This is a genomic window from Rhodococcus sp. ARC_M6 (genome assembly GCF_022810305.1).
Classification (GTDB): domain Bacteria; phylum Actinomycetota; class Actinomycetes; order Mycobacteriales; family Mycobacteriaceae; genus Rhodococcus_F.
The window spans coordinates 1-56923 of the sequence record NZ_JALGQH010000031.1; the positions used below are offsets into that span (position 1 = coordinate 1).

The 56923-nt window shown below is 58.2% G+C and carries 57 protein-coding genes, 1 pseudogene and 1 riboswitch (1 of these 59 cut by a window edge); of the genes and pseudogenes, 31 read left to right on the top strand and 27 right to left on the bottom strand.

Annotated elements, in window-relative coordinates; translation table 11 throughout:
* Positions 1 to 215 precede the first annotated feature (215 nt).
* Positions 216 to 3095 (top strand): hypothetical protein, encoded by a 2880-nt coding sequence (locus MTX36_RS24145; protein WP_243622172.1) that lies wholly within the window; start codon positions 216 to 218, stop codon positions 3093 to 3095.
* A complete protein-coding gene (locus tag MTX36_RS24150; RefSeq protein ID WP_243622173.1) occupies positions 3092 to 8026 on the top strand; it encodes a DEAD/DEAH box helicase in 4935 nt (1644 codons plus the stop codon). The genes MTX36_RS24145 and MTX36_RS24150 overlap by 4 nt, the downstream gene beginning before the upstream one ends.
* Positions 8027 to 8439: 413 nt before the next feature.
* Here MTX36_RS24150 and MTX36_RS24155 read toward each other — a convergent pair whose 3' ends face one another.
* Both MTX36_RS24155 and MTX36_RS24160 read right to left on the bottom strand, forming a co-directional pair.
* Positions 8440 to 9210 (bottom strand): hypothetical protein, encoded by a 771-nt coding sequence (locus MTX36_RS24155; RefSeq protein ID WP_243622174.1) that lies wholly within the window; start codon positions 9208 to 9210, stop codon positions 8440 to 8442.
* A gap of 135 nt (positions 9211 to 9345) precedes the next feature.
* Positions 9346 to 9591, bottom strand: a complete 246-nt coding sequence (locus tag MTX36_RS24160; protein WP_243622175.1) for a hypothetical protein — start codon at positions 9589 to 9591, stop codon at positions 9346 to 9348.
* A 96-nt stretch (positions 9592 to 9687) separates the two neighbouring features.
* On the opposite strand from MTX36_RS24160, the gene MTX36_RS30300 reads away from it, so the two are divergent.
* The 8 genes from MTX36_RS30300 (at position 9688) to MTX36_RS30630 (ending at position 15058) form a co-directional block, all read left to right on the top strand.
* Positions 9688 to 10275, top strand: a complete 588-nt coding sequence (locus MTX36_RS30300; RefSeq protein WP_308198248.1) for an RHS repeat-associated core domain-containing protein — start codon at positions 9688 to 9690, stop codon at positions 10273 to 10275.
* A complete protein-coding gene (locus MTX36_RS24175) occupies positions 10272 to 10775 on the top strand; it encodes a barstar family protein (protein WP_243622176.1) in 504 nt (167 codons plus the stop codon). Before MTX36_RS30300 ends, MTX36_RS24175 begins: the two co-directional genes overlap by 4 nt.
* On the top strand, positions 10744 to 10869 hold the full coding sequence (locus tag MTX36_RS30625) for an RHS repeat-associated core domain-containing protein (RefSeq protein WP_374230531.1): 126 nt from the start codon (positions 10744 to 10746) through the stop codon (positions 10867 to 10869). Before MTX36_RS24175 ends, MTX36_RS30625 begins: the two co-directional genes overlap by 32 nt.
* Positions 10870 to 11327: 458 nt before the next feature.
* Positions 11328 to 11576, top strand: a complete 249-nt coding sequence (locus MTX36_RS24180) for a hypothetical protein (RefSeq protein WP_243622177.1) — start codon at positions 11328 to 11330, stop codon at positions 11574 to 11576.
* Between the two features lie 417 nt (positions 11577 to 11993).
* Positions 11994 to 12497 (top strand): DUF2247 family protein, encoded by a 504-nt coding sequence (locus MTX36_RS24185; RefSeq protein ID WP_243622178.1) that lies wholly within the window; start codon positions 11994 to 11996, stop codon positions 12495 to 12497.
* Between the two features lie 337 nt (positions 12498 to 12834).
* Positions 12835 to 13329 (top strand): hypothetical protein, encoded by a 495-nt coding sequence (locus MTX36_RS24190; protein ID WP_243622179.1) that lies wholly within the window; start codon positions 12835 to 12837, stop codon positions 13327 to 13329.
* 460 nt (positions 13330 to 13789) lie between these two features.
* Positions 13790 to 14350 carry a hypothetical protein gene (locus MTX36_RS24195; RefSeq protein WP_243622180.1) on the top strand — a complete coding sequence of 187 codons (561 nt, stop codon included), beginning with the start codon at positions 13790 to 13792 and terminating at the stop codon, positions 14348 to 14350.
* A 204-nt stretch (positions 14351 to 14554) separates the two neighbouring features.
* A complete protein-coding gene (locus MTX36_RS30630) occupies positions 14555 to 15058 on the top strand; it encodes a barstar family protein (protein ID WP_374230532.1) in 504 nt (167 codons plus the stop codon).
* On the opposite strand, the gene MTX36_RS24200 is transcribed toward MTX36_RS30630, so the two are convergent.
* Entirely contained in the window at positions 15042 to 15632 is a 591-nt protein-coding gene (locus tag MTX36_RS24200) for a hypothetical protein (protein ID WP_243622181.1), read from the bottom strand. The genes MTX36_RS30630 and MTX36_RS24200 overlap by 17 nt on opposite strands.
* Before the next feature lie 107 nt (positions 15633 to 15739).
* Here MTX36_RS24200 and MTX36_RS24205 point away from each other — a divergent pair, with 107 nt between their 5' ends.
* The 6 genes from MTX36_RS24205 (at position 15740) to MTX36_RS24230 (ending at position 23948) form a co-directional block, all read left to right on the top strand.
* Positions 15740 to 17878, top strand: a complete 2139-nt coding sequence (locus MTX36_RS24205; protein WP_243622182.1) for a DEAD/DEAH box helicase — start codon at positions 15740 to 15742, stop codon at positions 17876 to 17878.
* A gap of 78 nt (positions 17879 to 17956) precedes the next feature.
* The gene (locus MTX36_RS24210) at positions 17957 to 19327 is read left to right on the top strand and encodes a plasmid pRiA4b ORF-3 family protein (protein ID WP_243622183.1); all 1371 of its coding nucleotides are present in this window, start codon (positions 17957 to 17959) and stop codon (positions 19325 to 19327) included.
* A gap of 451 nt (positions 19328 to 19778) precedes the next feature.
* Positions 19779 to 21449 (top strand): sodium:solute symporter family protein, encoded by a 1671-nt coding sequence (locus MTX36_RS24215; protein WP_279394973.1) that lies wholly within the window; start codon positions 19779 to 19781, stop codon positions 21447 to 21449.
* A gap of 28 nt (positions 21450 to 21477) precedes the next feature.
* A complete protein-coding gene (locus MTX36_RS24220) occupies positions 21478 to 21609 on the top strand; it encodes a putative transporter small subunit (RefSeq protein ID WP_243622185.1) in 132 nt (43 codons plus the stop codon).
* Between the two features lie 87 nt (positions 21610 to 21696).
* Positions 21697 to 22158, top strand: coding sequence for a MarR family winged helix-turn-helix transcriptional regulator (locus MTX36_RS24225; protein ID WP_243622186.1), 462 nt, complete (start codon positions 21697 to 21699; stop codon positions 22156 to 22158).
* Positions 22155 to 23948 carry a long-chain fatty acid--CoA ligase gene (locus tag MTX36_RS24230; RefSeq protein ID WP_243622187.1) on the top strand — a complete coding sequence of 598 codons (1794 nt, stop codon included), beginning with the start codon at positions 22155 to 22157 and terminating at the stop codon, positions 23946 to 23948. The genes MTX36_RS24225 and MTX36_RS24230 overlap by 4 nt, the downstream gene beginning before the upstream one ends.
* On the opposite strand, the gene MTX36_RS24235 is transcribed toward MTX36_RS24230, so the two are convergent.
* On the bottom strand, positions 23945 to 24325 hold the full coding sequence (locus tag MTX36_RS24235; protein ID WP_243622188.1) for a helix-turn-helix domain-containing protein: 381 nt from the start codon (positions 24323 to 24325) through the stop codon (positions 23945 to 23947). The genes MTX36_RS24230 and MTX36_RS24235 overlap by 4 nt on opposite strands.
* A 29-nt stretch (positions 24326 to 24354) precedes the next feature.
* On the bottom strand, positions 24355 to 24621 hold the full coding sequence (locus tag MTX36_RS24240; protein WP_243622189.1) for a helix-turn-helix domain-containing protein: 267 nt from the start codon (positions 24619 to 24621) through the stop codon (positions 24355 to 24357).
* A 211-nt stretch (positions 24622 to 24832) separates the two neighbouring features.
* Between MTX36_RS24240 and MTX36_RS24245 the strand changes: the two genes are divergently transcribed.
* Entirely contained in the window at positions 24833 to 25057 is a 225-nt protein-coding gene (locus MTX36_RS24245; RefSeq protein ID WP_243622190.1) for a hypothetical protein, read from the top strand.
* 49 nt (positions 25058 to 25106) lie between these two features.
* On the opposite strand, the gene MTX36_RS24250 is transcribed toward MTX36_RS24245, so the two are convergent.
* Entirely contained in the window at positions 25107 to 26162 is a 1056-nt protein-coding gene (locus MTX36_RS24250; protein WP_243622191.1) for a 2,3-butanediol dehydrogenase, read from the bottom strand.
* Between the two features lie 192 nt (positions 26163 to 26354).
* On the opposite strand from MTX36_RS24250, the gene MTX36_RS24255 reads away from it, so the two are divergent.
* The 4 genes from MTX36_RS24255 (at position 26355) to MTX36_RS24270 (ending at position 28452) form a co-directional block, all read left to right on the top strand.
* Entirely contained in the window at positions 26355 to 26840 is a 486-nt protein-coding gene (locus MTX36_RS24255) for a DUF3558 family protein (protein WP_243622192.1), read from the top strand.
* Positions 26841 to 26878: 38 nt separating this feature from the next.
* Entirely contained in the window at positions 26879 to 27241 is a 363-nt protein-coding gene (locus MTX36_RS24260; RefSeq protein ID WP_243622193.1) for a hypothetical protein, read from the top strand.
* A gap of 126 nt (positions 27242 to 27367) precedes the next feature.
* A complete protein-coding gene (locus tag MTX36_RS24265; RefSeq protein WP_243622194.1) occupies positions 27368 to 27973 on the top strand; it encodes a hypothetical protein in 606 nt (201 codons plus the stop codon).
* Positions 27973 to 28452, top strand: coding sequence for a hypothetical protein (locus MTX36_RS24270; protein WP_243622195.1), 480 nt, complete (start codon positions 27973 to 27975; stop codon positions 28450 to 28452). The genes MTX36_RS24265 and MTX36_RS24270 overlap by 1 nt, the downstream gene beginning before the upstream one ends.
* 18 nt (positions 28453 to 28470) lie before the next feature.
* On the opposite strand, the gene MTX36_RS24275 is transcribed toward MTX36_RS24270, so the two are convergent.
* The 3 genes and pseudogenes from MTX36_RS24275 to MTX36_RS24285 all read right to left on the bottom strand — a co-directional run bounded on the left by MTX36_RS24275 (position 28471) and on the right by MTX36_RS24285 (position 32012).
* Positions 28471 to 28824 (bottom strand): UBP-type zinc finger domain-containing protein, encoded by a 354-nt coding sequence (locus MTX36_RS24275; RefSeq protein ID WP_243622196.1) that lies wholly within the window; start codon positions 28822 to 28824, stop codon positions 28471 to 28473.
* A 62-nt stretch (positions 28825 to 28886) separates the two neighbouring features.
* Entirely contained in the window at positions 28887 to 30326 is a 1440-nt protein-coding gene (locus MTX36_RS24280; RefSeq protein WP_243622197.1) for an ATP-binding protein, read from the bottom strand.
* 9 nt (positions 30327 to 30335) lie between these two features.
* Positions 30336 to 32012, bottom strand: a pseudogene (locus MTX36_RS24285) (FAD-dependent oxidoreductase).
* A 178-nt stretch (positions 32013 to 32190) separates the two neighbouring features.
* Here MTX36_RS24285 and MTX36_RS24290 point away from each other — a divergent pair.
* Entirely contained in the window at positions 32191 to 32718 is a 528-nt protein-coding gene (locus MTX36_RS24290; RefSeq protein WP_243622198.1) for a DUF3558 domain-containing protein, read from the top strand.
* A 35-nt stretch (positions 32719 to 32753) separates the two neighbouring features.
* Positions 32754 to 33143, top strand: coding sequence for a hypothetical protein (locus MTX36_RS24295; protein WP_243622199.1), 390 nt, complete (start codon positions 32754 to 32756; stop codon positions 33141 to 33143).
* 56 nt (positions 33144 to 33199) lie between these two features.
* On the opposite strand, the gene MTX36_RS24300 is transcribed toward MTX36_RS24295, so the two are convergent.
* Together MTX36_RS24300 and MTX36_RS24305 are read right to left on the bottom strand one after the other, a co-directional pair.
* Entirely contained in the window at positions 33200 to 33661 is a 462-nt protein-coding gene (locus tag MTX36_RS24300) for a 6,7-dimethyl-8-ribityllumazine synthase (protein WP_243622200.1), read from the bottom strand.
* 46 nt (positions 33662 to 33707) lie between these two features.
* Positions 33708 to 34220 (bottom strand): Lrp/AsnC family transcriptional regulator, encoded by a 513-nt coding sequence (locus tag MTX36_RS24305; RefSeq protein WP_094274119.1) that lies wholly within the window; start codon positions 34218 to 34220, stop codon positions 33708 to 33710.
* 218 nt (positions 34221 to 34438) lie between these two features.
* Here MTX36_RS24305 and MTX36_RS24310 point away from each other — a divergent pair, with 218 nt between their 5' ends.
* Positions 34439 to 35563 (top strand): Glu/Leu/Phe/Val dehydrogenase, encoded by a 1125-nt coding sequence (locus MTX36_RS24310; RefSeq protein ID WP_243622201.1) that lies wholly within the window; start codon positions 34439 to 34441, stop codon positions 35561 to 35563.
* A 152-nt stretch (positions 35564 to 35715) separates the two neighbouring features.
* A complete protein-coding gene (locus tag MTX36_RS24315; RefSeq protein ID WP_243622202.1) occupies positions 35716 to 36834 on the top strand; it encodes a class I SAM-dependent methyltransferase in 1119 nt (372 codons plus the stop codon).
* Positions 36835 to 36843: 9 nt separating this feature from the next.
* Here the strand turns inward: MTX36_RS24315 and MTX36_RS24320 are convergent, their stop codons facing one another.
* The 7 genes from MTX36_RS24320 to MTX36_RS24350 all read right to left on the bottom strand — a co-directional run bounded on the left by MTX36_RS24320 (position 36844) and on the right by MTX36_RS24350 (position 43192).
* Entirely contained in the window at positions 36844 to 38190 is a 1347-nt protein-coding gene (locus tag MTX36_RS24320; RefSeq protein WP_243622203.1) for a hypothetical protein, read from the bottom strand.
* A gap of 136 nt (positions 38191 to 38326) precedes the next feature.
* On the bottom strand, positions 38327 to 38845 hold the full coding sequence (locus MTX36_RS24325) for a hypothetical protein (protein ID WP_243622204.1): 519 nt from the start codon (positions 38843 to 38845) through the stop codon (positions 38327 to 38329).
* A 180-nt stretch (positions 38846 to 39025) separates the two neighbouring features.
* Positions 39026 to 39589, bottom strand: a complete 564-nt coding sequence (locus MTX36_RS24330; protein WP_243622205.1) for a LysM peptidoglycan-binding domain-containing protein — start codon at positions 39587 to 39589, stop codon at positions 39026 to 39028.
* 265 nt (positions 39590 to 39854) lie between these two features.
* The gene (locus MTX36_RS24335) at positions 39855 to 40658 is read right to left on the bottom strand and encodes an ABC transporter ATP-binding protein (protein WP_243622206.1); all 804 of its coding nucleotides are present in this window, start codon (positions 40656 to 40658) and stop codon (positions 39855 to 39857) included.
* Positions 40655 to 41458 carry an ABC transporter permease gene (locus tag MTX36_RS24340; RefSeq protein WP_243622207.1) on the bottom strand — a complete coding sequence of 268 codons (804 nt, stop codon included), beginning with the start codon at positions 41456 to 41458 and terminating at the stop codon, positions 40655 to 40657. The genes MTX36_RS24335 and MTX36_RS24340 overlap by 4 nt, the downstream gene beginning before the upstream one ends.
* The gene (locus tag MTX36_RS24345; RefSeq protein WP_374230534.1) at positions 41436 to 42398 is read right to left on the bottom strand and encodes an ABC transporter substrate-binding protein; all 963 of its coding nucleotides are present in this window, start codon (positions 42396 to 42398) and stop codon (positions 41436 to 41438) included. The genes MTX36_RS24340 and MTX36_RS24345 overlap by 23 nt, the downstream gene beginning before the upstream one ends.
* Positions 42399 to 42451: 53 nt before the next feature.
* A complete protein-coding gene (locus tag MTX36_RS24350) occupies positions 42452 to 43192 on the bottom strand; it encodes a TenA family protein (protein ID WP_243622209.1) in 741 nt (246 codons plus the stop codon).
* Positions 43180 to 43275, bottom strand: a riboswitch (TPP riboswitch). (Overlaps the previous gene by 13 nt.)
* A 104-nt stretch (positions 43276 to 43379) precedes the next feature.
* Here MTX36_RS24350 and MTX36_RS24355 point away from each other — a divergent pair.
* Positions 43380 to 44948 carry a carboxylesterase/lipase family protein gene (locus MTX36_RS24355; protein ID WP_243622210.1) on the top strand — a complete coding sequence of 523 codons (1569 nt, stop codon included), beginning with the start codon at positions 43380 to 43382 and terminating at the stop codon, positions 44946 to 44948.
* Here MTX36_RS24355 and MTX36_RS24360 read toward each other — a convergent pair.
* The 3 genes from MTX36_RS24360 to MTX36_RS24370 all read right to left on the bottom strand — a co-directional run bounded on the left by MTX36_RS24360 (position 44945) and on the right by MTX36_RS24370 (position 46959).
* On the bottom strand, positions 44945 to 46189 hold the full coding sequence (locus MTX36_RS24360) for an MFS transporter (protein ID WP_243622211.1): 1245 nt from the start codon (positions 46187 to 46189) through the stop codon (positions 44945 to 44947). The genes MTX36_RS24355 and MTX36_RS24360 overlap by 4 nt on opposite strands.
* A 60-nt stretch (positions 46190 to 46249) precedes the next feature.
* Positions 46250 to 46525 (bottom strand): GNAT family N-acetyltransferase, encoded by a 276-nt coding sequence (locus MTX36_RS24365; protein ID WP_243622212.1) that lies wholly within the window; start codon positions 46523 to 46525, stop codon positions 46250 to 46252.
* Between the two features lie 188 nt (positions 46526 to 46713).
* On the bottom strand, positions 46714 to 46959 hold the full coding sequence (locus tag MTX36_RS24370; RefSeq protein ID WP_243622213.1) for a hypothetical protein: 246 nt from the start codon (positions 46957 to 46959) through the stop codon (positions 46714 to 46716).
* Positions 46960 to 47100: 141 nt separating this feature from the next.
* On the opposite strand from MTX36_RS24370, the gene MTX36_RS24375 reads away from it, so the two are divergent.
* The gene (locus tag MTX36_RS24375) at positions 47101 to 47430 is read left to right on the top strand and encodes a hypothetical protein (RefSeq protein WP_243622214.1); all 330 of its coding nucleotides are present in this window, start codon (positions 47101 to 47103) and stop codon (positions 47428 to 47430) included.
* Between the two features lie 63 nt (positions 47431 to 47493).
* Here MTX36_RS24375 and MTX36_RS24380 read toward each other — a convergent pair whose 3' ends face one another.
* Together MTX36_RS24380 and MTX36_RS24385 are read right to left on the bottom strand one after the other, a co-directional pair.
* Complete coding sequence (locus tag MTX36_RS24380) at positions 47494 to 48135, bottom strand: Type 1 glutamine amidotransferase-like domain-containing protein (protein ID WP_243622215.1); 642 nt, start codon at positions 48133 to 48135, stop codon at positions 47494 to 47496.
* A gap of 13 nt (positions 48136 to 48148) precedes the next feature.
* Positions 48149 to 48967: a maleylpyruvate isomerase family mycothiol-dependent enzyme gene (locus tag MTX36_RS24385; RefSeq protein WP_243622216.1), complete on the bottom strand. Its 819-nt coding sequence runs from the start codon at positions 48965 to 48967 to the stop codon at positions 48149 to 48151.
* 168 nt (positions 48968 to 49135) lie between these two features.
* On the opposite strand from MTX36_RS24385, the gene MTX36_RS24390 reads away from it, so the two are divergent.
* Positions 49136 to 50674, top strand: a complete 1539-nt coding sequence (locus MTX36_RS24390; protein WP_243622235.1) for an AMP-binding protein — start codon at positions 49136 to 49138, stop codon at positions 50672 to 50674.
* Positions 50675 to 50689: 15 nt separating this feature from the next.
* Here the strand turns inward: MTX36_RS24390 and MTX36_RS24395 are convergent, their stop codons facing one another.
* Complete coding sequence (locus tag MTX36_RS24395) at positions 50690 to 51055, bottom strand: DUF488 domain-containing protein (protein WP_243622217.1); 366 nt, start codon at positions 51053 to 51055, stop codon at positions 50690 to 50692.
* Between the two features lie 274 nt (positions 51056 to 51329).
* On the opposite strand from MTX36_RS24395, the gene MTX36_RS24400 reads away from it, so the two are divergent.
* From MTX36_RS24400 to MTX36_RS24410, 3 genes are read left to right on the top strand one after another with little or no spacing between them, the layout of a single operon-like run.
* Positions 51330 to 52439: a Re/Si-specific NAD(P)(+) transhydrogenase subunit alpha gene (locus MTX36_RS24400; protein WP_243622218.1), complete on the top strand. Its 1110-nt coding sequence runs from the start codon at positions 51330 to 51332 to the stop codon at positions 52437 to 52439.
* Positions 52439 to 52762, top strand: coding sequence for an NAD(P) transhydrogenase subunit alpha (locus tag MTX36_RS24405; protein WP_243622219.1), 324 nt, complete (start codon positions 52439 to 52441; stop codon positions 52760 to 52762). The genes MTX36_RS24400 and MTX36_RS24405 overlap by 1 nt, the downstream gene beginning before the upstream one ends.
* Complete coding sequence (locus tag MTX36_RS24410) at positions 52762 to 54192, top strand: NAD(P)(+) transhydrogenase (Re/Si-specific) subunit beta (protein ID WP_094274103.1); 1431 nt, start codon at positions 52762 to 52764, stop codon at positions 54190 to 54192. The genes MTX36_RS24405 and MTX36_RS24410 overlap by 1 nt, the downstream gene beginning before the upstream one ends.
* A 219-nt stretch (positions 54193 to 54411) precedes the next feature.
* Here MTX36_RS24410 and MTX36_RS24415 read toward each other — a convergent pair whose 3' ends face one another.
* The 3 genes in view from MTX36_RS24415 to MTX36_RS24425 are tightly spaced (at most 55 nt apart) and all read right to left on the bottom strand, a layout consistent with a single transcriptional unit that may run on beyond the window.
* Positions 54412 to 55050, bottom strand: coding sequence for a hypothetical protein (locus MTX36_RS24415; RefSeq protein WP_243622220.1), 639 nt, complete (start codon positions 55048 to 55050; stop codon positions 54412 to 54414).
* A gap of 42 nt (positions 55051 to 55092) precedes the next feature.
* Positions 55093 to 56277 carry an MFS transporter gene (locus MTX36_RS24420; RefSeq protein ID WP_308198249.1) on the bottom strand — a complete coding sequence of 395 codons (1185 nt, stop codon included), beginning with the start codon at positions 56275 to 56277 and terminating at the stop codon, positions 55093 to 55095.
* A gap of 55 nt (positions 56278 to 56332) precedes the next feature.
* Positions 56333 to 56923 carry the 3' portion of a dihydrolipoamide acetyltransferase family protein gene (locus MTX36_RS24425; protein WP_243622221.1) on the bottom strand. 441 nt of this gene lie beyond the right edge of the window, so only the last 591 of its 1032 coding nucleotides appear in the window; its start codon lies beyond the right edge, outside the window; it ends in the stop codon at positions 56333 to 56335.

The following is a 56923-nucleotide window of genomic DNA, read 5'->3' on the forward strand; positions in this document are numbered from 1 at the left end:
CAAAAGTGGGTGGGCGGGACTGACCCTCTACGGTGTCGTGCGCGAACTTCAACGCGCACTTGCTCATTGGATCGGTACCTGCCCGCTGTGTCATCACACCTTCCCGACCTAACAAAGTACTACTAGGTGATGTGATCGAGCTGATTGAGGAACATCTCCTACATGGGCGCGATCCGAGTGGAGCGTCACTTCTCGAATGGCTCACCGAACCTGGAATGGGTTATCGGCTTAACAGGCTCGATGCTCCCGTACGGAACTTTCTTCAGCTTGGTGGCGAGGTTGCGATTGATATTCTCGACCGGATCATCGAGTTCGTGTGCTTCACGTCTGTGAAACCCGATGTGTGGAATGACCTCGACCTTGAAACATCGACAACGGGGTTGCCTACTCTCATCCTCGATGGGCTGATCGAGCGATTGCAAGAGCGGCCGTTTGGGAAATCCATTGACAAGCCAATGCGACGCACCAGATTGCGCAAGCCCACTCTGTCCTTTTCGGTACAAGACGACCAGATCATGATCGGCGTGCCCTACCCGGCGGAGTCCGCCGAAATGCCCTGGAAACTCTCCCTCAACGGCAACACACGTGAGATTTACGCAGATCGTGGATGGGGTGTTGATGCCGATGGTGAGCATCCTTTGACCCCAGTGACAGTCACGGTCCCGGCTCGAGAAATACTCCTGCGTCACGAGTCTACGGACGCAAATTTTCGAATACCATTGGTGGACAAGGCTGATCCGCTCTTGTTGTTCACCGCAGAGGGGCGACTGATTCAACGGCAAACTCCACTTCCTCGTGGGGTCGTGTGGGCGGTACTCCCGCACGACGCAACCATTGTCGACGCGGTGACCGGCGACAGCCTGCAGTCGCTCACTGATCCGCGGGTTCCTTCAGGTTGGCGGGGCTGGAAGGTTTGGGGCATTGATCTGAGTGCCAGCACGTCGATAGTGGTCAAGCGAGTGGGTATCGACGCGCCGGTACGTGGTGTGCGTTCGCTCGGTGCTCCGCGTTACGAGCCCGCCGACCCGGTCAAGGGGCTCAAGACGACCAATGGGTTGTCGGTTTACGCAGAGAGGCCGGCCATTAAGCTGCCGCCGCATCTGGGGAGTCATCCCGAACTGTGGAGCGTGAAGGTTCGGCGCTCGGGTGAGACGAATTGGATGACCCAAGAGCAATGGGAATCGGGCAGCGTGGACACGTATCTCGATCCATTCGACGGTGTGCCAGCGGGATTGCTCGGACTGTATGAGATAGCGGTTAGTGGCGCGGTGGGATCAGACCTTCGCCATACATTGTTCATTGCAGAAGGGCTACACGTCGACCATGGAATCGAGTTCCGTTGTCCAGTCGTTGGTGGTTTGACACCCAGCACTACAAACGTGGAATGTGCGCAACCGCTTTCTGTCGACCAGGCGTCAATCAATTTTTCGACTGACGTTCGAGACAACTATGTTCGAATTGATAGTGACACAGCATCATTCAAGCTTGTTGTGACGCCGCCTTACTTCGAATCGCGAATCGATGCAATGGGAACGCCTGCGCAATGGCGAACCACGGCCCAGATTCTCAAGCCCTCAGACCTTGAGGTGCATGCAGTAGTTGCAGCCCGGGTTCCGGGAGAGGCGAAGGTCAGATTCGCCTTGGTAGATGATGCTGGTTCTGTTCTCCAGAATGAAGATTCGGAAGCGCGGGCGCACAATATCTTTCAGATATCTACCCGAACTTTCGTGGACACGGCGCGGAGGAGCGGGGCTTGTCAACTGGTAGCGCTCATTGACGATGAGCGCGGCTGTACCCATAAGCTCGCAATCGCCCAGATTCGGCAAGCGCGACTGTGTGGATCGGTTCGACTGAGCGGGACAGATCTAGTATTTGAACATCTGGCCGACGAGGAAAACCTAGCAGTGTTTCTCTGGGCTACTACTGCGCCCTGGAAGCCAGTGGCTCGGGTCGACATCGTGGGTAATCGGGCTGCCTTGCCAGAAGGCCTACGTGCTGCGGGTGCGTTGCTCGTGCAAGTGTTCGTTGACGATCCGTGGGTGACGATCGCTCGTCCAAGTCGCCCAGACTGGACCGCGCATCGGATCGAGCAACAGGGCTGGGTTCGGGACGATTCTGATGGCTACGAAGCTCTCTCCCGATTCTTGTCCGGAAACGGTGCGCCACCGATGTCCGAGGACGTGGTGTCAGCTGCGGTAGCGGCCTTGGCGCTTTTACCGAAGGATCGGAAGGACGCTCACAATGAACGCATTCGCAGTACCCTCATCAGGATTTTGTGCCGGCATCCGCGTACCTCGCTGGAAGCGTTGGGCAACAGCATAATTTCATCAGACGAGATAATGGGACTGCTTATCCGAACGCATTTGGTCGGAATGGCGTTCTCCGCCAGCTTCACCCTCAACGAAATGCATTCGCACGCGTGGGTGGGGTGCATGGTGGAGATTGCTGACTTGCCTTCGCTGTTTTCTCGCAAGGACAAGGTGGTTGCTGAACGATCGGAAACACTCGGGTATCTAGAGAATCAAGGTGGAACGACGCTAATAGAACTTCTGAGCCAGGGGCAAGCTACCTTGCCTAAACCCGGTGTACTGGACCGGGCAGCGCTGGTTATCGCCGACTGGATGCCCGAGGAAAGAGACAATTTCTTCCTTACCTTCGAGCTGGCCCCTGGGGCGCTGCTGGATGTTGATATGAGGACAGCTGCGACAGTTGACGCCTTTCACAGGCGTGACGAGTGGTCATCTGATCCTATGCAGGCGGACTTTGCAGCTGACTCTCATAGGGCTTTGCGTGAGATCAAAGCTGTTGCGCCACAGATATTTGATGCCGTCCAAGCCCGGAATAGTGCGATAGCCGGTGTTGACTTGGCGGAGTACCCGTGGATGGCGTTATCAGTGCAGTCCTTGACTATGGCAGCAGTTGCGCGGTTGGATGCGCGAGGCGAATTTGAGTGTTCGCCGATGACCTCCGACATGCGCGACGGGTGGGCGAGGATGGCTGATCTCTTCCCTGCCATGGTCGCGACCGATCTGCTGATCGCGGATGCACTTGTTTCTCACACAATCTTTGGTGACTTGATCGGAGAAATCGCATGATAGACCGACTTGACCCACTGGCAGCAGGTGCGGGGATCGAAGGAAGCTATAAGCGTTACCTGAAAACGCTTCTTGCGCCCAGAGATCCGAAGCTCGCGGCCGCGTTTGACGCTGCAGTGGACGATACTGCGTTGCTCACCAAGGGGCCGATGCTCGAGCTGACGCCGCCGTATGCGCCCGGTGCGTCGCTTCGAGAATTGATTGGTGATGGTGTACTGCACCCAGATTTCGTTGAATTGGACAGCGAAGCAGTCCCGATCGATCGTCCACTGTACCGACATCAGGAGAGCGCAATCCGCAAGGTGGTTGCGGGTCGAAATCTAGTTGTCAGTACAGGTACTGGCTCCGGTAAGACCGAGAGTTTCCTGCTTCCCATTCTCAACTCGTTGATTGAGGAGCGGGCGAATAGAACGTTGACGCCGGGTGTGCGGGCGTTGCTGCTGTATCCAATGAACGCGCTTGCCAACGACCAGCTCAAGAGGTTACGGACAATGCTCGCAACGATGCCGGACATCACCTTCGGCAGATATACGGGTGAGACTAAGGAATCAGAGAAGGACGCACGATCAATCTTTCGGACGCTCCACCCGGGGCAGGCGCCGTTGCCGAATGAGATGCTCAGTCGTGAGGAAATGCGCGAACGGCCGCCGCACATCTTGCTGACCAACTACGCGATGCTTGAGTACCTACTGTTGCGACCTGCCGATCTGGATCTGTTCGACGGTGAGCACGCTGGCACGTGGAAGTACATCGCACTGGATGAAGCGCATGTCTACGACGGTGCACAGGGCTCGGAAGTTGCATTGCTGTTGCGGCGCCTGCGGGAACGGGTAGCGCGCGGGAAATCGCTGCAGTGCATTGCGACGTCCGCTTCGCTGACGGGAAAGAGTGCGGAAACTCAAGGTTCAGAGGCAACGACTTTCGCCCACAAACTGTTTGACGTACCTTTCGAGTTCGTTGGCGACGACGACAGTCGACAGGACTTGGTGACGGCCACACGGCTACCGCGACGCGGCGCGCCGACGTGGACCATCGATGACGATTCGTTGATGGATCTTGCTCGGCCTGATGCTGATCTAAGTTCACTGGGTGGTCATTCTGTTAGCGGGGATTTCGCAGACGCACTCCATGATGAACAGCGGATTGCGGATCTTAAGTCGATAGTCTCCCGAGGTCCTGCCGACGTCCGTACATTGGCATCAAAGCTGTGGCCAGACGACCCGGAAGCGATGGTAAGGCTCGAGGCTCTAGTGGCGCTCGGTTCCAAAGTGAGTGATGCAAGTGGTAATCCAGTTCTGTCTGCGCGCTATCACATGTTTGTGCGCGCAACGGAAGGAGCCTACGTCAGTTTCACCGACGAGCTACCCCGCGTTTTTCTTGGGCGTCATGAGATTGATCCCGAGACGGGGAGAGCGGTATTTGAATTCGGAACCTGTCTACGTTGCGGCGCAGTGCATTTGGCCGGGGACGTGTCTGTGCATCAAGGTCGCCAGTACTTCCGTCCAGCGAAAAACGATTCGTCGGTACGTTGGCTCGTGGTGACAGGTACCGACGACGTCGGCATGGTCGACGAGGATGAGACGACACTTGCGGAGGATCTCGATACCGGAGTGTCGACTGGTATGAGAAACCTCTGCTCAGGCTGCGGCCTGTTGGGCGGTTCGTCTGAATGTGTAAGCGGTGAATGCCCAGGCGGTCCAGTACTGCAAGTACGTGAACATGCTACGGCGACTCGCGTGATGAGCAAGTGCACCGAGTGCGGGGCACGGTCCCGACAGGTGATTCGTAGACTTCGGACCGATACCAATGCTGCGCCTGCAGTGATTACCACGGCGCTCTATCAACACCTGCCGCGTGCAGCCGACGAAACCGTCGAACAGGTCGGCGAGGGACGCAAGCTCCTGATGTTCTCCGACTCGCGGCAAGCCGCAGCATTCGCTGCGCCGTATCTTGCACGCACGTATGGTCGGATGCTTGAGCGTCGATACGTCACTCAAGCGCTGTCGGATCCGAAGAATATCGACGAGGAATTCTCGGTGGAGGATCTCGCCGATGAAACTCGAAGAATCGCGACGAAGGCGCAGTACTTCGACGAGCGGGCCACCCGGAAAACTACCCTTCGCGTCGTAAATCCTTGGATAATGGCAGAACTGATGAGTATGGACGAACGTCAGTCGCTCGAAGGTTTGGGATTGATGCGAGTTTCCTTGTTTCGATCGCGGAAGACTGAACTGCCTAAGGGGTTCTTGCAGTTGGGGCTCACGCCGGACGAAGTGTGGGGCTTGTTCGAAGAACTTCTGAAAACCATTCGATTGCAAGGCGCGATGACCTTGTTGCCCGAGGTCGATATCAAAGCGTCGATTTTCGAGCCACGGAATACTCAGATCCGGATTCGGTCGATGGATTCGGATCGAAATAAGCGCATTATCAGCTGGCTCCCGGGAGGCCACGCGGGCACGACGAACAATCGAATCCTGTTCGTACGGAAGGTGCTTGCCGCACTCGGCTCCGAAGTGCCTCCAGACAAGGTTCTGAACAGTTGTTGGAAGTTTCTTCTTGAGGAGGGATACGTGACTCCCAAGACTGACAACTTTGCCGGTGATGTCTATCAGGTGGATCACGAACAACTCCGTATTCGACCTGGCGTCGAGAGCACGTGGCACCAGTGTTCCGCGTGCAGACGTCTGAGCGCGAACAACGTTCGCGATCTCTGCGCGCACGGAACCTGCGATGGGACTTTGCATGAATTCGAAGTCCCACCAGTGGAGCACGATGCCAATCACTACCGCTCGATCTACCGCACTCTCAACGCGGTCCCACTTGCAGCCGAGGAGCATACGGCTCAGTGGGAAGCCACAAAGGCAGCGGAGATCCAGCGCGAGTTCGTTTCTGGCGGAATCAACGTGCTCTCTTGCTCGACGACGTTCGAGCTGGGCGTCGATGTAGGTGAACTGCAGGCCGTGGTTCTTCGGAACATGCCACCAAAGACTGCGAATTACGTCCAGCGGGCTGGACGGGCAGGTCGTCGCGCCGCATCTGCGGCTTTGGTCCTGACCTATGCGAAACGTAGTTCCCATGACCTGACGAAGTTCCAGAAGCCGGAGTCCATGATCGCTGGTGAGATGCGAATCCCTTGGATCCCAATCGAGAACGAACGAATCGGGCGCAGGCATGCGCATTCTGTTGCGCTTTCTGCATACTTCCGTCATCGCTTCGAACGAGACGGGCTCACATGGAAGCATGCGGGCGCGTTCTTCTCGCCAAGTGACGACGGCCAGGATTCTCCAGCGTCGCAGGTTCGAATGTTCCTCACTCCAGTTCCCAAAAGCATCCACGATGCACTCCTACAAATTCTTCCGTCCTCAGTTGCGGAGATCATTGGAGTCCACGACGGGACCTGGGTTGATCGACTATGTGAGCTCATCGCGACAGCTGAGCAAGAGATGTGCAACGACATTGATACCTTCAAAGCGTTGATCGAGGAAGCCAAGACTTCAGACAAACTCGCATTCGGTGGAAGGCTGCAGAAGACGCTCAAGACCATTGAGGAACGTCAGTTACTCGGATATCTAGCGAACAAGAACATCCTGCCCAAGTACGGCTTCCCCGTGGACACCGTCGAACTGCGGACCGCGCATTGTGAGGGTGACGTTGGTGCGCGGCTTGAGCTTTCGCGTGATCTGAGCCAGGCTATTTTCGACTACGCACCAGGAAATCAGGTGGTAGCAGGGGGCAAGTTGTGGACCTCTCGTGGACTTCACAAGCTACCTAAACGGGAACTTGAGGAACTCAAGTACCGGGTGTGTCGCAACTGCAACGAGTTTGAGTGCGGACACGAACTTGATGTCGAGACTCATTGTCCCAGTTGCGAACAGGAGTTTGGCAGGATCCGTACGTTCGTCGTGCCCGAGTTCGGATTTGTCGCCGACAGAAAAGTTGACGATGTGAAAACCGAACCGCCCCAGAGGCTATGGGGTGGTGCAAGCTACGTTGAGAGCATTGGCAAAGTAGCTGAGACTTTCGAGTGGCAATCGACAGGCGGAATGGAAGTGCAGGCGCGTGCAGGCACACGCGCGCGGATGGCCGTGATATCTGAGGGCAGTGGAGCGGGCTTCTACCTCTGTGGCTGGTGCGGGTGGGCCGAGGCATCGACAGGGAAGCCAATCAAGGGCGGACACCAGCGGCCTGCGACAGGAGGCGCGTGTGAGGGACGACCACAGGTCGTATCGCTGGCGCATCGCTATGAGACTGATGTCGCCGAGTTCACGTTCGGAGACATGTCCTACGACAAGGAATCTGAATCACGTTGGCTATCGGTGCTGTACGCCCTCCTGGAAGGTGCTTCAGAGGCGCTAGAGATTAGCCGCGACGATATTGATGGCACATTGTCGTGGAGTAAAGAACGTAAACGCAGCATTGTTCTCTTCGACACTGTTCCCGCCGGTGCCGGCGCTGCAAAGAAAATTGCGGAGAATCTTGAAAAAGTGATTCAGTTTGCAGTCGATCGGGTTAGTCGATGTGATTGCGGCTCGGAAACATCGTGCTACGGATGCCTACGCTCATTCCGCAACGAACGTTTCCATGATCGGCTCACGCGGGATGGCGCTTTGGCAATTTTCCAATGGCTAAAGGTGGTCGGCGTTGACGGTGAGGTGGACGGACCGTGGGGCGAGAATCTTGTGCATACACCAGAATCAGTCATCGAGCTGCTACTAGAATTGTCGTTGCGCGGTGCGGTGAAGCCAGACATCGGCATTGATCTCGGCACGCACTATTGGCCAATCGAGGCCGTCTGGCCAGACTCTCGGGTTGTGCTCGTGGAAGGTGATGATCCAGATCGAGACAGTGGACTTGGTGCAGATGGGTACAAAGTGATCAATATTGTCGATGCCGACGCAGACTTGATGCTTGGCATGCTCGGCGGTGGATGAGAGCGGGTTGGCTTGCTCGATAAAACAAGTGCTTCAGGAACTCTGCGGCGCGTGCACCTCATTCGCAGAGGTCAACGCGCCGCACGTCGGTTGCCATGATGGTCGTGAGACACCTGGCAACCTAAGCGGGGAAACGAAGTAACTGATGATTGATGTCGAGATCGGACGAACCCCGACAGGTAAGCGTTCGTTCCCGCTGGCGTTTCGAGTCGAGTTCTTACGTCGCTGGGACGAAGCCGTCGAGGAGGCAGCAAAACACGGTTACTTCGCGAGCACAATCTGTGCCGTGAGACCGTCCTACGGTTGCAGCAGGCCCGAGATGAGGGACAACTCACCACACAGATGGTTACTGCAGCAAAGAAGGCGAATGACTGGATGTCTGATGACCATGCGGTGCGCTTGGCTGGCGGACGTCAGAACAGCGTGGGCATTGCCCGTGTACCGTGATGAGCTTCGAGAAGCCTGGCATTCCACCGCTTGACCAGCCACATTTCAATCAACTCTGGACGTGTTTGGGCCGTCGTTGCCCACGCGTTGAGCAATTGGTTGTAGCGGTGGTATCGACGCAGAGTGAAACTGCTGACTGATGGATCTTCCAGCCACCCTTCGTGAATGAGCGTTGACACACCGAACTGGTCGATCAACTGTGCGCGGCTTCCTGCCTCGGATACTCCCGCGGCCCACATGAATGCAGCGATGAGGGAAACTCCGACTCCGGGTGTCATGGGCCATCCGGACCACGTATCGCGGTGGATTGCCGGCAATGTGCGAGTCTTCAGGCAGTAATCGAGGACAGACTTGATCGTCCTCAAGGGATCTTCGCCATCGGGGACCTGTGTGTTGAAAACGTCGGGGAATCGACGTTTGAATCGCCGACCCCGATGAGCGCTCTGCCAGGCCGCACACAGGAATAGCAGTCCGAGCGCGTCATGGTCTGCGACGACGAGTTCAGTGTTTGGTCGAAGGTCATTGCGCTGCACTGTTGCGAACCCGGCAGTGACGATCTTTCCGTCGTCGTTCCTGCCCTGTAGTCGAATCTCGTGTTTGGCGTCGCGCAGGTGGGAGTTCCACCAGTCCAGATCCACGGTGGCACCGTCATCGAGGACGTGCAGATCGTAGCTCCGCACCTGGCACCACTGAACGCAGGCTGCGGGCGGTTCGAATCCATCGTCTTCGATCTCCATCTTGAAATAGTGGCACCGCCCACCGACAGGATCCGGTTGCCGCGCTTGCTGAGCGCAAACTCTGCTACGTTGGCGACGCAAACAATGCTGATGCCGGGGGGCTTCATGGGGGATATCGCTAGTAGTCGACTCGATTTACTCGACGAGGTCGACGCATTCCGACTCGGCTTCGGCAGAGTTCAGAGTCTGACCGCCGCCGTCCGCGATGCGGTCCTGCTCGTCCCCCATGTTCGACGACCGCATCCTCATCACATCTCTGTGCGGGATCGACTGGATCTGCGCGTTCACCGACGAACAACAATTCGCTCGCCACTTTGCGGCGCGAGGCGAGTTCGACGACGCCCGATACCAACACGTCCTCGGCAGCAGAATCTTCGACACTCTCATTCCTTCCTTGCCCGAAGCTACCGGACTATTTGTCGACATCGCCGGTGAGACTCCGTTGGGATTCCCGCCAGCGACCCTGTTACGGGCGTCGTGGCCGGATCAGCGAACCAGTCGCTCTGGGGACTTACCAACTGGCGCGGCGAAGTCAGTACCCCGCTACGTTCTCCAGGTCAGTACGCGGATGCGGAAACCGGCTTACACTACAACCTGCACCGCTATTACAATCCGCACACTGCTCGGTTCATCACCCCGGACCCGTTGGGACTTGCCGCTGCACCGAACCCTGATGCGTATGTTCATAACCCGACGGGGTGGATCGATCCGCTCGGACTGACACCAGCAGCATGCAACGGCAACAGCCTGGACAGCCCTTTCGGCGTCGAAGTTCCACCGGAATCCGTGCGAATAATTGAACAAATACAAGAACGGGGCGTAATTTGGGAACAGGTAGTGCAAGGCCCGAAAATTCCGAAGTTTTTCGAGAACGATGGTCGATCTGACGGACAAATTCTTCCTCAATTGGGGCCGGACGGTGGTCCAATCTCGTATCGCGAATGGGGAGCATTGCCTTCACCGGGAAACCCGACTCCAGGTTCAGAGAGAATTGTTACAGGTTCGGACGGATCCATTTACTACACGCCTGACCACTACAGAAAATTCATAAGATGGAACCCGTGAACGTAGATTCAATAATCTCATGTAATCGCCCCTGGCTGCACCTTATCTCCACCAGCGAGTTCGAAATGATTGATCAAACGATCACCAATCTTGATAAGCAGTTGATTCACAGATTCTCCGGCATCAAAATGCGGACACTTGATGAATTATTCAATGTGTATCAACAAGAGTTTCAATTTCCCAGCTATTTTGGATACAACTGGCCAGGATTTAGCGAACTCATGGAGACTTTGGAGAATCTGCCGTCGCCCTCCCATCTCACGATAATAGAAAATGCTGAACAAATGTTGGTCAACGACCCCGGTGAGACCAAAACATTCCTACGGCAGATCAACAATATTGGGCGGTACTGGTCCACGAGCGTTGGACTTTCCAAAGATTGGGGTTCTGGCTCCGTATCATTCAATACAGTGCTTGTTGCAGATTCACTGAGTATTCAAAAATTTGCAAATCTCGCGCCCCAAGGAGTTGTGGAGGAGGTGGGAACTGCAGAAAATTGAGGACTCTTCCAGAGCGGAAAGCGGATTACACTACAACCTGCACCGTTATTACAATCCGCATACTGTCCGGTTCATCACCCCGGACCCGTTATGACTTGCCCCTGCACCGAACCCTGATGCGTATGTTCATAACCCGACGGGATGGATCGACCCACTCGGCCTAACGCCGGTAGCGTGCGGCGAAAGCAGCAATGTGCCGGGGCAAACAACTCTTGAGTTGCAACGGGGTGGTGGATGGGCGCAGTGGGGTGCGGAGACATACCGCCACGGCGGTCTTATGTCCACGATTGAACATATAATGTATCGGTATGGGCCAAATTCAGGCTTCGAAAGCGTCGGGAAATTTAATAGTGGAACGCATGCTGCTAATGTAAAATCGATGGTAGACCAGGCGCTACGAAATGGGAAGATCGAAATCCAGGGGGGTACAACGCGGGTGATATATCAATTCGATGCCGACATCGGTTACGCAAGAAATGGATCACCTACCCGCGCGCTGGAAGTAATCATACGCGATGGATTGATTAAGACTGCGTTTCCCAGGGGATGAAAATGGACAACACGATAATTGAAGAATTTTTTCGAATAGATGGCGATAAGGCCGCCGTTGAGGAAGTGATGGAACTGCTGAGGGCTGAGACTGAAATAGTTGAAAAAACACTAACTTTCAATGTGTTCAATGTTAGAGTAGACAAATTAAGAAGTATCGTCACGGTCGAGGATGGATTAGACACCGGGCGTTTTATCGATATGACTTTAGATTCCGCTATCCAGCTTTTTGGAGAACATCTCCAGGGATAGTTGGCCTCGATTTTTCGTGTGTCTAGCCGAACATAAGGTCTTTGTAGTTCGGATTGTCGCGAAAGTCAGGTTTGGGAACCCGTCAGGTCGCAGGAGACGGCCTGGAGGCTCATCTGGAAGTGGATGTGGTCGAAGCGCGGACGTCAGAAGCGACTACTGACGCCGGCGATCACGGCGGATACGTGGCGGCCGGGGACCAACTTTTCCTGTGTACGGGGTATCGCGAATGCTCGGGCAGAAGGTTGCAACCGTTTGGTCAGGACGGTGAAGACGCTCGATGTGTGGTTATCACAATCTTGAGAATTCGAATCAATAACGCAGTAGGAAGATTTGAGTGGATAATGGATGGAGGGAAGATTACTCATGAAGTATTTAGTGAAACGGTAGCGTCAGTTGAATTCCAATTATACAGTGACAGTGAGTGAAACTTTGGTCAAATTCCATATCCCTGCAGACTTTGTAATTGAGTATGCCAAGCTTTATTCGGATGAGTTGAAGTGGGGGTATTTCAACGGATGGATCGATCGGCGTGACGCAATCGCAATCATGCTGCATGCGCTCGTTAACGGAGTCCGTCTTAGCGAGGATGAAGAACGGTTGGCGTTGCTCCTTTCTGTAGAAGCGGCCTCCGTTGACGACATACTGGAAAAAATTGAATTCTCAAGCGGTGAGATTGAATCGAGGAGGGTTTGGCTCTATCTTGCTCTGGCGTGGGCATTCGCCCATAAGGATGATTTTCTAGATCCGTTCGAAGTCGTGGAGTGTATATATGCCGATTTTCAGTATCCATCAGAGATTGACAATATCATTCGCTATATGCCACCTCGCGTGGGTGAGGCTCCGGGTGGAATTCCAGGAATCGAACAGGCCTGGGAGAGTTATGTTAGAGAAATGAAAGAGTTCTATCTGAATCGTGACTAGTCAGTAACGGATGGATCGAACACGTGATCGGTGTGGCTTTTATGGTATTTGAAATGCTTTGCCTTGGAACCGTAGATGACACGATCTTTTGCGAATCACGTTTAGGGACATGATCGAGACCTGTATCCGCAGTTTGTATTTGTCCGGTTGATTGAATTTTTGCAACAAATGTTGGTTCCATTGTCTCTAGTTCCTGATGGCCGATGGGTTCCAGGAGTTCCGGATTTCTGAAAGATCATTGGGAGGCCGGACGGGAACTTTTGAGATCATGATGTACATGGTTAGCAGGACGATATGTCATTACTTCTTCAGGCCGGATAAATGGGGAGCAAGAACGATGTCTGCAGTAAAGTTTGAATGCTATAGTGGAGCTATTTTCCCTTTTGTTCCGGTCTATTGTCGGAATGAATTTTCTTTTGATGTTCAAAATATTGAAATTGCTCGAAGCCTTGGATATTCGATTGATGGAACGAGTTCAATTCAAATATCCTTTCTGCAAATTTCGGTGGACGTCAAAACTGGTAGAGCTCTTCATGTTTGGGGATATCATCCAAATCTGGACTGGAAGGAAGGGCCCGCTCTTCCTTCGAAAATGAAGAGCGGCGAGATCAGGGTGAACTCGGAACCGCCGCTTGAACCCGGAATTTCTCCGCGATTCATCGATCATGAAGCGATTGAGACGATATTCGATGCAAGGTCTGGATGGGTTCGCGTCACTCGAAATAATGACCAAGAGGATGATGAGATCTGGGAATTCTGCACAGGGACAGCTTTCGGATCCCGAGAAGACAAATTGCATTCAATCTGGATAAGGCCAAAGTTTACTGATTGAAAATATTTGCTGACCGAAGATTTGCAGGGTAGATTTGGTGGCATCAAATAGGTGAATAGCCGGAGGGGGCAATTTGAATTTGATATTAGAGCTTGCGAAGAAATCGATTCAGGATTACAGGGATAATCGGATAGGGCTTGGAGTTCTTGTCGCGGAACTTGAACGAATTGTCGATTGTTCCGAGAAGGTGAAACTTCCGGATGCAACGGAACTGCGTAGACTATGGGGAGAGCTTGAGATATCCTATGCGCTCGATAGGGGTTTGGATCAAGTTTCATGTGATAGCGAGATCAGTTTCCTTGTCAATGAAATTGAAAAATCAATTGAGATTCTCTAGATTGCGAATATGTTTCGGTATCCGTCCTGTTTTCGATTCGTGCGATTGAACTGTCAAGGGCGGGCGCAGCTAATTCTCAATGGTGAAAGCGATTCATCTGAATCGTAATTAGTTAGGACTGAAATGGCAACCATCGATGAGATAATGAAGAATCCAATCCATCATGTCAAATTCAGGGCGGACTTATTTGATCCGCTTTCTGTCTCGAATCTACTTCAGGAATGTTCAGTTTTGGATGTAAAGATATCAACGCTAACTAGTAGGGTTGGTGTGATTTTTGACCTTCGAACATCAATTTTCCTCGGAGATGGAAATACTGCGCTTCTTATTGTTGGAGAAACTAGATCGATTGAATGGATAGAGGAAGAATCTTCAGTCAATCGAACGGGGCGAGTCGAGGTCGATGGACGGAACCAGAGAAGCCATCTGCATACGTCCATGGGTTCCACGCCTAGAAGGGGAAATGATCGGTTTGACATTGAGATTCCATGTAATCCGAGATCGGTGCTGAAAATTTCGGGCGGCTGGGCGGTTTTCATCGAGGGGAATGTTGATTCCATCGGGGAGTCGCAGCCGGATCTGGGTTTGGATACGGACGAATTTATCGAAGCCGGATTTCCGCAATGGAGCTCGGTTCTGAATCCTACTTATGCTACGTCCACGATCAGATCTCGATCGAATTGACGGGTAAATCAGGTATCGATGCTAATATTTCTGAGTCAAAGGCATCATCGAACTTTGTCGGATTCCGATGGCCGGAGAAAGTGATCGAATGGAATCGGTAAGTTTAAATTCGATAGTCTCATCTCGCCGGCCTTGGCTGCATCTAATTTCGGCTAATGAGTTCACAGAACTGATCGGACTGTAAATAGTCTTGATCTGCAGACTGTGCATCGACTTTCGGGGGTCGAGATGCGGACGCTCGATGAATTATTTCATGTCTATCGAAATGAATTTAGGTTTCCCGGTTTCTTTGGGGAAAATTGGCCCGGATTTAGTGATCTCATGGATTCGCTAGATGAGTTGCCAGCACCCTCTCAGCTGACTGTTATTGAGCACGCTGAAAAATTGTTGGCTGACGATCAAGATGAAATCAAGACCTTCTTGCGGCAACTGAATGATACTGGTCCACGAGAGTTGGTCTCTCGAGAGATTGGGGTTCTGGCCCCATTGCTTTCAACACAGTGCTTGTCGCAGATTCAACGAGCATTCAAAGACTCGAGAACTTGGCGCCTTAGGGATCTGGACCCTGTTATAGCGACCAATCGCTTAGAGATGTTCGGCGGGGGCCCGCCTGCACCCGGTGTACGCAGAGATGCACGCGCGCTGCATAATTCGCAACCCACGTGCATCTCGGAACTGAAGCTCAGTCGCGCTACTTGCTGGCAGTGATGCCGAGCTCGCCGTCGGGAGTTTCGGCGTCGTCGCCACAATCGCAGTCGCAGTCTTCGCCACAGCCGCCGGTGTTGCATTCGCCGGCGTAGCTGTCGTCAGTCTCGTCGCAGTCGAGGGTGCCGCCGAAGGATGTGGCGAAATCGTCGTCGAGTTCGTGGGTGAACTCGTGAACCTCGTCGATGAGGTTGATCAGATGCTGCGGGGCGAAGGGATCCGCGTCGAGGATGGTCGAGACCAGGAGGTGGTCGCCGCTGAATGCGAAGCGCAGGCGCGGCCATTCCTGGGCGAGCTCGATCAGCTGTGTTGCAGCATGGGCCGGGTTGCCGAGGCCGGTGAGGACCGAGGTCCAGACGTTGATCTGCGGGCCGTCGTCAGCAACTGTCACGTAAACGACGAAGCCGTGAACGGGAACAACAATGTCGCCGTCATCGTCGGTAGCGGGCTCGCTGCCGAACATCTCGGCGAGGGACTTAACGCACAGACGGATCAACTCGTCACGTTCGTCCGTCGCGATGGCCATTGCGCCGTCGATGTGAAGGGGCAGGTCAGCGGTGGTGTCGTTCTCGCTCATGGATCCTCAGTTCCGTGCCAGTCCCGAGCATGGGCTGGACACTGTTTTGGTGCGGTGGATGTCATGTCCACGGTAGCCGGAACACACCGGAATCGACCTAATGGATCATGTCCGATGTGGATGAGACGTTGAACTCACTCGATGCGCTGTTCGCTCTCGGACAGCAAGCACTCGACACACCGCGCACGGTGCGAGCATCGATTGCGAGCGCCGTCACTCGGGCGCTTGATGCTCAGATCGATGCCGCGCTGCGCGCGGTCCCCGCGGAATACCTCAACGACGCCCTGCCTAAAGGCACCCGGATGGGAGGTTTGGCGCAGTCACGGTTCCGGACGGTGGCTGATGTAGCGAACTCGTCGGCGGCGACGCTGGCGACTGTTCCTGGCATCGGGCCGCAATCTGCTGCCGCTATCCACGCCGAAGCACTTGCACAGCAGAAGCGGGTGCGTTCGGAGACGCGATTCCGGTTGGACCCGGACAGCATGTCGAAGGCAGACACCGAGATTCTGCGACTGTTGCTCAGACTGCGGCATGCGGAACCCGCGGTTGAGCAAGTGCGTGGTCCGATCGCGTCTCTGAAAGAGCAGGTCGATCCCCTGCGGATGCCGGCGCAACGTGCGGGCAGCAGGTTGGCGCGCTTCTTCTCGGGCAAAGGCAAGCGAGCGGAAGCACAAGCAGCACTTCAGCAGATCATCGCCATTGCGTCGGACCCTGGGCTCGCGGATTTACGGGCGCAGCTACTCGCAATCGCTCACCCGCCACCGAGTCATGACGACCCGTGGACCGAATACGAGCGCGATGCGGCAACGATCAACGCACTGCTGAGTCAGTTCGTCGCGATCGGCACTGTCGAGGAAGCGCAGGCGACGCACGGCTTCATTTCCCGCGACCTGGTGAATGCGGCAGACCGCGTCACACTGGATCGGACACACCTGAGATCGTTTCTGCGCGGATATCAGGCGTTCGGCGCGCAGTATCTACTATCCCGACGCAAGGCGATTCTCGGCGACGAGATGGGCCTCGGCAAAACAGTCCAAGCCCTCGCTGTCGCGGCTCATTTGGCGACGCAGGACAAGCGCCACGTCTTGGTTGTGTGTCCCGCGAGTGTGGTCAGCAACTGGATGAACGAGACGGCGAAGCACACGACATTGCGGCCGTGGCAGATCCACGGAAGCGAGCGGGACGCGGACCTCAGCGAGTGGGCGCGGTGGGGTGGCGTCGCAATAACCACCTTCGACACGCTCAAAGCATTGACGCTGACCACGACGCCGAGCCTGTTGATCGTCGACGAAGCGCACTTCATCAAGAACCCCGCTACCCAGCGCGCTCGCGCGGTGATGACTGTGCTCGATTCTTGCGAATGGGCAGTGTTTCTCAGCGGTACACCGATGGAAAATCGAGTCGAGGAATTCAAGAACCTCGTGAGCTACGTTCAGCCAGCTGTCGCGGGGCAAATCCATGTCCGTGACGGTCTCTCCGGAGCGACGGGATTTCGAAAGATCGTTGCTCCGGTATATCTGCGCCGCAACCAGATTGACGTACTGACCGAACTTCCCGAATTGATCGAGGTCGAGGACTGGGTGCTACTCGGAGCGAAGGATGCGTCGGCGTACCGGTCTGCGGTGCACAGCGGCAACTTCATGGCGATGCGTCAAGCGGCCTACGCGCCCGCAGTGCGCTCAGGGTCCGCGAAGCTCGAGCGGATGGTCGAGATCGTGGAGGAAGCTACGGAGAACGAGGCGAAGGTCCTGGTGTTCTCCTACTTTCGTGGAGTCCTCGACATCATTCGAGACTCGCTGCCTGGCAAGGTGTTCGGGCCGATTACCGGCGCAACCGCCACGGCTGAACGCCAGCGGTTGGTGGACGAGTTCACAGCCCACGCGGGGCATGCTGTGTTGCTGTCGCAGATCGAAGCTGGGGGAGTCGGATTGAACATCCAGGCCGCGTCCGTCGTCATTCTGGCTGAGCCGCAATGGAAACCGAGCACGGAAGCGCAGGCTATCGCGCGGGCTCACCGGATGGGGCAGGTGCGGACGGTGCAGGTGCACCGACTACTGGCCAAGGACAGCGTCGACGTCATGATGCGTGCAACTCTGGCGAAGAAGTCAGATCTATTCGACGAGTATGCGCGACGAAGCCATGCCAAGGAGTCCGACGCAGGATCCGTCGAAACCGGATGGGAGTCTGCTGCGGCGCCAACTGAACAAGATTTTGTGCGGGCCGAGCAGGCAAGGTTGTCACGGTGAGCCACAGCCCGACAAATCCGACAGCATTGCGGCAGAGGTGATCTCGAACCTGTCGGGGGTCCGTTCTAGTCTCCATCAATGACGATTCGACGAGTTCGAAAATCATCACACCTGCAGTTGGTGCCGGCGTCCAGTGAGGAGCGCCCGGCGCCTGGAGGGTCGGGTAGTCGGACGGTTGTCAACTATTTGGTGACGATCGAACTCGACGGTGTCACGCCGCCCATCTGGCGGCGATTCTCAGTGCCGTCGAATATCCAACTCGACGAACTGCATTCGGTTGTGCAGGTACTAATGGGGTGGGGCGACCAACACAAACATCAGTGGGTAGGCATGAAACGCACATCGAGTCTCGGCCCCGACCGGTACATCATGCGGGATGTGATCGAGTGCGATGGTACCGGCGAGGAGGACGAGTTCGGCGAGGACGAAGTGCGTCTCGATGAGGTGCTGTTCGAGGTGGGGGACCACTTGCGGTACGAGTACAACTTCGAGGCACGGTGGAGCCACATGCTTGTTCTCGGGCAGATCGTCAAACGTGGTCCGATTGCTGAGCCTTGCTGTTTCGGTGGCGAACGGGCATGCCCACCCGAGGATTGCGAGGGTCCGATGGGCTACCGCAAGTTTCTTGATGAGCAGACGGATTCCGCAGGATTTGATTCCGAGCACTTCGTGTTGGAGGAGGTCAACACGGCAGTGGACACCATGATGGCACTGCAGAAGTACCCGCCCGTCCTCGATTCGCAGTTCGCAAAGATATTGCGCCGCATCTCGGTTCACTCAGCGCCGAGACTTTTCTCCGCCGTCTCGAAGGCTGAACTTCAAGGTATCGGCGGTATGGATTTCGATCTAATGCGTGGGGGAGCGCTCAGCCATCTGTATTGGTTGCTGAATCATGCAAACGGAGACGGTATCGGGTTGACTGCGTCCGGATGCTTTCCGCCGGAAGAGGTTGCGTCAGCTCGCGACGAACTCGATTGGGGCAGTGAGTGGATCGATACCACTTCCGGCAGTAGCGCACAGCTCTCAGAGTTACTGGAAGTAGCGAAGACTCTCAAGTTGGTCCGAAAACACAGAGGCACATTGATTCTCACCAGACTCGGTAAGTCGATGATCGCGTATCGAGGTGAGTTGTGGCGGCATATCGTTTCGGTGCTGCCGTTGGGGAAAGGTGAGCTTGCGCAGGAGGCTGGCCGAATCCTGTTACTCACGTTGGCCGCTGGCCTATCGGAGGCCGAGCGGAGCGAGGTGATGATCGAGGGGCTTACTGCCTTGGGTTGGCGTACGGAGAGCGGAACCAAACTCGTGGACGACGACTGGACTTCGGTCGTAGGGGACACCCTGTTGTATCTGCGAATGACGGGCGCTATCGCCGAGAACCCGCTCGATCGAGACGTTCCGTGCGATCCGGAATGGGGCCGCGGGTTCGCGCGAATGGTCCTGTCGATGTAGACGAAGAATTCGGTGTCGAACGGATCGGATCGTGGACTGATTTCATTCGATATGAATTTGTTATATGCGCTGGAAGAAAGCACTTTTTGGTCGGTGAAATGCTCGAATTTCGAGGGATTGGAAATTTTGGATTTTGTGTCGTAAAACTGGGGTCATGCTATGGTCAATTTCCAGTTGCTGAATTGGGTGGTCGAGCCAAAAGCTTGAAACCGCCTCGATGTTCGATGCATTGACCTTATGTGTCGGCTCGGCTCTCTAGTATTCGCTCAATGGAGGTATAGGTTTTCGTTCGGCGATTGTGTGTGTTGTTAGTCAATTGAATATGTGACCGGTGTTGGTTTGACGGTTACTCCTCGGACGTGCAGCAACAGAGCGTAAAGATTCGAAACTGGGATCTTTACGCATTGTTCTGTCGATTATTAACGAAGGATGTGACGTGACAGGATCCGATATGGTCCAGTTCAGTACGTTGGTTATTGTTTCACTACTAGTAGCTTTCTACGGTGGAACTTTTCTTATTTCTCTTCGTATCGGTAAGAAGCAGGAAAACGCTGACGAGTTTATGACCGCCGGCAACAAATTGGGTTTCGGTGTTTCGGCTGCCAGCATGACGGCCACGTGGATTTGGGCGTCGTCGCTGTACGCTTCCGCTACCTCCGGATATACCTACGGGATTTCAGGTCCGATTCATTACGGACTGTGGGGCGCGTTGATGATTCTCTTCATCTATCCGTTCGGGCAGCGAATTCGCAAAGTCGCGCCCAAGGCCCACACCCTGGCCGAAGTTATGTATGCGCGCCACGGGCGCTCCAGCCAGCTCATGCTTGCGGGATCCAACATCGTCGGCAGCGTCATCAGTTTGATGTCGAACTTCCTCGCTGGTGGTCTGCTGATTTCGTTGCTGTCCCCGTTCAACTTCATCCAGGGCGTCTTTATCGTTGCGCTGGGTGTTCTGCTGTACACCTTGTGGTCCGGTTTCCGTGCTTCGGTGCTGACCGACTTTGTGCAGTTGATCGGAATGCTCGGCGCAGTAGTCGTTTTGGTGCCGTTCATCTTCTTCGCGGCAGGATTCCCCGCAGCCTTCGAGAGCGGCGCCAGCAACCTCACTGCTGAGCAGGGCAACTTCTTCTCGAGTGTCGCCTTCTTCGAGCAAGGCGCGCCGTACATCGCGGCAGTGCTTGCCTATGCAATCGGAAACCAGACCATCGCGCAGCGATTGTTCGCGGTCCGCGAAGACCTGATCAAGCCCACCTTCATCACCGCGACAGTGGGCTACGGCGCAACGGTTATCGGCGTCGGCATGCTCGGTGTCCTCGCGTTGTACCTCGGAGTCGAGCCGATGGGCGGCGACGTCAACAACCTGATTCCGCAGATGGCGGCGTCGTACCTGCCAGGAATCTTGTTGGCTGTTTTCTTTGTCATGATCATCGGAGCACTGTCTTCAACGGCGGACTCGGATCTGGCTGCACTCTCGTCGATCATGATGACTGATGTGTACGGCCAGACCGTCACGGGTAAGGCCAATCCGCGACGAATGCTGCTCATCGGCCGAGTGACGATGATCGTCGCGACGGCTGTTGCAATTGCATTGGCAAGTCTGCAATTGAGCATTCTGGATCTACTGGTATTTGTCGGAGCTCTCTGGGGTGCGCTCGTATTCCCTGTCATCGCGAGCTTCTACTGGGGCAAGGTGACCAACAAGGCCTTCACCGTGTCGGTACTCGTGGCGCTCGCCGCGTTCTTGCCCGTGCGTTTCAGCTGGGTGCCGATGGACGGTGTGATCGGAATCCTCTTCGACATCGTCTCCGTGATCGGTATCGGAGTGGTGCTGGGGCTCATGACCTTCGGATTCTTCGGGCTGAAGGCTGCACAGATCGTCGGCGGGCTGGCGATCCTGATCTCCGCACCGTTCGCGATCGGCTTCCTCCACGATTACCCCACGCTCAGTGGATCTTTGGTCGCCTATGCCGTCAGTACCGTTGTGTGCTTCGCGATGTCGGTCAACCAGAGCGAGACGTTCGATTTCGAGTTGATCAAGCAGCGGACAGGTGACTTCGATGATGAGGATCCCGAGACGGATCCGCGTGACGATGTTTCCGAGCTGGGTGTGTCCGGCAGATAGCTGTCGCCTCAAAACTGAAGGAGTACGAATGAGTACAGCTCTACTGACCATCTACGTCCTGATCTGGCCTGTGTTGGTCGCTGTCGTCCTGGCGGTCATCAGTCGGGGATTCATCAAGGACTGGCTGGACGCTCGCCGCAACGGCGAAGATCTGGTGTAGGCACTGACCGTCATCACGGACGCAATTCGCTGTCCGTGGTGGCGGTCACCTTGCGTTGGGTATGGGGACTGGCGTTATAGTTGCTCAGTGCAACACGCAGGAGCGAAATCGCTCACCGGCCCGCCAGCCGTCCATGACGAACTGGTGCACCTGACGCGTCAGCTGATGACCGGCGATCGCCAATCCGATGATCAGCCGTCCATCGCGCAACACTCTTTCCTCTCGTTTATCGGCCGCAACGACGGCTGCCGAGCTACCGAGATTTCCGACGTCTTCGGCGTCAACCGCTCCACCATCTCGCGGCAGGTACGCGGATGTATCGACGCAGGCTGGGTGTTTGCCGACCCCGGACCTGTTCGTCAGGGCAACCCGCTCCACCTCACGGACGCCGGCCGCACGTATCTTGATGCCGCCGACGCGCGTCGACTCGACCAAGTCACCAGCAGGCTGCAGGATTGGTCTGAGTCCGAGATCGCAGAATTTGCCCGTGCACTTCACCGTTTCAGAATCAGCACCGAATCGCAGACCAACGGAGATGAAAACCTGTGAGTGACTACAGCGCTAAAGCCCAGTTCGTCATCTCCGATAACGAGTCCGTGGTGCACACAGTTTTCACCCACGCCGAGCGGACCCCGAACCTCACGGTATTCTCCCGGCCCAAGGGCGATACCTGGATCGACGTCTCTGCCAAAGACTTCGCCGAGCAGGTCACGGGCGTCGCGAACGGCCTGATCGCTGCCGGAGTTGGGCCCGGTGACCGCGTCGCATTGCTGTCGGCGACGCGCTACGAGTGGACGCTTTTCGACTTCGCCATTTGGGCAGCCGGCGCGGCGACGGTCCCGATTTACGACTCGTCCTCACAGGGACAGGTCAGTTGGATCCTCGAAGACTCCGAAGCCGTCATGGCTATCGTCGAGACCGGGACCCACGAGAAACTGTTTGAGGATGCGCCCAGCACCCTCAAGGCGGTCATGCAGATCGACGCCGGGGCCGTAGAGACGCTGACCCAGGGTGGCATCGACATCGACGCCACCGAACTGAAGAAGCGACTCGACGGAATCAAGGCCGACGATCTAGCGTCGCTCGTCTACACCTCCGGAACGACGGGACGCCCGAAGGGGTGCGTCCTCACTCACCGCAACTTCTTGTCCGAGGTGCGCGGCATTCTCACCGCCTCGATCGGCGAGGTTGCTGTTCCCGGTAACCGCGTCCTCACCTTCCTGCCCCTCGCGCACGTTCTTGCTCGCGCCGTTTCCTTGGCAACTTTCGAGGCGGGAGCTTCGCAGGCGCATTGGTCTGATTTCTCTACCATCACAACCCAATTCGAGCGCTACAAGCCCAATACAATTCTTGGTGTCCCTCGTGTCTTCGAGAAGGTTCGCGACGGTGCGGCCCGCAAGGCGGAGTCGGGTGGCAAGGTGCCCGGCGCGATCTTTGCCTTCGCGGAAGCAACCGCCAAGGAATACAGCCAAGCGCTCGACAAGGGTGGCCCTTCGCTGATCCTGAAGGCAAAGCACGCTGTTGCCGACAAGCTTGTGTACTCGAAGCTGCGCGCAGCTCTCGGCGGCGAATGTTGGTTCGCCATCTCGGGCGGCGGCGCACTCACACCGGAACTCGGTCATTTTTTCCGCGGCCTCGGAGTCCCGATCTACGAGGGCTATGGTCTCACCGAAACCACGGCAGCTCACTGCGTCAACATCCCCGGTGCGCAGAAGATCGGAACTGTCGGACGGCCTATGGGCGGCAACGGAGTTCGTATTGCGGAGGACGGCGAGATCGAACTCAACGGGGGAGTGGTCTTCAAGGGCTACTGGAAGAACGAGAAGGCAACCGCAGATACCTTTGACAACGGTTGGTTGCGAACTGGAGATCTCGGCGAACTCGACAGTGACGGTTACCTTTCCATTACCGGCCGCAAGAAGGATCTGCTGGTGACGGCGGGTGGCAAGAACGTCTCACCCGGCCCGATGGAAGACCGCATCCGCTCGCATTCCATCGTGTCGCAGGCCGTCGTCGTCGGTGACGGAAAGACGTACATCACTGCACTTCTCACGGTTGATCCTGAAGTATTCGAAAAGTGGAAGGTCGATAACGGCAGACCATCCAGCGCCACCGTCGCCGAATTGCGTGACGACAGAGATTTTCGCGCCGAACTGCAGAAGGCTATCGACGACGCCAATTCGACTGTCTCACATGCAGAGTCGATCAAGAAGTTCGTCATCCTCGATCGCGATCTCACCGAAGAAGACGGCGAATTGACCGCGACGCTGAAGATCAAGCGCAACGTCGTTGTCGACCGATTCTCCAAAGAGATCGAAGGAATGTACGCCAAGAGCTAGGAACGCTTGGGGAACTGCTCCCGGTAGGCCATCACGTCATCGAGCCGGAACCGGCGGTGGGTTCCGCGTAGCTCGATCGGGAGCTTGCCCGCGTCGGCGAGCTTGCGGACGTAGGTGTCTGAGACGCCAAGGATTTCGGCGGCTTGCGATGTAGTGAGCAGCTCGGCGACCGCGCCAAGTGCGACGCTGTCACCGTTAGCGAGGTAGGTCAGAAGCTGAACTACAGCATCGCCGACGGCCGGTGGAACGTCGATCGTGACGCCATCGATTGTCAGAGTTGTTGAGGTGCTCGATGTTTGAGCGATAGCTGCCAGTCCGGTCTTGATTGTGTCGGCGGCAGTGCTGTCGACTGCTGAAACTATGTGGTCAATGCTCATGGTGGGTTCCGATCGAAGTCGTGGTCATCTTATCGAGGAACCTTGGTCTCAGCGATTGTCATCGGTTGGATGCGAAGTCCCAGCGCGTCGGCGATCTCGACGACCGACGTCAGTTTTACAGAACCGGTTCCGTACTCAAGTGATTGAACACTGGATCGTGAGACACCGGCCAAGTCGGCAAGTGTTTGTTGAGTGAGACGTAGCTGGACTCGGCGATCAGCGAAGCTCTCACCGATGCGGGCTATCTCGGACACAGGGCTATTGCGGTTCGGTGAACTTCTGCGCGGCTGGCTCATCGGACCTCCTATGCGTTATTTTGCAAGCATAAGTCGGTGCGAAGGCGCTCGGCAAGGTCCCTTCGGCGTGGTATCCACCGATTTCCAACCAGTCTGATTGGAATGCAATTTGACTGGTGGGGAAGGGTTCGCTGTTCCCACTGAAACGTAGCCCACCAAATTGGCTGTAACTCGAAGTAGCATCCTGTTTGTGGCTAGACGATCGGTAACTGTGAGATTTGACGAAGAGGAACTGAGGGCGCTCGAGACCCTCCAGGAGTTCACCGGCGCGGACATATCCAGCGTCGTACGTGAAGCCGTGATCGAGCATGCCCGACGATGTGCTGCGCAGACCAAGCCTCGCGACATCGCCGACAAGCGAAAGTCCTTGACCTTGCAAGACGCGTTCGCGAAGTACTCCGCGCTGTGTGTCAGTGAAGAGCGGGAAGCGTCGTAAGGGACGGAAGCGGTGAGCAACAGGGGAGCTCACCGCTTCCGGGCCTTCGCTATGAACGAACCAGGATCTTGACGGCTGTGTCGTTGTGTTCGATCAGCGTTGTGAAGCCTTCCGAGATCAACTCTTCGAGCTCGATGCGGCCAGTGATGAACGGCGCCAGATCGACAACACCGTCCTGAACCATCTTGATGACTGCCTCGTGATCGCGAACGTAGGCAATGGTTCCACGGAGATCGATCTCTTTGAGCACGAGCTTTTGCATATCGATGGTTGCAGGCTTGCCCCAAATGGAAACGTTGACAACAACTCCCGCGGGTCTGACGGTGTCGAGCATCGTGTCGAGGACAGCGTTGACACCCGCGCATTCGAATCCGACGTCCGCACCGATACCGTCTGTAATTTCAAGTACGCGTGCTTTGACGTCTTCGGTACTGGGATCGATAACGTAGTTCGCGACACCGCTGGTCAGTGCCTTCTCTTTGCGTGCGTCGCTGAGTTCCGTGACGATCGTTGTTACGCCGAGTCCTTTGAGGACTGCCGCAACGAGGAGTCCAATCGGGCCGGCGCCACCGACTATCGCTGTGTCACCACTTTTTGCACCACTCCGAACGACGGCATGGTGGGCAACGCTCAACGGTTCGATCAGCGCAGCTTCGTCGAGGGGAATGTCGCCGATCTTGTGGATCCACCGCCGGTCGACGACAACCTTCTCGCTGAGTCCGCCACCGCCGCCGGCCAATCCGATGAAACCCATCTGCGTGCACAGGTGGTAGTTCCCCGACTTGCAGGGAGCGCACTCATTGCACACGAAATACGGTTCGACGACGACATTCTCGCCGACTTCGACATCCGTGACACCTTCGCCAACTTCTTCGACGGTGCCCGAGAATTCGTGTCCCATCGTGACTGGCGCATTCTCATGCGAAAGAGGATGAGGGTGCCCGGGCGCTGAAATGAAGATCGGACCTTCGAGGTATTCGTGGAGGTCGGTGCCGCAGATCCCGCACCACGCAACTTTCAGTTTGACAGTCCCCGGCCGAACTTCGGGCTCGGGAATGTCTTCGATTCGGATGTCTTTCTGCCCGTGGAACCGTGCTGCCTTCATGTATCCGCACCTCACTTCGTTGTGAATCCGCTGGTAGATCAACGCTAGGGCTGTTGTGGCTCGGTGTGAAGAGTTGCAATGGATTGCAATCGAAGGGAACCAGGTGGCGCTTCGTTGCGTCCAAGACTTTGAGGTCCGTCGACGAGGGGGAATGCCGTGGAGGTGTGGGGCGCTTGTCGGACTGCGTTTGGAGTGGCTGCCGTAGTCGCGCTAGTTGGGGGTTGCTCCTCGACGGTTGAGGGCGAAGCGTTCCCCGTCGACACGATTGGAATGTTCGATCCGTGCGCAGTTCTGAGTGACGGCGACCTGCGGACGATCGGTGTCGATCCGGGATCTCAGAAAGTTGACCTTTTCGATACCCATTTTCCTGGTTTCAACGTGTGCACGTGGCAGGGCGCTGACTACTATCTGGCTCTCACATCTACGAAGCACACCCTTGAAGATGTGAAGGAGAACCCCGAGTATCGAGATTTCCGCCAAGGTGAGGTGGCTGGGCGGGAGGTCCTCAATTTTCTCGATCGGGACCTCGACGAGGGCGTTGCATGCATGGTGGCCTTCGCGACAACGGAGTCCACAGCGATGATCAGCATCGATGTCACGTACGGTGACACGCCCGCAGAGGCGCCGTGTGTGCTCGTCGACCGTGTAGCCAAGATCGTGGTTTCGTTGCTCCCCTAGAGCGACGGCCAAATAGATCGAATGGAGATGAGTGCACGATGTCAATTCATAATCAAGCGTCTATCGGTGGAGGAAGCGAAAGCTTCTATGTGGACAAGTCAGTTGCCGGCGACCTGCTGAAGGCGTGCGACGACCTTGTTGCGGAATTCAAGGCACTGGACGCGGAGGCACGTATCCTGAGTCGAATGAGTGGATTCGGTACGCTCGCCTCGGGCCTCGCACTTCAGAAGAAGTTTCAAGACAAGGCTTTTGGTGGTTCGGACTCCCTGGTCAATGCGCTGGAAAGTCACATCACCGTGGTCGACAACATGCGAGCCTACTTCCAGAAATGTATCGACAATGCAGTGACCCAAGAGCGGACGAATGTCGATCAACTTAGAAACGTCGAAATACCAAACTGAGCTTCGGGGAGTTACTTGCGCGAATCTTCTCGTCGATTCCGCGACAAGCCGGGAAGATTCGATCCCTGGAACCGACACGATGACATAAGTACAGGTAGCTGCCGAAATGCTGATTAGACTGGCGTGATGTCTTCGAACACCGTTAGTCGTAGAGCATTTGTCGTGGGAGCCGCCGCTGCAGTTGCGTCCACTCTCGTCGTGATGAAGGCCTCGGCTTCCGCACCGGTGTCTGCGAACTCGACCGTAGCTGCACGCCAACGGTTCTTCGGCGCTGACAATGTCGATCCGAGCACCGGAGAAGTGGATCCGTCCAAAACGATTCTCTCGTGGTTCGGTGTCACGAATTTCGCAATGGCGATCGCCGGCAATATCGTTCTGCTTGATGCGTGGGTTCCTCGAGGCGCATTCTCGGACTACGTGCCGACCGGCCCAGCGGAACTGGCAGCGCTGGCCCCGAGTCATATTCTGATCGGGCACGGGCATTTCGACCACGCTGCGGATGCGGCGGAGATCGCATCACTGTGTGGTGCAACCATTGTTGGGACGGACGAGCATTGCAACCAGATTGTGCAACAGGCAGCAACGGAGCTTCGGACCTTCCCGCTGGACTCCGATCGATCTGACTTCTCGTTACCCAATGGGGTTGCCGTACACACAGTTCGGCATCTGCACTCCGCCCTGCGAGCACCACGAGGCGAGCACCACGAGGCGAGCAGGCACCGCTCGTTCTAGTGCCCGACTTCAGCCCGAGTATTGAACATCCACCGACACCTCACGACATCGCGCATCTGACGTCGCACCTAAGCGACGAGGAGGGCGGATCGCTGCTGTACCAATTCGTAGTCGGCGACTTTGTGCTCACCTGGCACGACAGTTCCGGCCCGATTTTCACCGACGCACCCGAGGTGCTCGACGCCTTGCGCGAGCTGCCGGCGTCCACGGTTCAGATCGGATCTATCCAGGGTTACAACCAATACACGAACGGACTCAGCGACCCACTCGACTACATCCGAGCATTGCGACCCTCCATTTTCGTGCCGGCCCACCACGACAATTGGCTCGCACCGCTCTCTGCGCCAGCCGTCGCGTACGAATCGAGGTTGCGTCAGGCTATTGACAGCTTGCCGACGTCTCCGGAACTGCGACTGCTCACAGATCCGAGCGACTATGTGCAACCCTCGCGGCTGACGTTCGACATACCGTTGAAGTAACCGGGCGTCGATTCAGCGTCAGTGGATACGGTCCTGCCAATCAGTGGGGACTCGGTCTGCGGGTCCTGGAACCAGTTGATCTACGGGATGTGAAGTGGGCGCTGCCAACTCGGGGCCGTCGTAGGCCTCTTGGGTTTCAAAGCTCCAGAACCAATCCTCACCAGGCTCGAAGCTTTGCATGAACGGATGCTTGGTCGTTGCAGCATGAGCGCTCGCATGTTGGGCGGGGGACGAGTCGCAGCAACCGATATGGCCGCACTGCGCGCAACGCCGCAAATGCACCCACCATCCACCTACGGCGTCACATTCCACGCAACCCACACCGCTCGGCGGCACGCTCGGATCGATACCTACTGGAAGCTCATCGGTCATTGTTCATCCCCTCGTCGAAGTGATGCTGCTCTATTTATGGTGCGCGCCCAGGACCGCTCGCGCTACTCGGCGTCGTCGAGAGGATTGCGCTCCGGCCCAGAGATGGGCAACAGAACTCGGAAGCGGGTATCCCCAGGCTCCGAGGTGACTCGCAGTTCGCCGTGGTGCTTACCGACAACAATTCGCCATGAAATATCAAGGCCCAGGCCAGTTCCCTCGCCGACGGGCTTGGTGGTGAAGAACGGCTGAAAGATTCTGTCGATGACGTCGTCGGGGATTCCCGATCCGGTATCGCAGATTTCGATGCACACTCGATCGCCGTCCCGACTGGTGCGAATCGTGAGTGTTCCGGACCCGTCCATCGCGGAGACAGCGTTGTCGATCAGGTTGGTCCACACTTGATTGAGTTCGCCCGCATACGCGTCGATCGGCGGTAGCGTCCGGTCGTATTCCTTGACGACGGTTATATCCTCGATCTTCTGACCCAACATGATCAAGGTGCTGTCGAGCAATTCGTGGACGTCGATGGTCTGGAAGGGCGCCCGGTCCATCTGCGAATACTGTTTGGCGGCACCGACAAGCGTGGAAATTCGCGTGGTGGAATCAGCGATCTCATTCATGAGGAGTTCAGATTCTATCGTGTAGTTCAGCCAACGAATTGCACCCTCGAGCACGGATTCATCAACTGCCGCAGCAACATTCTCCAGCCAATCTGTGTCCAAGCCAGCTTGTACGAAGGTCGGCGCAAGATCCCAACCCTCGCGAATGGAATGCTCCTCAAACCATTCGCCCAGGGAGTCTTCGCGATCGGACGCTTCGAGGGGCGTGAGCGTCGGGGCCTTGGCCACTACTTCGGCGACTTCATCTTGCATATGCATGAGGGTGACGAGCGATTCGCGGTCATAGGCACCGGTGGCAATCATCCCGAGTTTGCGACGCATTCCAGCGACGCGTTCACGCAGCGACGCAGTTGCCCGAACTGCCGCAGCGGCAGGGTTGTTGAGTTCGTGGGTAAGGCCGGCCGAGAGTGATCCGAGTGCGAGAAGCCGTTCGCGTTGGTCCACGATTTGGCGGGCGTTCTGGTTGCCGAAGAACACCCCTTCGAGCAGGTGAACAGCCATGGGAAACCACTTACGCACTACCTCGCCGAATTTGTCGGCATCCAGAACGAAGAACGTCGACGGCTTGGTTACTCGCAGTGACGTTGAATAGATCTGTGGCACTCGGTCGCCGAGATACGACGTCCAACCGCCGGAGTAGACGCCTCGCTGAGAAGTTCGCACCATCTCGAGGTCCTCTCCACCGGAGAGTTTCGTCATGACCAACTCGCCCTCGATCAACACATAGAAGCACGATGCCGGCTCACCTTCGAGGTAGACCTGACCGCGCTCGATCTCGACGATATGACCGCTCCGGCAAAATGTTTCGAGTTGTTCGTCGGTGAGTTCCTCGAACAAGAACAGTGTGCGAAGAAGCTCGGGACTGCATTCTGGAACAGACATCGAATCTCCCTATTGTTGAGCGAGATAGCGGTGGACGAACATCACGGCCATCGCCCCTTCGCCGACAGCCGACGCGACGCGTTTGGCCGATTCGGCATGGACGTCGCCGGCGACAAAGACTCCGGGGACACTGGTTTCGAGGTGATGGGGTGCGCGGTCGAGCGGCCAACCTTGTGGCGTGACGCCTTCGGCGGCAAGGTCAGGACCGGCGACGATGAACCCGTGACGATCTCTCACAACAACATCCGCGAGCCAATCCGTGAGAGGGGCAGCACCGATGAAGATGAACAACCACTGCGCATCGACAGTTTCTTCTGCGCCAGTTGTTTTGTTCAGCAGGGTGATTCGTTCGAGATGATCGTCACCTTCAGCCCCGATGACGTCGGTGCAGGCGCGAACGGAGATCTTCGGATTCTTCTCGATCTGTTGAATCAGATAGTAAGACATGGATGCTTCGAGAGATGCGCCTCGAATGAGGATGGTAACCGAGCGTGCACCGCGTGAAAGATAGACAGCTGCTTGACCTGCTGAGTTGGCGCCGCCCACGATGTAGACATCTTGTTCACTGCAGCGAGCAGCTTCGGTGACGGCAGATCCGTAGTAAACGCCTCTACCGGTGAACGTATCGAGTCCCGGGGCTGACAGTTGACGGTAGGAAACGCCCGTCGCCAAGATGACTGAATGTGCGTCGACGGAGGTGCCGTCGTCGAACCGAACTGTGCGGGCAGAGCCGTTGATTTCGAGACCGGTGACATCTCGGGCAGTGATGACTTCGGCGCCGAACTTTGTTGCCTGCCTACGTGCGCGATCAGCCAACTAAGCTCCCGATACGCCGTCCGGGAATCCCAGATAGTTCTCGATGCGAGAGCTCTGGCCGGCCTGACCGCCGGTGGCTCGGCGTTCGATGAGAACTGTTCGTAGGCCTTCGGAAGCTCCGTACAGTGCGGCACCCAATCCTGCTGGCCCACCGCCGATAACGACCAAATCGTAGAAGTCCTCGGACAGGGTGGTGCTCAGGCCGAGTTTGTCGGCAAGTTCGGCGTCTGTCGGCTCGACGAGAACATCACCATTGGGTGCGATGACGATCGGAAGACTCAGTTCGTCGACGCCGGCAGCGGAGAGAAGGCGTTGCCCTTCGGGCTCGTCCGACATGTACCACCGATACGCAAGTTGATTGCGCGCCAAGAACTCTCGAACATCGGAGGATCGTCCGGACCAGCGATGGCCGACGACTTTCGTTTCTTCCGCAGGATGGTGGCTGGAACTCGCCCACGCGTCCAGGAGAGCGTCAATCACCGGATAGAGCTTCTCCTCCGGCGGATCCCACGGTTTGAGGAGGTAATGGTCGAGATCCACGACGTTGATAGCGTCTATCGCGGCGTCGGTATCTGCATAGGCAGTGAGTAGAACGCGTCTGGCGACGGGGTAGAGATCCATTGCCCGTTCGAGGAATTCGATTCCGCTCAAACCGGGCATGCGGTAGTCCGCAACGATGACAGCAACCGCATTCCCGCGCAGTTTCATTTCGCGAAGAGTTTCGAGCGCTTGATCGCCTGATTCGGCACGAATGATCCGGTATTTCTCGCCGTACCGCTTACGAAGGTCGCGGACAACAGCGCGAGAAACCCCAGGATCGTCATCGACGCTGAGGATCGCTGGTTTGGCAGGTGTTTTCGGTGTGCTCACGCGGTGCCCTCCCGAAGTCGTGGTCAACCACTCCAGTATGCGACTGCTGCGAGCATCGTCAATCGCTGCAGGTGCGCTGGAAGCGAACAGACCCGCGGGACCTGGGATTTTCCCGGTAGCGGAACCGATTGGGGTTTGGGCGCATCAAATATAGTGAGTCCATATCGAAGGGGGAGCGATGCGAGCGTCAACGGGGGTTGTGAGATTGCTCGTGGCGGGGATTTTGGTATGGACTGCGGCAGGATGCGGCTCAGCCGTGGAGGGGGCGGCTGAGCCAGCATCCGGTCAAGAAGGACTGTTCAATCCGTGTACGGACATTCCGGATTCAGTGATCGCGGGTGTTGGGCTTGATCCGGCGACCAAGAAAGTCGACATTGAGGGAATCGAGCAACCAGGCTGGAAGATTTGCAGGTGGACATCGTCGTGGTATTTCTTGTCGATCCTGTCGACCGAATACTTGCTCGATGACGTGCGTGATAACCAGGGCTACACGAAACTGGGCGAGACCCCGGTCGGCGATCGAGTTGGTCTGCAATTTCGGCGAGAATCCGACGAAAGTTTCGAAGGATGCTATCTGGCTATCGAGGCGAAGCAGGGTTCGGTATGGATCAACATCGAAGCGAAGGCTGGACAGTCACACGAGGTGTCCACGTGCGGACTCGTCGAAGACTTTGCTACGAGGTTGGATTCGTCGCTTCCTCGATAGGCCCGTCAGCACCTGATGTACGAGGAGAGATCTAGATGTCGATGCCGGATATTGCTGTGGGTGTTCCGAATTCGGGGGAACTCGGTGGCGCAGTTGAACTCAGTGCTCTGTCCCTTGATCCGATTGTTGCCCAGGCGATTGCCGCAGCTTGCCAAGCGTGGATCGATGAACTGCAGTCGATGGTGGAGCAGTGCGCGCGACTAAGCGATGTGCGAGGAATGGGCACTTTGCAGTCGGGCCTCGATTTGGCTCGGAAATTCTCGCTCAAAGCCGTCGGTGGAGATGACTCGTTGGAGTCCGTTCTTCGGAGCCACATCGCAGTTGTCACCGAGATGCGGGATTTCTTCCAGAAATGCGTCGACCGCTATCAGTCCGTCGACGCATCGAATGCAACGACTCTCACAACCGCTGAGACTCCCAAATAGGCATAAAAAATCTCGCTGAGTCGGACGGCATCCGACTCAGCGAGACATTGGAACGACTAGCTGGTGGGCAGGGCCTTCAAAGACTTGACCGTGGCGTCGACGGCGCGAGCAGCTTCGGCACCCTTCTTCACGAAATGGGTGCTGAAGTACTCGACATGCTCAGCGTGCTCGTGGAAATTGTGCGGCGTCAGGACGACAGAGAAGACCGGAACATCGGTGTCCAACTGCACGCGCATCAAACCGTCGATGACGGCCGTCGCAACAAAATCGTGGCGGTAAATTCCACCGTCAACGACGAGACCTGCGGCAACAATGGCCTGGTAGCGGCCCGTCTGCGCCAAACGGCGAGCGTGCAGCGGGATCTCGAATGCACCGGGAACCTCGAAGAAATCGACAGAATCGCGGGCGTAACCCAAACCTACGATCTCGTCGGTAAATCCATCGCGTGCACGGTCGACGATGTTGCGATGCCACGTCGCCTGAATGAACGCGATGCGCTGTCCCTGAATTTCACTCATAACGACAAAACTACTGCACCGCGGCTCGTCGTCGCGAACGCGCGTCTCAGTCCTGCTGGCGCGGGTAGGCCGTGGAGCGACCCCAACCGGCGTCGTTGGTGAGATGCTCGAGCAGCGGCTGAATCCGGTAGGGAAGTGGGTTGGTGAGCGCGATGGTGGTGGTGGAATGCGTTACGCCGGGCAGGCTGACGATCTGCTCCGCCAACTTCTGCAGCGCAGCGTGGGTGGAGGTGGCGACACGCACCAGGAGATCTTCGCGTCCGGTAGTGGCGTGAATTTCGATCACCTCGGGCAACTCGGCAAGGCTCTTCGCGATTGCGCTGATCTTGCCCTGTTCCAGTTCGAGGCCCACAAATGCCTGGATGGGAATGCCAACTTCGGGGAGATCGAGGTTAGGGCGGAATCCGGTGAGGATCCCGCTGGATTCCATACGCTTCATTCGGGCTTGCACAGTGTTTCGGGCTACGCCCAGTGAGTTGGCCAACTCGGCCACACTCATCCTCGAGTCCTTGCTGAGCAATCCGAGCAACTGGACGTCGAGCTTGTCGATGCTGAGCACTTTGCGAACCTCTTCTTAGTGATGACCGTCACTGGATGATCGAATTGATTAGTTCAAGAGTTTTGTATTGACCAAATCGTACCTCGGGAAGAGCATTGGTCTCACGAATTGCTTAGCGGGACCTTCTCTCGACTTCCGATGATGACTGTACCCAAGGGCGATTTTCACCCGATCTCATGTCTGCGCCACGAATTTCCTTCGGAAAGGTCTATCCCACAATGACTCTCACCGCCGAGCCTGTGAACTCTGTTGCTGCCCACAATTCTGACGACAGTGCCGGCGTATTCGACCGCGCAGACTACTTGCGCAACTATCCGCATGAGCAGGTGAGCTTCTTCCAGGATCCGGAGAGCGGACTCAAGGCGATTGTTGCGATTCACTCCACGACGCTGGGTCCGGCCCTCGGCGGAACTCGCTTCTATCCCTACGCGGATGAATCTGCTGCTGTCACAGACGTTTTGAGGCTCTCACGGGGCATGACCTACAAGGCGGCAGTTGCGGGCGTCGATCTTGGCGGCGGAAAGGCCGTCATCATCGGCGACCCGGCAACGGTGAAGTCCGACGAACTACTCGGTGCCTACGCAAAGTTTGTTCAGACTCTGGGCGGTCGATACATCACGGCCGGGGACGTGGGCACCAACTCGGACGACCTCGACATCATCGGACGTGGAACTGAATTTGTGGTGGGCCGCAATGCGAAGGTCGGCGGCTCGGGCGACAGTGCCCCGATGACCGCGTTGGGCGTCTTCCAGTCCATGGCGGCGGCAGCGCAGGCGCACTGGGGTTCGCGGAGTCTCGCAGGCAAGACCGTGGGCGTCGAGGGCACCGGCAAGGTCGGCTACGAGCTCATCAAACTTCTCTTGGCCGACGGCGCGAGCGTACTGGCAACAGATGTGAACGCGGCAGCATTGGACCGCGTGAAGACTGACTTCCCGTCGGTGAAGATCGTGGACAGCGTCATCGACGCTGATCTCGATGTGTACGCGCCGTGTGCGATGGGGGCGACGCTCACCGACTCCTCGGCCCGTTCAATCACCGCCGACGTGATCTGCGGCGCAGCCAACAACCAGCTCACGGTGCCCGAGGTCGAGGCCATTCTGAGCGAGCGTGGCATCACGTGGGTTCCCGATTATGTGGCAAATGGAGGCGGCCTCATTCAGGTAGCGGGTGAGCTGAAAGACCTTACGGCGCAGCAGGTCAAGGATCAGGTTGAGAAGATTTTCGACACGGTGACGGAGATCTTTGCTAAGGCGAAGGCCGATGGAATCCTGGCCGGCGACGCAGCAGATGCCGTCGCCGAGGCGCGTATTGCGAAGGCTGTTCAGTCGCACAAGCAGAACTGATACTGCGCGCGCAACGTCGGAAACTCGGCCGGTCCCAGCTAGTGTGGACACCAGACAAGCAGATGTGCAGAACTGGAACACACGAGCTGGTAGACCGGCCGTAGTGCGTCGAACGCCCTATCCGCTCCATGTCCGACGCCGGAAGGGCTTTGATGACCGAACAATATGTTGTGTGGACCGAGAACGACACCGAGCATCGCGTGCTCTGGGGTTCCACCAGTGGGGCGCCGGCACCCAAGCGAGTGATGGTCGCCAACGACACCATGAAGGCCGACGACGCCTATCGATTGGCCTGTGAGGGAACAGCTCTCCTGTGGCGTGGAGATTTCCACAACGCGCGCCAGCTGTCTCAGGCGATTGCGGCGCGGATCGATCGCAAACCGCGTCGCGGATCGGATGATCCTGCGCAAGCGTTTCACCTTCACCGTCAGGCGCAGGGGCGTCGCGCCCAGATTCTCGGCATGCTCTTGATTCCTCTCGACGCGGACCTCACGATTCCGCTTCGTCGCGCGCCGGATGCAAAAGAGGCATTCACGGAGGCGTTCGGTGTCACGGATCAGGCGTCGGTTCGAGCGCTACGTGATCTCCTCGGCGCTATCGGCGCCAACGAGTGGAATCGCAAAGGCGTACTGATTCCGGCGCTGGATGCGCGGATTCACCCGGCATTCGGAGTGTTCTCACCGGCTCGTGGCGAGTACATCGACCTGGTGGCCTCGGCGCCACTGCCGTCGACCGAGTTGGCTTTCGATATCGGAACCGGCACCGGGGTGCTGGCTGCTGTACTCGCCCGCCGCGGTGTCAGGGCAGTAGTTGCGACGGATCAGGATCCGCGCGCTCTGCAGTGCGCACGCACCAACCTCGATGCGCTGGGGTACAGCGAGCAGGTGACGGTAGTGGATGCCGACCTGTTTCCGGAAGGTGTTGCGCCATTGGTGGTTTGCAATCCTCCGTGGATTCCGGCCAAGGCAACCTCTCCTATTGAATACGCGATTTACGATCCGGCCGGCGCAATGCTGAACGGCTTCCTGACCGGTGTCGCAGAGCACCTCGAGGAAGACGGAGAGGCTTGGCTGATTCTCTCCGACATCGCCGAACATCTAGGACTGCGCACTAGAACGGAACTGCACGCGATGATCGCGGCGGGCGGCTTGACCGTGATCGACCGGGTTGACGTCAAACCGACCCACGCCAAAGTGAGTGATCGTACTGACGCACTCCACGCTGCCCGTGCGCGTGAAACTACTTCGTTGTGGCGACTACGTAAACGCTGAAACCTTTGGTCAGGACGGATCGTCGAACAGCGTTTGCTGGCTGGGATCTGCGAACAGTCCCATCTGCTCAGGCTGCGGTTTTGCCGGCGGATCCGTCTTGGCGTTGGGCAGCACGGTCAGGCGAAGCGCGCCGCGTAGGCGGTCGACCATGCGTTCCCACATAGTCACCTGAGCCGAGAATCCTGAGGCTTCTTCGGCGTCGTCACGACTTTGTGCGTCGGCGGCTTGGCCTCGCAACTGAATCTGCCATTCGTTGCTGACATGGAGCAACTGCAGGATCAGGTCGCGGTCGCGGCCACAGACATCGGCAACGGCTTCGAGATCGTCGGCGACATCCAGATCGAGGTGCAGCAGAGTCTCGAGTTCTGGCGGTAAATCCTCGAAGGAAAGCTCTGGCTGGAGCGCGCCTACCTCACCGTTCTTGTTCGCGAAGAACAGTTCTCCGCCGATCCGCGCCGCAAATTCGTCGTCGACGCTCCGCAGGAACGACGTCAACGACGCGCAGGTATCGGTGAGGTGTTTGGGAACAAACGGTGAGCCGGCAACTTCGAGGAACACCGACAACCTGTCGTCGATCAGGACGAACTTGATGCGGGACCATTTTCGGTTGAGATCCGCGATGACCTCGGCGGCCCGTGTGCGGTTGCTGATGTCCTGGACGAGGGGTGAGAACAGTTGAACGTCAAGGGAATCCGCGAGCGGGCCGATGAACATGACGGTTGATCCGACGCGAATCGGTATATCGCCATCACCGTCACGCTCGGGAAGATTTCCGAGCATGGGAATGAGGGCAAGCGTGACCAACTCTTTGAGGTGGTCGACGTCGTGTGGAGTGTAGGCCGCCGTGGGGTCGAGGATCGGCATTGCGTCGACGGTGGTGATCGACGGATCAAAATCCGGTGTCTGCTGATTGCCGGTGAGATCACTGGACAGGAATGCCGGGTGCTGGACTCCGAAAACCGTGCGGAACGCCGCGACGGTCATCGAGGCCAACTGATCTGCCCAGCTTTGACGTTTATCGACGCAGAAGGCCGGTGAACTGTTGTCAGCTTCGGGATTATCGGAAGGCGGAGCCCAGCCGAGGTCGACGAGAGCTTGGAGGCCGGCGTCGTCGAGTGCGAACTTGGGGTGCAGGAAGTTGTTGGAGGGAACCTCGCACCGCACCATGTTGTTGTCCCAGATCAAGAACTGAACACAGGGAGCGCCGCCCTCAGCGGGGTCGAAGGCAGCGACCGCAGACTCGACAGCGAGGACATCGCCGTCGGCCATGATCGAGATGTGATCGGCAAGTCGGGCCTGAAACTCCGTCCAAGCTCGGTTAACACTGAGATCGAGATCGAATCCGTGCACGTCCATCAGTCACCTCCTTCCACAACGCTGAGACCTATACGGTAACGCGAGGGGCCGACAATGTCGGTGTCCGCAGGTCAGCGGTGTAACGCCGATCACGGCCGGTGCGCTTGTCGCGGTGCGGCGCGTGATGAATTTCCGGTCAGTCTTCGGGTGACGATTCGATAGTCACGACCGGGATTTTCGAAGTCGTCGTGACGGATGTGACTTTCGACGTCGTTGTTGTCGGAGCCACTGTGGACTTGGTGGTGGTTCGAGTCGTCGACACAACGGTGCTGGTAACGGGCGCAACAGTGCGGGTGGTCGGCGCAACGACGCTGGTGACAGCAGGTGCCGTTGTGGGCGTCGGGGCTGCTGGTGCGGGGGCCGCAACGTCGAAGGCGACGTTCAAGGGCTGGTTGCGTGGTGCGGTGGCTTCAGCCGCAACCGCCCAGGTCGGGGTCGGAGGGATCGCGATGGTCGACACGGCGATCGAACTGTAGAACGCTGCAGGTTCGAAGTCCGCGAGCGAATCGGCAGTGACCGTCGAAACCAGCGCGGGCGGTGTGACGACGGGGCCACTGGCGCCATAAGCGCCGGCTGCTCCTCCGAAGACGAGACCTGAAGCTACAGAAACACCGGCCACTGTGAGAGCGCCGATCATGACTGTTCTGTCTTTCATGTTCACCTGACCTTCGGGAGCAGTACGTGAGTACTGTAGGCGAAACTGGACACAGGCGGAACAGTGAAAGCGGCTTATCGGGATACTGATAAGTGTGGCGTGCAACACAAACTTGCCGGCAAATGCAGAACCCCGGGCACCGACAAACGTCGATACCCGGGGCAGCTGAGCCGGTGGGACCTAGGCGGGGATGGTCAAAACCTGACCCGCGTTGATGAGATCCGGGTTGGAGATGCCGTTTGCATCGGCGATGCGCTGGTACTGGTTGCCGTCGCCGTAGAAGCGCTCGGCGATTGCCCAGAGAGTGTCGCCACCTTCGACTGTGTACGTCTGCGCTGCCGGAGCGGCGGGAGCCTGCTCGGGCTCCGGTGCGGGCATCGGAGCGGCCTGGGGCTCGGGCGTCGGCTCGGCAGCTGCCACAGCGGTGTCAGTGGACCACAGGACGCGTCCGCCGGCCGACAGAACCACATTGCGGTCGTCCTGGACGGTGAGCGAAGCGCCTTCGTTGCCTGACGTCTGCGACGCCCAGACTGCGTCCGCATCCTTGTAGATGACGAAGTTGCCGTCGGCCTGCACGTCCGCGCGATTGCCGCCCGATCCGTTGGTGCCGGCGGCCCAGACGGCCTGGCCGTTCTCGGAGAGAACAAGGTTGCCGTCGTCCTGCAAGGTGAGGGCGTAGGAACCGTTGTCGGACTTGAGTTCCTGGCCGACTCCGAGACTCTGACCTGACTGCAGTGTGCTCACGCTGTCCCTTTCCAAATCTGTTGCGGTATTGGTACTGCTACGCTGCGCTTTACCTACCAGTTACCTTCTGGTGAGTGGCTGCGTAGGCGGTCCACACTACGTTACTGGAGAGTTCGGTGGTGTGCACATCAGGCATGAATTCCCATTTCTCTAGCCAATCTTGCTGGAATTTCCTGGTTTTGGTTGGCCAAGGCGGGGTGGAAATGTGAAGGCGCGTGTCTCTCGACCTGAACGCGCAGTGAACTCCCACACTCTCAGTTGATTCTCAGTAACCCTTTGCGGGGCTCTGATCGGACAGTGAGGCCAAGGTCTCGCTGTGCAACACCTGGAGAAGTTCGCGTTCGATGGCCGCAAATTCCGGCGAGGTGATCATGTCCAATTCCCGAGGGCGTGGAAGGGGAACATCGACGACGCGCTTGACCGTCGCCGGTCTGGCCGAGAGAACAACAACGCGATCGGAGAGATAGATCGCCTCACGGATGTCGTGGGTGATCATCAGAACAGTCCACCGATACTGCTGCCACACGCCCTGCAACCAGGACTGCATTTCGGTACGGGTCAACGAGTCGAGAGCCCCGAAGGGCTCGTCCAGCAGCAGCACCGGTTTGCCCTGCACGACGGTGCGCAACATGGCAGCACGCTGACGCATTCCACCCGACAGTTGTGACGGCGTTGCATCTTCGAAACCCGACAAGCCGAAGGCGGAGAACAGTTCACGAGCCTTGTCCCGAGCGATCTTCTTGGATACGCCCTGCACTTCGAGGCCGAGCGTGGTGTTGTCGAGAACCGTCCGCCAGGGAAACAGAAGGTCCTTCTGCGGCATGTAGGCGGTCAGAACTTCCGAACCGGAATCCGCTGCGCCGACGGTGACAGTTCCCAAGGTCGGTGTTTCGAGACCTGCCAGAACATTGAAGATTGTGCTCTTGCCGCAGCCACTCGGTCCGATGACGGAGACGAATTCACCGGGAGCAGCATGGAAGGACACGGCGTCAAGAACCTGTCGGGATTCCCCATGAGTGGAGAATTCCTTGCTGAGCGAGGCAACGTCGACAATGCGTTCGGGAATCATGCTCGCACCCTTTCGCTCAGCGCCCACGGCGCAACCAGTCGCTCTACCGCGAAAGTCAACAAATACAGAGTGACGCTGATGAGCGCAGTCACCAGTACCGCAGCCAGTACCAGATCCGTACGGAACGAATTCTTCTGCGTACTCATATAGATGCCCAAACCGGAGGTGGCGCCGACGTATTCGGAGAACACCGCACCCACGACGGCGTAGGTGATGCCGATCCGAAGAGCAGTGAAGAAGCGAGGAATTGCCGAGGGCAGGCGGACGTACCGAAACTCCTGCCACCGTGATGCGCCCATGCTTCGTAGCAGCGCGCCGGCGTCTCGATCGGCGGCAGCAAAGCCCTCGATAAGTCCGATCGTCATGGGGAAGAACGTTGCCAAGGCGATCACCAGAACCTTCGGCAGTAGACCGAAACCGAACCAGATGATCATCAGAGGAGCGATGGCAATGATCGGCAAGGTCTGCGAGACGACGAACAACGGCACTAGCGCTCGCGAGAGCCACGGCGAAAAGTCCACCACCACAGCCAGAATCCACGCCAGCACCAATGAGACGGTAAATCCGATGAGCGTCACTTGAAGCGTCGACAATGCATGGCCGGATATCACCTCACGGTGGTCCCAGCCCTGCGACAACACTCGCCATGGCGATGGCAGAACCTGTGGCCGAATATCACTGACGTCGACGTAGATCTGCCAAGCCGCGACAAGCAGGATGACGACGGCGAGCGCGGGCAGCGCTCGCCGTACAACGGAACTCACTCGGCCGGCCATGTCAGGGCGCGGCGAGATACTCATTGGTGAAGTACTCCGACCAATTCGGCTTCTGCGTCAGCTTTTTGCCGTCCGGACCGGCCAGAAGTCCGTTGTCGAAAAGGAAACCCGAGTAGCCGGACCAGGTTTCGAGGTTCTGCCGTCCGACAACACCGTCGGCGTCCTTCATGAAGTCGGACGCCAGCATCCGCTGACTGTCTCGTACGAGGTCCTCGTCGGTGAAGGCGCCAGGGTTGGCGTCGATCAGATCCTGGGCAGCGCGATCGGGATCGTCGGCGGCCGTTTGATATCCACGCTGAACGGCCTGGACGAACTTGGCGGCCTCGTCAGGGTGATCTTTCAGCCACTTCTGATTGCCGTTGATCACAATGGAATACGCGTCGGGAAATCCGTAATCGGTGTACTGGAAGTAGCGCATCGGAGTTCCGTTGCGTTCGGCCTCGAGGCCTTCCCAGGCAAAATACGACACCGTGAAATCGGCTTTTCCGGAGTACACCGCTTCGTAGGCAGACGTTCCTAATGCGACCGTCGTGAAGTTGCCGGTGCCGCCGTCGTTGCGAATGACCTGCTGCAGGGTCTCGACCTCACCGGGTTCGCCGAAACCGGCGTAGATCTTTCCGTCGAGATCACGCGGACGGGTGATGTCCGCGCGATCGGCTTTGACACCGATTCCGGTGGCGCGGTGTTGAAGTGGTGCGATGACGGAGACGGTGTCCGCGCCGGCCGCGCGAGCAAACGTGGCTTGACTCTGGGTACTGATCCCGAACTCGGCATTGCCGGCGTCCACCAACGTATCGGGGGTGGTGTTGTTGTACGGGAGGATCGATACGTCGAGGCCGGCGTCCGCAAAGTAGCCTTCCTGCATCGCGACGTACAGTCCGGTGTGATTGGTGTTGGGCGTCCAGTCGAGGGCAAACCGAATGGCGTCGGATGATTCTGTGCCGCTGGAACATCCGCTGATCATGGTCAGTGCGGCAGCTATCGCGGCTGTGGTCGCCAGTGCACGTCGCAACGATCTCATGACGCAGGCCAGTGCTGCTGGTTCAGGGCCGAATCCCAGAACATCAACTCGTACCGGCTCGCGATGCGAAACGCTTCGCTCATCGCGTCGCGATCGGCTTCGGTAGCGGCTTCGGCGGCTGCGTCCACGAGCGCCCGAGCTTGTGCGACGGACTCGTGGAACTCCGGGGCGTCGTAGGTAGTGACCCACTGCGCGTACGGATGTGACGGATCGGCATCGAGCACCTCGCGTGCCGACGCAGCCAGGCCGCGTCCGACTTCGGCGTAGATCCAGAAGCACGGGAGTACCGCTGCAGCGGAGACGGCATACGAAGCCGTGGCTGCAGTGGCAATCAGGTAGGACACGTAGCCAAGGCAGGCCTGCGAATGCTCAGGCCGACCGGTCGATTCCGGTAGGACACCACCGGTGAGCATGCCCTCGTGAAGAGCCGCTTCGACGGAGACAGCGGTGGACGCCGAGTTGGCCCAGAACCCCGAGGCCTGCGGATCCGGTGCATGAGCGGAAACCAAGGACAGTGCCTTGGAATATCCGTCGAGGTAAAGCTGGTCTTGCTCGATGTACCGTCGGAAAGCGTCGAGCGGGAGGGTCCCGTCGCCGAGTCGACGCAGGAACTCGAGTGAGTCGATCGACTCACGCAGTGGCGCGATCTCGGCCCAGAGGCGGTCGGTGAAACTACCCGAATCGTCGAGCGGAGCCGTGTTTACGGCAGAACTGTATGCAGGCTGTGTAGTAGCCATGACATCCCTTCGTCAGCATTACCTGATCAGGTTCCCGGGTGTGTTCTCAGCCCCGCCCATGCGGAGCACCCCGTGTCAGAACAAGGCGACCATAACACCGTCGGAACTGTTGGTCCGTCCCCACCTGCTGGAAATTGGTAGGTTTGGAGCAGTTTGTTCTCAGGTGAGGTCGTGAGGAGACTGCGGCATGGACACTGATATTCGACCGGAGCAGACAGACGACAGCACTGAGGTCGTACGAACGCCGGACGGTGACGTCCGGGGGTATGCCGATGGTTCGGTTTTTGTGTGGAAGGGGATTCCGTACGCGGCCGCCCCGACCGGTGAACACCGCTTCCGGGCCCCGTGCCCGCCGCAGCCGTGGGATGGCATCCGAGATTGCCGAGAATTCGGCCCGATCGCGCCGCAAGGGCAGAGCCCGGCGGTTCCGATCGATCGCGCCTTTGTCATCGACGAGGATTGCTTGTCGATCAATGTGTGGGCCCCGCGCCCGGACGGCACACAGCGGCCGGTGATGGTGTGGATACACGGCGGTGCGTACTGCTTGGGTTCGGCAGCCCAGACTATCTACGACGGCCGGCACCTGGCAGAGACGGGCGACGTTGTCATCGTCTCGTTCAACTACCGCGTCGGCGCGCTCGGATTTCTGGATCTGTCTTCCTTCTCGACGCCGGACGTGGTGTTCGAGTCGAATTGTGGTTTGCGAGACCAGATTGCGGCGCTTCGGTGGGTTCGTGATCACATCGACGCCTTCGGCGGAGATCCGGACGAGGTGACGGTATTCGGTGAGTCGTCGGGCGCGGGTTCGATCACGACGCTGATGACGTGCCCGAGTGCCGAAGGGTTGTTTCACCGGGCGATCGCTCAAAGTCCTCCGGCCACATCGGTTTACGGCCGCGAGCGCGCAAGATCGGTGGCGAGTCGTTTTCTCGAACTGATGTCGATACCCGTCGACGACGTCGAGACTCTCATCACGGCGGACCTCGATTTGATCATCAAAGCCGGCGATGAGTTGGTCAACGAAATCCCGACTCGGATGCCGGGAACCTTGGCGATGGCGCCGGTAGTGGATCGGGATCTGGTGCCGCACTATCCCGTTGCAGCGTTTCAGAAGGGGTACACGCATAAGATTCCGTTGATCATCGGCTCCAACAAGGACGAGGCGTCGATTTTCAAGTTCATGAAGTCGCCGCTGATGCCGGTGAGTGCGCAGTCGGTGGAGGCGATGCTCCAAGCGTTGGCCGACGATCATCCGGACATCTCGCCGACGCGATTGGCCGAGATCATGTCGGTGTATCCGGATCACACCAAACCGAGTGGCGCTCTGGCGCTTTCGCGTGACGCGGCGTTTCGGATGCCGACGCTATGGATTGCCGACGCGCACTGCCGGCACTCTCCAACGTGGGTGTATCGGTTCGATCATGCGACTCCGATGCTGAAGGCTGCTCGGATCGGTGCGGGGCACGCTACCGAATTACCGTATGTATTCGGCAATTTCGGTACTTTGAATGTCGACCCGACATTCTGGTTGGGTGGCCGAAAGGCTGCTCTGGAGGTTGCCGGCCGCATCCAGCGTCGGTGGCTCGCATTTGCGAGACACGCCGTCCCGGCAGCACTCGACGGCTCCAAACATTGGGCGCCGTACGAGGAAGAGAAACGATCGACTCTGTTGATCGATACCACCGATTCCCTCGTCCACGATCCAGATCAGGGTTTGCGCACCGCCTGGGGCAATGACGTGATGGGATTTCATTAGCGATCGAGTTCGCGCAGCACCGGAAGGGCAGTGCACACCACGGCGATGAGAACAATCGGAACCGACAGAGCGACAAAGGTTGCCGAGATGCCGAACTGATCGAGAAACGGTCCGACCAGCAGGTATCCGAGAGGTCCGGCGGCGTAGGCCGTCGACGTCATCACTCCGACGACACGTCCGCGCATGTGCTCCGGACTGCGTGTCTGCATGGCGTAGTTGACGATCGGGCCCACCGGGCCGTACACAAGACCTTGCAGGCCTGCCAGTACCAGGATCACCCACAGTGGAGGGAGTAGAGCCATCGCCAGCATCGCGATGCCGAGTACTCCGATGGCACAGATCATGATCAAACGTCGAGACATCAGCGGTGCGAGCGGCGCGTAAGCGAGGGCTCCCACAATCCCGCCGACAGCCAAGGCCATCAGAACCGAACCGAGTTGCGCGGGTTGATCGAGTTCCGTGAAGTAGACCGGAAAGACGACGCTTTCCACTGGCATGTAGAGCGCCACCACCGCCATGTCGACCAAAGCCAGGGTTCGCAGAATCTTGTTGTTCCACACGAACTTCAAGCCGTCGAGTGTGCCGTGCCAGATCGACGCTGGGCGTGCGTTCTGCTCGGGTGTTCCGGCATCAGCGAGGCGGATGAAGGCAACGACGACTATCGAGAATACAAATCCGGCGGCAGTGATCCAGAGTGTCGTGACAGCGCCGATCATCGCGATCAGGACTCCGCCGACTCCGGGCCCGATCAGATAGGCGACGTTGTAGTTGGCTTCGTAGACGCTGTTGGTCCGATCGAGTTTCCAGCCGGCCGCGTGAGTAGCCGCCGGCAACATCGATTCTCGGGCCGCCATGCCCGCCGGATCGAACGTGGCCCCGAGGGCCGCCAGGGCGGCGATCAACGGAATGCTCAGGCCGGTAGTAATGGCGAAGACCGGAATTGCCGACGCCGATACCGCGGACAACGCGTCGGAGACCATCGAGGTACGTCGTCGGCCGAATCTGTCGACAAATGTTCCCGAGAACAAGCTCGCGACGAGCAGGGGCACAGCGGCCGCCCCGGCAACGATGGCGGCGTCGGAGGCGCGTCCGGTGCGTTCGAGGACCAACCACGGGATCACCACGATGGAGATGCCGTTTCCGATCCCGGAGAACAGCGTCGCAAGGTTGATCAAAACCAGCGGAAGGTAGCGAGCGTCGCCCGGCGCGCCCGTGGGCCGTCGACGAGGTGTGACGGGCACGGGCGTTCCTTCCGTTTCGGGCAGATGGCCAGCCTGGTTACCTGTGGGACAACCTCTGGCCTACAGGAGTTCCTGAAACTCCGGATTTTGTGAGACGAACTTCTCGACGTAGGAGCAGGACGGGACGATCTTCTTCTGGTCGGCCTGTGTTTGGTGGAGTGCCTCGCGCACAACGACGGCTGCGAGGCCGCGACCGCGGAACTCTGGGTAGGTCACGGTGTGATGGAAGTCGCGTACACCGTCCGACTCGCTGTACTCGGCAAATCCAGCGAGTTCGTTATCGGAGTAGATGTCGAAGCGACTTTCTTCGACATTGTGGACGACTTTGTCGGTCATGAGTGACTCCAGTTTTTTCGGGGCAGCATGTGATCCACCCAGTTTGTGCTCTGCTCGAGACGGTACTCGGAGTCAAATCTGGAACCAGTGCCGGACTCGCGCCGATTTGTCTGATTGCTACAAGCCAATTTGGACGTCTGTTCAAAGGTTTTGCTGTACGCGTTCGAGGGTTGGGAAAATAGCCTGTACTAGTGCTTTTCACGCATCGGCGGAATCGAAACCTGGCGCTGCGCGTTGTTTGCTACCGTAATGATCCCAAAATGTGAGAACCAGCAAAAAGTTTTTTTCTCCACGGGTGAGTCGTGCCCGAGAATCGGACGAAAGCCGACATATTGCAGGTCAGGGAACTGGTACGAGAGACAATAATTGTCGTCGATGTGACGGAAAGTTGCCCAGATCGGGATTTCTCGACGAATCGTTTCATCAGAGGACACCCAAACGGCGCTTCTGGGGGTTAGCGTGTCAATCGTCGGGGACAAACGAAGCGTTACAAATTCGCTGGAAGAAATTTTCCGGGTAACAGTTCAGCGGTTCGTGAACACATCGTCGTCGAACACTTCGAGGAAGGACCGCACATGATTTTCGGGCAGCGTGAGTCGAATAGTTACTTTGCCGCAATATTCTCGTACGACTTCCTCGATGAGCACCTCGGATATGAGACGATTTCGAAGATTCATCGCGGTGACATCGCCGAGTGGATTCGCGATCTCGAAGCCTCGGGCTTGTTTTCGGCTGCCGAGGTTCGTGCCGCCGAACTGGCCTGGCGCACCAACCCGCGACTCCTCCTCGACGCACTCCTCGAAGATGCCGACGAGGTCTCGGTGAAGCGCTGGGAAATTGCCTGGGCACGCCTCGAACGTCAGTCACATACGTCGCACGTGGCTTCTATCGCCGAGCACGGTTGAAGAGTCACTGACGACTGAACTTCCTCTGCGGGTCACCGATACCGGTGGCCCGCAGAGTGCATTTCACAGGACGTAGGGCTGGCCGCCGTCGACGATGACCACCTGTTGATCAGTGAGCACTCGAAACGGACTGTGCGACGACGTGAGAATCTCGACGGTTTTTGCCGTCGCTGCCGGATCCTCCAATTCGGAGGCCCCGCCATGGGGAACTATCGCGAAGTCGATCAGTGACAGGCCGGACCAGATCGTTTCGATTCCGCAGGTCGGTAGAACCTCCGACGGATCGTCGGTGACGTCCAATCCGATCAGCGTCGGGCCGGCTACGGCGGCCCCCGCGCTGTATCCCGCGTAGACGATGTCTCCGCTGCGTGCCAGTTCCGAAAGAATGCGATCCGCTCCCGAACGCGCCAACTGAGCGCGCAGGATAAAAGTGTTTCCTCCGCGAACCCACACACAGTCGAACGCGCGCAGGTGCCGGTGGAGTGAATCCGGTGAGTGGAGGTAGTTGCGGACATCGACCTCCGCGGCGTCGAAACCCGCGCGGCGAAACGATACCAATTCGCTTGTCACCGCAGAGGATCGCGCTGCGACCGGCCACGCGTCGGCGGCCGCAGCGATGACGGCAATCCGTGCGCCGTGGCCGGTGAGTGCCGCAAACGCATCGGCATGGTCACCGAACCGGTACGACGAGAGAAAAAGTTTCACCGGACCTTCCCGCTCACATGGTGAAAGCGAGGTTGTCGACGATTCGTTTGCCCACCGCGAGGTCGCCGCTCAGAATGATGTCGTCTCGATGGTCGGCCGCGCTGACGCGTCCGCAGGCGACTCGGGTGAAGAGTTCCGAACTCATTTGCACCGTGGTTGTTGCCGGCCCGTCCAGCGCCGGGACAAGGGCGGCTCTCCCGTCGACGGAGACATGGAGCTCCCGGGCCAGTGGGCCGTCGAGAACAAAAGTGATGCGGGCACCGTCGGGCGCTTTTCCTCGCTTGCCCACCACAAATCCGAGGGCGCCGGTGATTTCTTCGAACGCGATCTCCGCACGTTGGCCGTTCTCGACCGTCGGTGCGCCGACGGCGTCGCGAATATCGAGTTCGTGCATCCAGCAATCGAAGATCCGAATACGCATGAAGCGTCCGTACGGCGCGGGCCCGACCGGGGTGAGAGTCTCTGCATTCCAATCGGATTCGGTCAGGTTGCGCAGAACTTCCGCGCGGCGCGACGTGATCTCCCGGAAGTGTGCGAGAAGCTGTGGCTGTGAGCTTCTACGAAGCCCTTCGACCCAGCGTTCGTTGAACGCGGCGATCTCGTTGTGGACATGCGGGAGCGTATGAACGTCGATGGAGGTTGTCGGCGGTTCGATTCCCGACAGCAACGATTCGGTCCCGATGATGTGCGCAACAACGTCGTGCACTGTCCAACCGGGCAGGTTGGTCGGCGAGAACCAGGCGTCACCTTCGAGCCCGGAGAGGAGAGAGTCGATGACTTCCCACTGCTCGATCAACGAATCGGTCAAGGATTCCTGGGGCCAGCCGCTCATACTGTGATCTCCTCTGTCTTCGGATTCTGCAGTTTTAACCACTGTAGGACGTGTGCGCATGTTCTCGGCGTTGCGAAACCTGTTGGCGGAAACTCGCGGCCAGGCGACTGATCCTGTGATAGACCAGGGATGTCGAGTACCGACGCCGAATTATCCGAGGAGTCTGCTGTGTTTCCTGGAAATTTTGTCAAGTCCACCCCGGACAAGCCTGCTGTGATCCGACCGGCGACGGGGGAGTCGATCACGTATCGGCAGCTCGACGAGCGTTCGACGGCTTTGGCTCGGTACCTTCGCGGGATCGGTCTCGTGCCGGGCGATCACGTCGCGCTTGTGTCCGACAATGACCTCCGTGCATTCGAAGTGTATTGGGCTGCACTGAGGTCCGGGCTGTACATCACCGTCGTGAACTCGCACCTGACGGCGCCGGAAGCTGCGTACATTGTCGACGACTGCGGAGCGAAGGTTCTGATCGCGTCGGCAACGGTGGCCGACGCGGTACCGGTGGACCCGTTGCTGATACCGCAGGTGCGCCACCGGTTGGTGTACGGCGGTGAGTTGGAAGGATTCGAGGACTACGACGGCGTGGTAGCCGCGCAGTCCACCGAACCGCTGGATTCGCAGCCTCGCGGGGCGGACATGCTCTACTCGTCGGGCACGACAGGCCGACCTAAGGGGATCAAGGGTGATCTCCCGGAAGGTGACGTCGATGTGACGATGGATCCGTATACCGCGATTTTTGCGCCGATGTACGGATTCGATTCCAGCACAGTCTATTTGTGCCCAGCCCCGGTCTATCATGCTGCGCCCCTACGTTTTTGCGGCGTCATCAATTCGGTGGGCGGCACAGTGGTCTTGATGGACCACTTCGATGCCGAGACCGCGCTCCGATTGATCGAGGAGTACTCCGTCACTCACAGTCAATGGGTGCCGACGATGTTTGTGCGGATGCTCAAATTGCCCGAGCCAGTGCGTGCCCGATACGACGTGTCGAGCCTGAAGGTCGCCATCCATGCTGCGGCGCCGTGTCCGCCGGAAGTCAAGACGGCAATGATCGATTGGTGGGGGCCGGTGATCAACGAGTACTACGCGTCTACCGAAGGCTCGGGCGCAACCTTCATCAACAGTGCGCAGTCGTTGGAGCATCCCGGTTCCGTCGGTCGTGACGGAGTGATGGGAATTGTGCACATTTGTGACGACGCCGGCAAGGATCTCCCCGTCGGCGAGATCGGCACAGTGTTCTGGGAGCGCGAAACACTCCCGTTCCGCTATCACAACGACCCCGAGAAAACGGCGTCAGCGCAGCATCCCGATCATCCGACATGGACCACGAGTGGCGATATCGGATACATCGACGACGAGCGATTCCTCTATCTGACGGATCGCGCTGCATTCACCATAATTTCCGGTGGCGTAAATATTTATCCTCAAGAATCCGAGAATGTACTGACTTTGCATCCGAAGGTATTCGATGTCGCAGTGATCGGGATTCCTGACGAAGAGATGGGTGAACAAGTCAAGGCGGTTGTCCAGTTAGCCGATGGAATCGAACCTTCGGCTGACGTCGCCCAGGAATTGCTGGACTACGTAAGAGGCCAGGTTGCGCACTTCAAAGCGCCTAGATCTATCGACTTTGCCGACGAATTGCCCCGGACGGCTACAGGAAAGCTGGTCAAGCACAAGCTCAGGTCCCAGTATGTGAACTGTTGAGCACGCGAATTGCCATCACAAGTTCGAGCGAAGGTAGTCGGCAAGAATCAGGGCATGACTGTGGGGCAGATCCTTACTGGCAGTCAGCAGCGTGACCGAACGGGTGTCCGTGCTCGGTGAAATACGTTCGACGTACTCGCGCACGGGGAAGGCGTCGAGCTGCGCAACATAACGGCTGCGAAACACCTCGAAACGATCGACCTGGTGGCCGTACCACTTTCGTAGCTCAGTGGACGGCGCCAGATCTTTCGACCAATCGTCGAGTGCCAACTCTTCGCGTCGTATTCCGCGAGGCCACAACCGATCAACCAACAGCCGAACCGCCTGCGGTTCGGCTGTTGGTTCGTAAACCCGCTCAACGGTGATGATTCGACTCGTCATTGTCGATACCTCTGCTCAGTTCTTGTTTCACATACTGGAACGGGCACCCAATGGAGTGTGACTGACCTCACACGCATCGTGAGGGAATACCCCAAAGATACTGTTCGGACTCGATTCAGATGATGAAAGTTTCTTTTCGGGTTCACTTTTATCGGAGAAGTCTGGCTAGTATCAGTCACCATTCACCCAAAAGCGGGTCATCTTCCGCTCATCACACGTTGGTTGCCGCTCGTCGCAGTAGGCGAACCACCAACCGCAGAAGGTAATGGAACAAATGGAAACATCGAAGAGCGCACAAGTGCGTCCATCGGTCGGTGTCCCTCGTGAAACGAGTGACGGCGAACGACGGGTAGCCCTCGTGCCCAAAATCGTGTCCACCCTGATCGGCAAAGGCGTCGACGTCATCGTCGAATCCGGCGCCGGACTCGGCGCCCTGATCCCCGACGAGCTCTACAGCGCCGCCGGCGCCAAAATCGGTGACCCGTGGACCGCCGACGTCGTCGTCAAGGTCGCCCCTCCCTCCTCGGAGGAAATCGCCCGCATCTCCTCCGGCGCCAAGCTGATCGGGTTCCTCAACCCCCGCAACACCGACAACCGCATCGCCGAACTCAAGGCAGCCGGCATCGAGGGCTACGCCGTCGAAGCAATTCCCCGCATCTCCCGCGCCCAGGTGATGGACGCCCTGTCCTCACAGGCCAACGTCTCCGGCTACAAAGCCGTCCTGGTGGCCGCGTCGGAGTCCACCCGCTTCTTCCCGATGCTCACCACCGCCGCCGGCACCGTCAAGCCCGCGACCGTGCTGGTGCTCGGTGTCGGTGTCGCCGGTCTGCAGGCATTGGCCACGGCCAAGCGTCTCGGTGGCCGCGCCACCGGCTACGACGTCCGACCTGAGGTCGCCGACCAGGTGCGCTCAGTGGGCGCCCAGTGGCTCGATCTCGGTATCGACGCCGCCGGTGAGGGCGGCTACGCCCGCGAGCTCACCGACGACGAGCGCGCCAAGCAGCAGCAAGCACTCGAAGACGCCATCAAGGGTTTCGACGTCGTCATCACCACCGCGCTGGTTCCGGGTCGTCCGGCGCCGCGTCTGGTGACCGCCGCTGCCGCCTCGGGTATGAAGCCCGGCAGCGTCATCGTCGACCTCGCCGGTGAGACCGGCGGCAACTGCGAGCTGACCGAACCGGGTCAGACCGTCGTCAAGAACGGTGTCACCATCTGCTCGCCGCTGAACTTGCCGGCGACGATGCCCGAGCATGCCTCGGAGCTGTATTCGAAGAACATTTCCGCACTGATCGAACTGATGTTGGTTGAAGGGGCTCTTGCTCCTGATTTCTCCGACGAGGTTATTGCCGGTGCGTGCGTCACCCGTGAAGAGAAGGGCGCCTGATGTACACATCACTGCTGGCGAACATCGCGATCCTGGTGCTGTCCGGGTTCGTCGGTTTCGCTGTGATCTCCAAGGTCCCGAACACCCTGCACACCCCGCTGATGTCGGGCACCAACGCCATCCACGGCATCGTCGTCCTCGGCGCACTCGTCGTGCTCGGTAAGGTGAACGACCCGTCGATCGGGTTGCAGATCATCTTGTTCGTCGCACTCGTCTTCGGAACGGTCAACGTCGTCGGCGGCTTCGTCGTCACCGACCGCATGCTGGCGATGTTCAAGGCCAAGCCGGCCGCCAAGGCTGTTACGAAGGACGGTGACCAGTAATGGAATACCTGGTCAATAGTTTGTACATTCTCGCGTTCTCGATGTTCATCTACGGTCTGATGGGTCTGACCGGACCCAAGACCGCGGTGCGCGGCAACCAGATCGCCGCGGTCGGCATGATCATCGCCGTCGTCGCGACCCTGATCTCCATTCGTGATGCGCAGCTGGGCAACTGGATCGTCATCATCGCCGGTCTCGTCATCGGTGTCGTGCTCGGTGTTCCGCCGGCCTTGCGTACCAAGATGACGGCGATGCCGCAGTTGGTGGCGCTGTTCAACGGTGTCGGCGGCGGTACCGTCGCGTTGATCGCGTACGCAGAGTTCCTGGACTCGGACGGCTTCACGGCCTTCCAGCACGGTGAGTCACCGACGGTGCACATCGTCGTCGCATCCCTCTTTGCTGCCGTGATCGGCTCGATTTCCTTCTGGGGCAGCGTCATCGCGTTCCTGAAGCTGCAGGAAACCCTGCCCGGCCGCCCCATCGGTATCGGCAAGTTGCAGCAGCCGCTCAACGCGCTGCTTCTCATTGCTGCCGTGGCATTCTCGGTGATCATCGGTATCAAGGCGATCACGCCGGAAGGCCCGACCAGCTCACTGTGGATCGTCGGCGTCCTGGTCATCTCCGGCATCCTCGGCCTCATGGTGGTGCTGCCCATCGGCGGCGCCGACATGCCCGTCGTGATCTCGCTGCTCAACGCGCTCACCGGACTCTCTGCTGCGGCAGCCGGTTTGGCGCTCGACAACCAGGCCATGATCGTGGCCGGCATGATCGTCGGCGCGTCGGGCACCATCCTGACCAACCTGATGGCCAAGGCCATGAACCGTTCCATCCCGGCAATCGTTGCCGGTGGTTTCGGTGGCGGCGGCGGCGAAGCTGCTTCCTCGGACGGTGTTGTGCGTACGGCGAAGGCAACTTCGGCTGCCGATGCCGCTATCCAGATGGCCTACGCCAACCAGGTCATCATCGTTCCCGGTTACGGCTTGGCTGTCGCGCAGGCTCAGCACGCGGTCAAGGACATGGCCAAGATGCTCGAGGCGAAGGGCGTCGAGGTCAAGTACGCCATTCACCCCGTCGCCGGCCGTATGCCCGGTCATATGAATGTTCTTCTCGCCGAGGCGGATGTCTCGTACGACGCGATGAAGGAAATGGACGACATCAACGACGAGTTCAAGCGCACCGATGTCACCTTGGTGATCGGCGCGAACGATGTCACGAACCCGTCGGCGCGCAATGATCCGTCGTCACCGATTCACGGGATGCCGATCCTGAACGTCGATCAGTCGAAGTCGGTGATCGTGCTCAAGCGGTCGATGAACTCCGGTTTCGCGGGGATCGAGAATCCGTTGTTCTTCGCGGACGGTACGTCGATGTTGTTCGGCGATGCGAAGAAGTCCGTTGCCGAGGTGACGGAAGAACTCAAGGCACTGTAAGTCTGTACTGCTGCTGGAAAGGGCACCTACCCGCGATGCGGGTAGGTGCCCTTTTGTCTTGCTGCGCGCAGACAGTTACGCGGCTAGTGGCTTAGACAGCGGGAGGAGTGGTGGGCTCGTGGCGGTCGGCGTCTGTATTCCGTTGTGGCACAAGTGGCTGCATCGCTAGGGGTCATCGTCCCCGGTTAGTTGGCGAAAGGCCCCGGGCCAGCTGTGGCGCTACAGGTGAATGCTCCGATGTCGCGAAAAGGCCACAACGGCTGTATCAGCACGCAATGCTTCACGTTGCGCCGCGATCGGTGAACGCTCCATCAAAATGGCTGCGGCACAACCCCACACGGAGGCCACGAGTAGCCCGGCAATCACTCCGAAAACCCCGCTCATCTCGGCAGCACACGCACTGATGCACACCCCGGCAACTCCTGAGATGCCAAGCCCGATAACCACTGGTCGCCACCGAGGGGCAGATACCAGTACAGCCGAACCGTAGAGAGCGGTCGCGGCCACCACATGTCCGCTGGGAAGCAACGTCGTCGGCACATCCGTGATCCAAGACCCCAGCGCGGCAGTTGTCAGGTTGGCACCCACTCCGAGCATCAGGATGACGCCGATGCCGTAGTGGAGATTTTGGACCATCGACACCACAGCCAGAGCAGTGGTGGCCGCCAGTACTGCGGTCACGTCGACACGAATGATCACCCAATCAGCGACAGACTCGAGCGATGCCGGAACGGTGACCGTCGGCGACGCGGGTCTCAGTAACAACAGGGTGCAGAGCGCCACAACACACAGTGCGGCAAGGGCAAGCAGGCGAGGAGTGGTGGACGAGGAGCGAGGGGCGGGGGACGAGACGGTCACGGTTCCCAAGCATCCTCGCTTCGTCTGTGCCTATCGTGAGGATCAGCTGTGATTTCGGTCGACGGTCGGAGAATCGCGACGAACGACACCGGCGCAACCCGCAGCGACCAGCACACATGTCAGGGGGATCAACATCGCTGTGGTGAGTGGCACAATCTTGGTCACCCAGCCGATGGTTGCCGGTCCGGCGAGAAATCCGATGTACCCCATTCCGACGACGCGAGACATGTTGGTACCAGCCGAACCGGAACCCAGATTGCCGGCCGTCGTGAAGATCTGCGGGATACACCCGGAGAGACCGGCGCCGAACAACGCCCACCCGAACAACGTGAGCGGAAGCCAACCCGACAACACAACCGTCAGCATTCCGACGGCGGAAATGATCGCGCCATAGCGAACCACGGCGACGGGACCGACCGCCGCGCTGATGCGGTCTGCTGTGAAGCGTCCGACCGTCATCATTGCGGAGAAGGCGCCGAAGGACAGCGCAGCAACGGCATTCGAGACGCCGAGGTCTTCCTTGACCTGCAACGCGCTCCAGTCATTTGCCACACCCTCGGCAAGCATCAACACAAACGCGAGCGACCCCAACGCAAGCACCTTGCCCGAGAAATGGCCGTGCGGTTGTTCGGATTCAGTGGCTTCGGAGTGGTGCGGGGTGTGTGGAAGCAATGGCCGCGAAAAGATCGAGACGGCCACCAAGCCGACTACCGACGCGGCGGTGAGGGTGACGTACGGCGGGAGTTCGATTGCCAGCGTGCCGAATCCGACGATCGAACCCACAACACCGCCAACCGAGAACATGCCGTGGAAGGCAGCCATGATCGGGCGACGGTAGAGCTGTTCGGCTTCGACGGCCTGAGAGTTCATCGAGACGTCCAGCGCACCGTTCGCAAAGCCGAAGACAACCAGTGCGGCACCCAATTGCCAGGTGTTGGTGGCAAACCCCGGACCCAGCACTGCCGCGCACAAACCGACGCCCGCAAGAATCACCATGCGTCGGCTGCCGTACCGATCGGCAAGCGGGCCACTCAATTGCATACCGGCGATTGCGCCGACTGCGAGGAGCAACAGCAGCGAGCCGAGCGTGGAATGACTGATACCCACCCGGTGTTCGATCGACGGGATGTGGACCACCCACATCGCGAGTAGAAATCCGTTGATTCCGAAGATGCCGAAAATGCCGGCGCGGGCGCGAATGAGGGTGGGACTGGGGGTGCTGCTCACCGTGACAGTGTGCCAGGCGACGCTGCCGCGACAGGTGTGCCAGGCCCGGATGCTCTCACAGGTGCGCGAGCAGCACAGCCGGATCCGCGAGCATCGCCGCCACCAGCGAAAGGAACTCGGCAGCTTGTTTTCCGTCCATACCGCGGTGGTCGAAAGTCACCGAAATTGTGACCACAGATCTGATCTCGATGCGCCCGTCGACAACCCACGGACGCTCGTTGACAGCGCCCAGACAAAGGATGGCGGCCTCGCCGGGGTTGAGTAGAGGTACGCCGCCGTCGACACCGAATACGCCGACATTGGTGATCGTGACCGTCCCGCCGGTGAGGTGTGGCATGTCGGTTCGGCCGGCTCGCGCGGTCGCAGTCAGTTCATTGATCGATCGAGCAAGGTCGAGCAGGTTCAGCGTGTCGGCGTCCTTGATGTTGGGAACCAGCAGTCCGCGCTCCGACGCCACCGCAATGCCGAGGTTCACGTGGGGATGCTTGACGCTGCTGCCGGACTGCTCATCCCACGTCGAATTGACCTCGGGGCTCGAAGCGATCGCGGTGACCAGGGATTTGGCGGCGAGAGTCAGTGGTGTCACCGAAACGTTCTCGAAGGGTGCGGAGTTGCGGAGTTTGGCGAGCAGGTCCATCGATGCCGT

What these genes read in the sequence shown, in the direction of transcription:
- MTX36_RS24150 (WP_243622173.1), top strand. Translation starts at nt 3,092, where the DNA reads ATGATAGACCGACTTGACCCACTGGCAGCAGGTGCGGGGATCGAAGGA.
- MTX36_RS24200 (WP_243622181.1), bottom strand. Translation starts at nt 15,632, where the DNA reads ATGAGCGAGAACGACACCACCGCTGACCTGCCCCTTCACATCGACGGC.
- MTX36_RS24410 (WP_094274103.1), top strand. Translation starts at nt 52,762, where the DNA reads ATGGAATACCTGGTCAATAGTTTGTACATTCTCGCGTTCTCGATGTTC.
- MTX36_RS24350 (WP_243622209.1), bottom strand. Translation starts at nt 43,192, where the DNA reads ATGGCTACTACACAGCCTGCATACAGTTCTGCCGTAAACACGGCTCCG.
- MTX36_RS24395 (WP_243622217.1), bottom strand. Translation starts at nt 51,055, where the DNA reads ATGACGAGTCGAATCATCACCGTTGAGCGGGTTTACGAACCAACAGCC.
- MTX36_RS24155 (WP_243622174.1), bottom strand. Translation starts at nt 9,210, where the DNA reads ATGGAGATCGAAGACGATGGATTCGAACCGCCCGCAGCCTGCGTTCAG.
- MTX36_RS24220 (WP_243622185.1), top strand. Translation starts at nt 21,478, where the DNA reads ATGAGTACAGCTCTACTGACCATCTACGTCCTGATCTGGCCTGTGTTG.
- MTX36_RS24400 (WP_243622218.1), top strand. Translation starts at nt 51,330, where the DNA reads ATGGAAACATCGAAGAGCGCACAAGTGCGTCCATCGGTCGGTGTCCCT.
- MTX36_RS24275 (WP_243622196.1), bottom strand. Translation starts at nt 28,824, where the DNA reads ATGACCGATGAGCTTCCAGTAGGTATCGATCCGAGCGTGCCGCCGAGC.
- MTX36_RS24210 (WP_243622183.1), top strand. Translation starts at nt 17,957, where the DNA reads ATGACGATTCGACGAGTTCGAAAATCATCACACCTGCAGTTGGTGCCG.
- MTX36_RS24240 (WP_243622189.1), bottom strand. Translation starts at nt 24,621, where the DNA reads ATGAGCCAGCCGCGCAGAAGTTCACCGAACCGCAATAGCCCTGTGTCC.
- MTX36_RS24310 (WP_243622201.1), top strand. Translation starts at nt 34,439, where the DNA reads ATGACTCTCACCGCCGAGCCTGTGAACTCTGTTGCTGCCCACAATTCT.
- MTX36_RS24260 (WP_243622193.1), top strand. Translation starts at nt 26,879, where the DNA reads ATGTCAATTCATAATCAAGCGTCTATCGGTGGAGGAAGCGAAAGCTTC.
- MTX36_RS24265 (WP_243622194.1), top strand. Translation starts at nt 27,368, where the DNA reads ATGTCTTCGAACACCGTTAGTCGTAGAGCATTTGTCGTGGGAGCCGCC.
- MTX36_RS24205 (WP_243622182.1), top strand. Translation starts at nt 15,740, where the DNA reads ATGTCCGATGTGGATGAGACGTTGAACTCACTCGATGCGCTGTTCGCT.
- MTX36_RS24355 (WP_243622210.1), top strand. Translation starts at nt 43,380, where the DNA reads ATGGACACTGATATTCGACCGGAGCAGACAGACGACAGCACTGAGGTC.
- MTX36_RS24290 (WP_243622198.1), top strand. Translation starts at nt 32,191, where the DNA reads ATGCGAGCGTCAACGGGGGTTGTGAGATTGCTCGTGGCGGGGATTTTG.
- MTX36_RS24375 (WP_243622214.1), top strand. Translation starts at nt 47,101, where the DNA reads ATGATTTTCGGGCAGCGTGAGTCGAATAGTTACTTTGCCGCAATATTC.
- MTX36_RS24145 (WP_243622172.1), top strand. Translation starts at nt 216, where the DNA reads ATGGGTTATCGGCTTAACAGGCTCGATGCTCCCGTACGGAACTTTCTT.
- MTX36_RS24295 (WP_243622199.1), top strand. Translation starts at nt 32,754, where the DNA reads ATGTCGATGCCGGATATTGCTGTGGGTGTTCCGAATTCGGGGGAACTC.
- MTX36_RS24215 (WP_279394973.1), top strand. Translation starts at nt 19,779, where the DNA reads ATGGTCCAGTTCAGTACGTTGGTTATTGTTTCACTACTAGTAGCTTTC.
- MTX36_RS24385 (WP_243622216.1), bottom strand. Translation starts at nt 48,967, where the DNA reads ATGAGCGGCTGGCCCCAGGAATCCTTGACCGATTCGTTGATCGAGCAG.
- MTX36_RS24280 (WP_243622197.1), bottom strand. Translation starts at nt 30,326, where the DNA reads ATGTCTGTTCCAGAATGCAGTCCCGAGCTTCTTCGCACACTGTTCTTG.
- MTX36_RS24235 (WP_243622188.1), bottom strand. Translation starts at nt 24,325, where the DNA reads ATGAGCATTGACCACATAGTTTCAGCAGTCGACAGCACTGCCGCCGAC.
- MTX36_RS24320 (WP_243622203.1), bottom strand. Translation starts at nt 38,190, where the DNA reads ATGGACGTGCACGGATTCGATCTCGATCTCAGTGTTAACCGAGCTTGG.
- MTX36_RS24340 (WP_243622207.1), bottom strand. Translation starts at nt 41,458, where the DNA reads ATGAGTATCTCGCCGCGCCCTGACATGGCCGGCCGAGTGAGTTCCGTT.
- MTX36_RS24315 (WP_243622202.1), top strand. Translation starts at nt 35,716, where the DNA reads ATGACCGAACAATATGTTGTGTGGACCGAGAACGACACCGAGCATCGC.
- MTX36_RS24250 (WP_243622191.1), bottom strand. Translation starts at nt 26,162, where the DNA reads ATGAAGGCAGCACGGTTCCACGGGCAGAAAGACATCCGAATCGAAGAC.
- MTX36_RS24335 (WP_243622206.1), bottom strand. Translation starts at nt 40,658, where the DNA reads ATGATTCCCGAACGCATTGTCGACGTTGCCTCGCTCAGCAAGGAATTC.
- MTX36_RS24180 (WP_243622177.1), top strand. Translation starts at nt 11,328, where the DNA reads ATGGACAACACGATAATTGAAGAATTTTTTCGAATAGATGGCGATAAG.
- MTX36_RS24405 (WP_243622219.1), top strand. Translation starts at nt 52,439, where the DNA reads ATGTACACATCACTGCTGGCGAACATCGCGATCCTGGTGCTGTCCGGG.
- MTX36_RS24195 (WP_243622180.1), top strand. Translation starts at nt 13,790, where the DNA reads ATGGCAACCATCGATGAGATAATGAAGAATCCAATCCATCATGTCAAA.
- MTX36_RS24190 (WP_243622179.1), top strand. Translation starts at nt 12,835, where the DNA reads ATGTCTGCAGTAAAGTTTGAATGCTATAGTGGAGCTATTTTCCCTTTT.
- MTX36_RS24365 (WP_243622212.1), bottom strand. Translation starts at nt 46,525, where the DNA reads ATGACCGACAAAGTCGTCCACAATGTCGAAGAAAGTCGCTTCGACATC.
- MTX36_RS24345 (WP_374230534.1), bottom strand. Translation starts at nt 42,398, where the DNA reads ATGATCAGCGGATGTTCCAGCGGCACAGAATCATCCGACGCCATTCGG.
- MTX36_RS24300 (WP_243622200.1), bottom strand. Translation starts at nt 33,661, where the DNA reads ATGAGTGAAATTCAGGGACAGCGCATCGCGTTCATTCAGGCGACGTGG.
- MTX36_RS24325 (WP_243622204.1), bottom strand. Translation starts at nt 38,845, where the DNA reads ATGAAAGACAGAACAGTCATGATCGGCGCTCTCACAGTGGCCGGTGTT.